The organism is Rhizobium sp. BK181 (genome assembly GCF_014193305.1).
Lineage (GTDB): Bacteria > Pseudomonadota > Alphaproteobacteria > Rhizobiales > Rhizobiaceae > Rhizobium.
Genome location: NZ_JACHZA010000015.1, coordinates 1 through 55340, shown reverse-complemented (window position 1 = coordinate 55340; position 55340 = coordinate 1). Strand labels below are relative to the sequence as shown.

At 59.8% G+C, this 55340-nt stretch carries 59 protein-coding genes and 2 riboswitches (1 of these 61 running past the window's edge); of the genes, 29 read left to right on the top strand and 30 right to left on the bottom strand.

What is annotated here, in order from left to right; translation table 11 throughout:
• On the bottom strand, window positions 1-450 hold the start of the coding sequence (gene purL, locus FHT77_RS24650; RefSeq protein WP_183757454.1) for a phosphoribosylformylglycinamidine synthase subunit PurL. Its footprint begins 1785 nt before the window's first position; only the first 450 of its 2235 coding nucleotides appear in the window; it begins with the start codon at window positions 448-450; its stop codon lies beyond the left edge, outside the window.
• Between the two features lie 314 nt (window positions 451-764).
• Window positions 765-2183 (bottom strand): PLP-dependent aminotransferase family protein, encoded by a 1419-nt coding sequence (locus FHT77_RS24645; RefSeq protein ID WP_183757511.1) that lies wholly within the window; start codon window positions 2181-2183, stop codon window positions 765-767.
• Between the two features lie 78 nt (window positions 2184-2261).
• On the opposite strand from FHT77_RS24645, the gene FHT77_RS24640 reads away from it, so the two are divergent.
• On the top strand, window positions 2262-2519 hold the full coding sequence (locus FHT77_RS24640; RefSeq protein WP_183757453.1) for a DUF1127 domain-containing protein: 258 nt from the start codon (window positions 2262-2264) through the stop codon (window positions 2517-2519).
• On the opposite strand, the gene FHT77_RS24635 is transcribed toward FHT77_RS24640, so the two are convergent.
• The 7 genes from FHT77_RS24635 to FHT77_RS24605 form a co-directional block, all read right to left on the bottom strand.
• Window positions 2520-2918 carry a hypothetical protein gene (locus FHT77_RS24635; RefSeq protein WP_183757452.1) on the bottom strand — a complete coding sequence of 133 codons (399 nt, stop codon included), beginning with the start codon at window positions 2916-2918 and terminating at the stop codon, window positions 2520-2522.
• A gap of 47 nt (window positions 2919-2965) precedes the next feature.
• A complete protein-coding gene (gene purQ, locus FHT77_RS24630; protein ID WP_183757451.1) occupies window positions 2966-3637 on the bottom strand; it encodes a phosphoribosylformylglycinamidine synthase subunit PurQ in 672 nt (223 codons plus the stop codon).
• 8 nt (window positions 3638-3645) lie between these two features.
• Window positions 3646-3891, bottom strand: a complete 246-nt coding sequence (locus tag FHT77_RS24625) for a hypothetical protein (protein ID WP_183757450.1) — start codon at window positions 3889-3891, stop codon at window positions 3646-3648.
• 21 nt (window positions 3892-3912) lie between these two features.
• Window positions 3913-4155 (bottom strand): phosphoribosylformylglycinamidine synthase subunit PurS, encoded by a 243-nt coding sequence (gene purS / locus FHT77_RS24620; protein ID WP_007789552.1) that lies wholly within the window; start codon window positions 4153-4155, stop codon window positions 3913-3915.
• Window positions 4156-4189: 34 nt separating this feature from the next.
• A complete protein-coding gene (gene purC / locus FHT77_RS24615) occupies window positions 4190-4954 on the bottom strand; it encodes a phosphoribosylaminoimidazolesuccinocarboxamide synthase (RefSeq protein WP_007532892.1) in 765 nt (254 codons plus the stop codon).
• Between the two features lie 230 nt (window positions 4955-5184).
• Entirely contained in the window at window positions 5185-7479 is a 2295-nt protein-coding gene (locus tag FHT77_RS24610) for an EAL domain-containing protein (protein WP_183757449.1), read from the bottom strand.
• Window positions 7480-7868: 389 nt separating this feature from the next.
• A complete protein-coding gene (locus FHT77_RS24605) occupies window positions 7869-8423 on the bottom strand; it encodes an alpha/beta hydrolase (protein ID WP_183757448.1) in 555 nt (184 codons plus the stop codon).
• 158 nt (window positions 8424-8581) lie between these two features.
• Between FHT77_RS24605 and FHT77_RS24600 the strand changes: the two genes are divergently transcribed.
• Together FHT77_RS24600 and FHT77_RS24595 are read left to right on the top strand one after the other, a co-directional pair.
• A complete protein-coding gene (locus FHT77_RS24600; protein WP_183757447.1) occupies window positions 8582-9385 on the top strand; it encodes a DUF2189 domain-containing protein in 804 nt (267 codons plus the stop codon).
• A 71-nt stretch (window positions 9386-9456) separates the two neighbouring features.
• Window positions 9457-9945 (top strand): low affinity iron permease family protein, encoded by a 489-nt coding sequence (locus FHT77_RS24595; RefSeq protein ID WP_183757446.1) that lies wholly within the window; start codon window positions 9457-9459, stop codon window positions 9943-9945.
• Between the two features lie 6 nt (window positions 9946-9951).
• On the opposite strand, the gene purB is transcribed toward FHT77_RS24595, so the two are convergent.
• From purB to FHT77_RS24575, 4 genes are all read right to left on the bottom strand, one after another.
• A complete protein-coding gene (gene purB / locus FHT77_RS24590; protein ID WP_183757445.1) occupies window positions 9952-11259 on the bottom strand; it encodes an adenylosuccinate lyase in 1308 nt (435 codons plus the stop codon).
• Window positions 11260-11322: 63 nt separating this feature from the next.
• Window positions 11323-11814 carry a hypothetical protein gene (locus FHT77_RS24585; RefSeq protein WP_183757444.1) on the bottom strand — a complete coding sequence of 164 codons (492 nt, stop codon included), beginning with the start codon at window positions 11812-11814 and terminating at the stop codon, window positions 11323-11325.
• Between the two features lie 16 nt (window positions 11815-11830).
• Complete coding sequence (rpe, locus tag FHT77_RS24580; protein ID WP_183757443.1) at window positions 11831-12511, bottom strand: ribulose-phosphate 3-epimerase; 681 nt, start codon at window positions 12509-12511, stop codon at window positions 11831-11833.
• A gap of 39 nt (window positions 12512-12550) precedes the next feature.
• A complete protein-coding gene (locus FHT77_RS24575; RefSeq protein ID WP_183757442.1) occupies window positions 12551-13633 on the bottom strand; it encodes a branched-chain amino acid ABC transporter substrate-binding protein in 1083 nt (360 codons plus the stop codon).
• A 169-nt stretch (window positions 13634-13802) separates the two neighbouring features.
• Between FHT77_RS24575 and FHT77_RS24570 the strand changes: the two genes are divergently transcribed.
• From FHT77_RS24570 to FHT77_RS24540, 7 genes are all read left to right on the top strand, one after another.
• Window positions 13803-14297 (top strand): flavin reductase, encoded by a 495-nt coding sequence (locus tag FHT77_RS24570; RefSeq protein WP_183757441.1) that lies wholly within the window; start codon window positions 13803-13805, stop codon window positions 14295-14297.
• 551 nt (window positions 14298-14848) lie between these two features.
• Window positions 14849-15778, top strand: a complete 930-nt coding sequence (locus FHT77_RS24565) for an AAA family ATPase (protein ID WP_183757440.1) — start codon at window positions 14849-14851, stop codon at window positions 15776-15778.
• 3 nt (window positions 15779-15781) lie between these two features.
• Complete coding sequence (locus FHT77_RS24560; protein ID WP_183757439.1) at window positions 15782-17041, top strand: vWA domain-containing protein; 1260 nt, start codon at window positions 15782-15784, stop codon at window positions 17039-17041.
• On the top strand, window positions 17038-17367 hold the full coding sequence (locus FHT77_RS24555) for an XdhC family protein (RefSeq protein WP_183757438.1): 330 nt from the start codon (window positions 17038-17040) through the stop codon (window positions 17365-17367). Before FHT77_RS24560 ends, FHT77_RS24555 begins: the two co-directional genes overlap by 4 nt.
• Window positions 17367-18071, top strand: a complete 705-nt coding sequence (locus FHT77_RS24550) for an XdhC family protein (RefSeq protein ID WP_183757437.1) — start codon at window positions 17367-17369, stop codon at window positions 18069-18071. The genes FHT77_RS24555 and FHT77_RS24550 overlap by 1 nt, the downstream gene beginning before the upstream one ends.
• Complete coding sequence (locus FHT77_RS24545; protein ID WP_183757436.1) at window positions 18068-19702, top strand: NTP transferase domain-containing protein; 1635 nt, start codon at window positions 18068-18070, stop codon at window positions 19700-19702. Before FHT77_RS24550 ends, FHT77_RS24545 begins: the two co-directional genes overlap by 4 nt.
• A gap of 3 nt (window positions 19703-19705) precedes the next feature.
• A complete protein-coding gene (locus FHT77_RS24540; protein ID WP_016554111.1) occupies window positions 19706-20023 on the top strand; it encodes a TfoX/Sxy family protein in 318 nt (105 codons plus the stop codon).
• Between the two features lie 3 nt (window positions 20024-20026).
• Here the strand turns inward: FHT77_RS24540 and FHT77_RS24535 are convergent, their stop codons facing one another.
• From FHT77_RS24535 to FHT77_RS24515, 5 genes are all read right to left on the bottom strand, one after another.
• A complete protein-coding gene (locus FHT77_RS24535) occupies window positions 20027-20449 on the bottom strand; it encodes an NUDIX domain-containing protein (protein WP_183757435.1) in 423 nt (140 codons plus the stop codon).
• Window positions 20450-20456: 7 nt separating this feature from the next.
• Window positions 20457-21944 carry a DEAD/DEAH box helicase gene (locus FHT77_RS24530; protein WP_114712783.1) on the bottom strand — a complete coding sequence of 496 codons (1488 nt, stop codon included), beginning with the start codon at window positions 21942-21944 and terminating at the stop codon, window positions 20457-20459.
• 157 nt (window positions 21945-22101) lie between these two features.
• Window positions 22102-23400, bottom strand: a complete 1299-nt coding sequence (locus FHT77_RS24525) for a M23 family metallopeptidase (RefSeq protein ID WP_183757434.1) — start codon at window positions 23398-23400, stop codon at window positions 22102-22104.
• Between the two features lie 96 nt (window positions 23401-23496).
• Entirely contained in the window at window positions 23497-24321 is an 825-nt protein-coding gene (locus FHT77_RS24520; protein WP_183757433.1) for a ferritin-like domain-containing protein, read from the bottom strand.
• The gene (locus FHT77_RS24515) at window positions 24318-24791 is read right to left on the bottom strand and encodes a peroxiredoxin (RefSeq protein ID WP_183757432.1); all 474 of its coding nucleotides are present in this window, start codon (window positions 24789-24791) and stop codon (window positions 24318-24320) included. Before FHT77_RS24515 ends, FHT77_RS24520 begins: the two co-directional genes overlap by 4 nt.
• 119 nt (window positions 24792-24910) lie before the next feature.
• Here FHT77_RS24515 and FHT77_RS24510 point away from each other — a divergent pair, with 119 nt between their 5' ends.
• Complete coding sequence (locus FHT77_RS24510) at window positions 24911-28303, top strand: DUF3971 domain-containing protein (RefSeq protein ID WP_183757431.1); 3393 nt, start codon at window positions 24911-24913, stop codon at window positions 28301-28303.
• A gap of 51 nt (window positions 28304-28354) precedes the next feature.
• Here the strand turns inward: FHT77_RS24510 and tyrS are convergent, their stop codons facing one another.
• Window positions 28355-29611, bottom strand: coding sequence for a tyrosine--tRNA ligase (tyrS, locus tag FHT77_RS24505; RefSeq protein WP_183757430.1), 1257 nt, complete (start codon window positions 29609-29611; stop codon window positions 28355-28357).
• A gap of 116 nt (window positions 29612-29727) precedes the next feature.
• Here tyrS and FHT77_RS24500 point away from each other — a divergent pair, with 116 nt between their 5' ends.
• Entirely contained in the window at window positions 29728-30846 is a 1119-nt protein-coding gene (locus FHT77_RS24500; protein ID WP_183757429.1) for an anhydro-N-acetylmuramic acid kinase, read from the top strand.
• A 38-nt stretch (window positions 30847-30884) separates the two neighbouring features.
• A complete protein-coding gene (locus FHT77_RS24495; protein WP_183757510.1) occupies window positions 30885-31367 on the top strand; it encodes a GNAT family N-acetyltransferase in 483 nt (160 codons plus the stop codon).
• On the opposite strand, the gene FHT77_RS24490 is transcribed toward FHT77_RS24495, so the two are convergent.
• A complete protein-coding gene (locus FHT77_RS24490) occupies window positions 31364-32041 on the bottom strand; it encodes an alpha/beta hydrolase (RefSeq protein ID WP_016554101.1) in 678 nt (225 codons plus the stop codon). The genes FHT77_RS24495 and FHT77_RS24490 overlap by 4 nt on opposite strands.
• A gap of 203 nt (window positions 32042-32244) precedes the next feature.
• Between FHT77_RS24490 and FHT77_RS24485 the strand changes: the two genes are divergently transcribed.
• The 9 genes from FHT77_RS24485 to FHT77_RS24445 all read left to right on the top strand — a co-directional run bounded on the left by FHT77_RS24485 (window position 32245) and on the right by FHT77_RS24445 (window position 41115).
• Window positions 32245-33411 carry a cysteine desulfurase family protein gene (locus FHT77_RS24485; protein WP_183757428.1) on the top strand — a complete coding sequence of 389 codons (1167 nt, stop codon included), beginning with the start codon at window positions 32245-32247 and terminating at the stop codon, window positions 33409-33411.
• 144 nt (window positions 33412-33555) lie between these two features.
• Window positions 33556-35025 carry a Fe-S cluster assembly protein SufB gene (gene sufB, locus FHT77_RS24480; protein WP_183757427.1) on the top strand — a complete coding sequence of 490 codons (1470 nt, stop codon included), beginning with the start codon at window positions 33556-33558 and terminating at the stop codon, window positions 35023-35025.
• Between the two features lie 73 nt (window positions 35026-35098).
• Window positions 35099-35854, top strand: a complete 756-nt coding sequence (gene sufC / locus FHT77_RS24475; RefSeq protein WP_016554098.1) for a Fe-S cluster assembly ATPase SufC — start codon at window positions 35099-35101, stop codon at window positions 35852-35854.
• Window positions 35855-35877: 23 nt separating this feature from the next.
• On the top strand, window positions 35878-37152 hold the full coding sequence (gene sufD, locus FHT77_RS24470) for a Fe-S cluster assembly protein SufD (protein WP_183757426.1): 1275 nt from the start codon (window positions 35878-35880) through the stop codon (window positions 37150-37152).
• A 12-nt stretch (window positions 37153-37164) separates the two neighbouring features.
• Window positions 37165-38406, top strand: coding sequence for a cysteine desulfurase (locus tag FHT77_RS24465; protein WP_183757425.1), 1242 nt, complete (start codon window positions 37165-37167; stop codon window positions 38404-38406).
• A gap of 11 nt (window positions 38407-38417) precedes the next feature.
• Entirely contained in the window at window positions 38418-38798 is a 381-nt protein-coding gene (locus FHT77_RS24460) for an SUF system Fe-S cluster assembly protein (RefSeq protein ID WP_183757424.1), read from the top strand.
• A 77-nt stretch (window positions 38799-38875) separates the two neighbouring features.
• Entirely contained in the window at window positions 38876-39268 is a 393-nt protein-coding gene (gene sufA / locus FHT77_RS24455) for a Fe-S cluster assembly scaffold SufA (RefSeq protein WP_016554094.1), read from the top strand.
• A 135-nt stretch (window positions 39269-39403) separates the two neighbouring features.
• Window positions 39404-40021: a LysE family transporter gene (locus FHT77_RS24450; protein WP_183757423.1), complete on the top strand. Its 618-nt coding sequence runs from the start codon at window positions 39404-39406 to the stop codon at window positions 40019-40021.
• Between the two features lie 311 nt (window positions 40022-40332).
• A complete protein-coding gene (locus tag FHT77_RS24445; protein ID WP_183757509.1) occupies window positions 40333-41115 on the top strand; it encodes an alpha/beta fold hydrolase in 783 nt (260 codons plus the stop codon).
• Window positions 41116-41171: 56 nt separating this feature from the next.
• Here the strand turns inward: FHT77_RS24445 and FHT77_RS24440 are convergent, their stop codons facing one another.
• The 5 genes from FHT77_RS24440 to FHT77_RS24420 form a co-directional block, all read right to left on the bottom strand.
• Window positions 41172-41444, bottom strand: a complete 273-nt coding sequence (locus tag FHT77_RS24440; protein WP_183757422.1) for a DUF982 domain-containing protein — start codon at window positions 41442-41444, stop codon at window positions 41172-41174.
• 70 nt (window positions 41445-41514) lie between these two features.
• Complete coding sequence (gene gcvP, locus FHT77_RS24435) at window positions 41515-44379, bottom strand: aminomethyl-transferring glycine dehydrogenase (RefSeq protein ID WP_183757421.1); 2865 nt, start codon at window positions 44377-44379, stop codon at window positions 41515-41517.
• Window positions 44379-44741 carry a glycine cleavage system protein GcvH gene (gene gcvH, locus FHT77_RS24430; protein ID WP_183757420.1) on the bottom strand — a complete coding sequence of 121 codons (363 nt, stop codon included), beginning with the start codon at window positions 44739-44741 and terminating at the stop codon, window positions 44379-44381. Before gcvH ends, gcvP begins: the two co-directional genes overlap by 1 nt.
• A 23-nt stretch (window positions 44742-44764) precedes the next feature.
• Window positions 44765-45901: a glycine cleavage system aminomethyltransferase GcvT gene (gcvT, locus tag FHT77_RS24425; protein ID WP_183757419.1), complete on the bottom strand. Its 1137-nt coding sequence runs from the start codon at window positions 45899-45901 to the stop codon at window positions 44765-44767.
• Between the two features lie 74 nt (window positions 45902-45975).
• A riboswitch (glycine riboswitch) is annotated at window positions 45976-46056 on the bottom strand.
• Between the two features lie 3 nt (window positions 46057-46059).
• Window positions 46060-46147, bottom strand: a riboswitch (glycine riboswitch).
• A 113-nt stretch (window positions 46148-46260) separates the two neighbouring features.
• Window positions 46261-46530: a hypothetical protein gene (locus tag FHT77_RS24420; RefSeq protein ID WP_183757418.1), complete on the bottom strand. Its 270-nt coding sequence runs from the start codon at window positions 46528-46530 to the stop codon at window positions 46261-46263.
• Window positions 46531-46650: 120 nt separating this feature from the next.
• Between FHT77_RS24420 and crcB the strand changes: the two genes are divergently transcribed.
• The 7 genes from crcB to FHT77_RS24385 all read left to right on the top strand — a co-directional run bounded on the left by crcB (window position 46651) and on the right by FHT77_RS24385 (window position 52160).
• Window positions 46651-47028, top strand: coding sequence for a fluoride efflux transporter CrcB (gene crcB / locus FHT77_RS24415; RefSeq protein WP_183757417.1), 378 nt, complete (start codon window positions 46651-46653; stop codon window positions 47026-47028).
• 89 nt (window positions 47029-47117) lie between these two features.
• Complete coding sequence (locus tag FHT77_RS24410; RefSeq protein WP_016554084.1) at window positions 47118-48113, top strand: RluA family pseudouridine synthase; 996 nt, start codon at window positions 47118-47120, stop codon at window positions 48111-48113.
• On the top strand, window positions 48110-48778 hold the full coding sequence (locus FHT77_RS24405) for an HAD-IA family hydrolase (RefSeq protein WP_183757416.1): 669 nt from the start codon (window positions 48110-48112) through the stop codon (window positions 48776-48778). Before FHT77_RS24410 ends, FHT77_RS24405 begins: the two co-directional genes overlap by 4 nt.
• Window positions 48771-49556, top strand: a complete 786-nt coding sequence (locus FHT77_RS24400) for an ATP12 family chaperone protein (RefSeq protein ID WP_183757415.1) — start codon at window positions 48771-48773, stop codon at window positions 49554-49556. The genes FHT77_RS24405 and FHT77_RS24400 overlap by 8 nt, the downstream gene beginning before the upstream one ends.
• A gap of 70 nt (window positions 49557-49626) precedes the next feature.
• A complete protein-coding gene (locus FHT77_RS24395) occupies window positions 49627-50082 on the top strand; it encodes a hypothetical protein (protein WP_183757414.1) in 456 nt (151 codons plus the stop codon).
• A 32-nt stretch (window positions 50083-50114) separates the two neighbouring features.
• A complete protein-coding gene (locus tag FHT77_RS24390; protein ID WP_183757413.1) occupies window positions 50115-51647 on the top strand; it encodes an acyl-CoA carboxylase subunit beta in 1533 nt (510 codons plus the stop codon).
• A gap of 126 nt (window positions 51648-51773) precedes the next feature.
• Window positions 51774-52160: a DoxX family protein gene (locus tag FHT77_RS24385; protein ID WP_183757412.1), complete on the top strand. Its 387-nt coding sequence runs from the start codon at window positions 51774-51776 to the stop codon at window positions 52158-52160.
• A gap of 39 nt (window positions 52161-52199) precedes the next feature.
• Here the strand turns inward: FHT77_RS24385 and FHT77_RS24380 are convergent, their stop codons facing one another.
• The 5 genes from FHT77_RS24380 to FHT77_RS24360 all read right to left on the bottom strand — a co-directional run.
• Window positions 52200-52514: a DMT family transporter gene (locus FHT77_RS24380; RefSeq protein ID WP_183757411.1), complete on the bottom strand. Its 315-nt coding sequence runs from the start codon at window positions 52512-52514 to the stop codon at window positions 52200-52202.
• A 133-nt stretch (window positions 52515-52647) separates the two neighbouring features.
• Window positions 52648-53481 (bottom strand): S-formylglutathione hydrolase, encoded by an 834-nt coding sequence (fghA, locus tag FHT77_RS24375; RefSeq protein ID WP_183757410.1) that lies wholly within the window; start codon window positions 53479-53481, stop codon window positions 52648-52650.
• The gene (locus FHT77_RS24370; protein ID WP_183757409.1) at window positions 53478-53945 is read right to left on the bottom strand and encodes a YaiI/YqxD family protein; all 468 of its coding nucleotides are present in this window, start codon (window positions 53943-53945) and stop codon (window positions 53478-53480) included. Before FHT77_RS24370 ends, fghA begins: the two co-directional genes overlap by 4 nt.
• A 103-nt stretch (window positions 53946-54048) precedes the next feature.
• Entirely contained in the window at window positions 54049-54627 is a 579-nt protein-coding gene (gene gfa, locus FHT77_RS24365) for an S-(hydroxymethyl)glutathione synthase (RefSeq protein WP_183757408.1), read from the bottom strand.
• 104 nt (window positions 54628-54731) lie between these two features.
• Window positions 54732-55340, bottom strand: a 609-nt coding sequence (locus FHT77_RS24360) for a zinc-binding dehydrogenase (protein ID WP_183754742.1), incomplete at its 5' end; no start/stop codon positions are given.

The following is a 55340-nucleotide window of genomic DNA, read 5'->3' as shown; positions in this document are numbered from 1 at the left end:
GACACCGGAGACGAGGTGACGAGTCTTCGGATGGTCCGGCTCGCCGAAGCGCAGCGCATTCATTGCAGCGATCGGGCGTGCACCCATGGTGAAGACGTCGCGCAGAATGCCGCCGACGCCGGTTGCCGCGCCCTGATACGGCTCAATGTAGGAGGGGTGGTTGTGGCTCTCCATCTTGAAGACAACGCAGTCGCCATCATCGATATCGACCACACCGGCATTCTCGCCGGGCCCCTGGATGACGCGCGGGCCTTTGGTCGGCAGGGTGCGCAACCACTTCTTGGAGGATTTATAAGAGCAGTGCTCGTTCCACATCGCCGAAAAGATGCCGAGCTCCGTGAAGGTCGGTTCGCGGCCGATCAGGTCCAATATCCGCTGATACTCGTCTGGCTTCAGGCCATGGGCGGCAATCAGTTCGGAGGTGATCGGGCGGGTATTGGAAATGGTCATGAGCTCTCGGAAGTCCCTGCCGTTGCGCGATTGCGGTGTCTTTAGCCTAACTGGATGGAACGCGCGACAGGAAAATGCCCGCTGTTAACAGACAGGGGGCACCGAATGGTAACTATCATGGTAGCTTAGAACTTGTAGCCGACCTGAATACCGGCGCGCGTCATGCCGTTGGAAATTCGATTGCCATTCAGATTCCCTCATCCGACTCGCGTCAGGGTCTGTCTGAATTCGTAGCATCGATCGGGGCTTGATAAAGCGAGTATGAAAGGGGCTTGGGCCTTTTACTTCGGATGTGCGGCTAATCTAGCGCAGACTCAGATCTCACCGTCATAACCCGCGCCGCCGCTTTCTAGCAGGCGTCGCAATGTCGTGAGGCCCGCAACCAAATCGTCGCGGTCTCGGGGCGAGGAGAAGCCTACTCGAACGCGATGATAGACTTTCTCAGCTCGCGCAGCCTTGAATTCGTCCTCGTCGTCAATCAGCACGCCCTCTCCGTAAGCAGCGTTCTTGAACGTTCCCGACAGCCAGGGATCCGGCAGCTTCAGCCACAGGAAGGGGACATGCGGATGTGATACGAAGTCGTATCCTTGCAACTGCTCCCGTGCGAGACGCTCACGGATGGCGAGTTCCACCGTGCTGGCCTTACGGATTTCGTGTGCCTGACCGCTCTCGACGAGACGCGCGCAAGCCTCGGCCAGAATGAATGGCAGTCCGCCGGTGATCATCTTGTGTGTCACCTTGATCCGCTGAGCAAAATGCGGCGGGCAGGCGACCCAGCCGCCCCGCACGCCGGCAGCCACCGATTTCGAAAGGCCACTGATCAGGAACGTGCGATCGGGTGCGAGCGACGCAAGCAAGGGGTTTTCGTCGCCGGTCATACCACCGTAGAGATCGTCTTCGATTAGCCAGACACCGTGGCGGCGCGCTATCTCGGCGACGCGTGCCCGGCGCTCGTGCGGCATCGTCGCGAGGGTGGGATTGTGCGCGGTCGGCATGAGGAATGCGAGCTTTGGGTGCTGCTGAAGGCACAGGCGCTCGAAGTCATCAGGAATCACGCCATTTTCGTCGGACTCGACGGTGATCGTACGGCGGCCGAGAATACGTGCGCTGCGGCTCACCTGCGTATAGCTCAACTCTTCGAAGACGATCTTGTCACCGGGCGACGACACGGCTGAGATGACGGCGACAGCAGCCGCGTGGGCTCCAAGGGTAGGGACGATGTTTTCCGTTTCCGGCATCCAATCGTTTCTGGCGAGCCAACGCCGGCCGGCCGCGTACCAGTTCTTGGGAAACACACGCGAATAGGACGAAATCTCGGAGAGCTGCTCCTCGCCGATCGCGGCAAGAACACTGCCGATAATCTTGCCCTGGCCAAGATCCGGCGCGGCCGTGGTGTCGAACCGTATCTTACCGGCGGGCGCATCGATCGGGCGTGTTCCGCCGAGCGCAACCGTCAGCGGGTCCGGTTGATTCCCGGGTGCTGTCTCGGCGCGATCGAGCACGTAAGTCCCGCGGCCGACTTCTCCGGCGACGAGGCCGCGCTCGTGCACGAGCGCATAGGCTCGGCCGATTGTCCCAATTGTTACGCCGATATCATAGGCGAGGTTCCGTTGCGGCGGCAATTTGCTGCCAGCAGCCAAGGTGCCACTGGCTATGGCTGATTCAATGCTGTCCGCGATCCGGAGGTAAACCGGGCCTGAGCCGCGCGAAACATCTGGGAGCCAATTTGTCATCATGACAATTATCTATATTGTCACCCTCCATGCGTCAACATTATCTCCACGACAGATACAATTCATTTGGAGAATGATATGTCTGTCGTTCCAGAAAGCGACACCCGGATTGCATCTCTACCTTCCGGGGTGCAATCGATTCAATACCGTGTTTCGCGAGAGTTGCCCTTCGGCCGGGCAGTGCTTCAATCCGCATGGCGATGGCTCTTATATCGACATGAGAAACGGCAGAGCCGTAGGGCTCTGCTCGATCTGACGGATGACGCGCTGTTAGATATTGGCGTCACGCGTGCGGACGCGCGTAAGGAAGCCGGCAAGTCGTTCTTTTGGGACTGATCAGCCGCAGGCCTTGTTGCCCGAGGCCCAGCGGGTGACATCGTTGACAATGCGCGGTCCGGTGGCGCTTTGCATCATCGGACCAAAGGCGTCGAGCTTTGAGGGATTACCTTCCGCTTGAACGACGAGCAACGGGCGGCTCTCGGGGCTTCCCTTGTGCACGACAAGAATGCGAGGGCGGCCGGAAAAGGAATTCAATTCCGGCGCCAGCCTGTATGCGGCGAAGGCCGCATCGCCGGATTTGAACCAGCAGGAGTTCGCCCCAAGAGCAACGCGCTCCATGGTAGACAGCGCGCTGCGGTCAGGACCCTTCGCCGGCGTATTCGATTGGCAGGACGCAACCAGCGCCGCGGTTGCGGCAATCGCGAAAACACGTGTCGTCGTAAGGCGAGGGCGCATCAACTTGCTCCAATGGACCGGATGAATGGCCTCTTACGTGCCGAAGGTTAAGCAGCGATTACCTCGAGAGCAGAAGCGAACAGGCCACGGCCGTCGGAACCGCCATGTGCTGCTTCGATGAGGTTTTCCGGGTGCGGCATCATGCCGAGGATGTTGCCTTTGTCGTTCATGACAGCGGCAATATCGTTGATGGAGCCGTTCGGATTGGTGCCTTCCGCATAGCGGAAAACGACCTGGCCGCTGCCTTCGATCCTCGCCAGGGTCTCGGCATCGGCGAAGTAGTTGCCGTCATGATGGGCGACTGGGCTACGAATGATCTGGCCCTTGGAATAGGCGCGGGTGAAATCGGTGTCTGCGTTGACAACTTCGAGCTTGATCTCACGGCAGACGAACTTGAGGGAGGCATTACGCATCAGCGCGCCGGGAAGCAGACCGGCCTCGAGAAGGATCTGGAAGCCGTTGCAGACGCCGAGAACCTTGACACCCTTGTTTGCCTTTTCGATGATTGCCTGCATGACCGGCATGCGCGCCGCGATGGCACCGCAACGGAGGTAGTCGCCATAGGAAAAGCCGCCAGGGATGACGATCAGGTCGACGTCTGGAATGTCCGTCTCCGTTTGCCAGATGGTCGCCGGCGCGTGACCAGAGATTTTCGTCAGTGCAGCGATCATGTCGCGATCGCGATTGAGACCCGGAAGTTGAACGACGGCTGATTTCATGAGTGCGACTAAAACCTTGTTTGTGCTTCTGCAAGTTCTCGAAGGACGAGACGCTTTTCAATTCGCTCCAGCCGGCCTTCATGCCGGCCGAGGACGCCGTAAATACTATGTATTTCCTGCTGCATCGAGGTCATCGTGTCGCGCATGCAGTGCATTTCGCTCCGGATTTCGTCGAGTGATGCATCCAGCGTATCGATGTGCTCGTGCATTTTCGTCAACAACTCAAGCACGAGCTCTTGCGTCAATTCAGCCATCGAGTGCGCTCCACGACTAGGTTAGTCGACGGAAATATTATAGTTCTCGATCACCGTATTTGCGAGGAGTTTTTCACACATTGCCTTGAGGTCACTCTCCGCTTTCGCCTTGTCAGCGCCTTCGAGTTCGACGTCAAAAACCTTGCCCTGACGAACATGGCCCACACCATCGAAGCCGAGTGCGCCAAGGGCGCCCTCGATTGCCTTGCCCTGCGGATCGAGAACGCCGTTCTTCAGCGTGACGGTTACACGAGCCTTGATCACTTTATCGTCCCTGTCTTTGCTTAGCCTGAAAGTCTTACTTCACGAGCACTGGACCGGTGCCGCGCACAGGTTCGTTCTCGTTGATGATGCCGAGGCGGCGCGCAACTTCCGAATAGGCTTCGAGAAGTCCACCCATGTCGCGGCGGAAGCGGTCCTTGTCCATCTTTTCGCGGGTATCGATATCCCAAAGACGGCAGGAATCCGGCGAGATCTCGTCGGCCAGGATAATGCGCATCATGTCGCCTTCATACAGGCGGCCGCATTCGATCTTGAAATCGACAAGCTGGATGCCGACGCCGAGAAAGAGACCGGTCATGAAGTCGTTGACGCGGATGGCGAGCGCCATAATGTCATCGAGCTCGGCGGGGTTGGCCCAGCCAAATGCCGTAATGTGCTCTTCGGAGACCATTGGATCGTCGAGCGCGTCGGACTTGTAGTAAAACTCGATGATCGAGCGCGGCAGCACTACGCCTTCTTCGATGCCGAGGCGCTTCGACAGCGAGCCCGCGGCAACGTTGCGGACGACGATCTCAAGCGGGATCATTTCCACTTCGCGGATCAACTGCTCGCGCATGTTGAGACGGCGAATAAAGTGCGTCGGAATCCCGATCTTGTTCAGATGGCTGAAGATGTATTCCGAAATGCGGTTGTTCAGGACGCCCTTGCCATCGATGACTTCGTGCTTTTTCTTGTTGAAGGCGGTGGCATCGTCTTTGAAGAACTGGATCAGCGTGCCCGGCTCCGGGCCCTCATACAGAATCTTTGCCTTGCCCTCGTAAATACGGCGGCGACGGTTCATTGCAATTGTTCTCTATCGTTGGCGCTCTTGGGATAGCGCGAGTGGATCGATCTCGTGGCGTCCCCTTAAAGGAAAAGCGAGGGTTTCACAATCCGCCTGTCACTCCTTCCCCGGAATCCGGATTGCCGGAGTGCCGCTAAGAGAATCGAAGACTTTCTGCGAAGGAGTTTACAGGTTTTTTGCGATCAACGGAATGTGAGCCGCCCCCATCGAGGCAGTCATGCAGACCTTTATCTTTGGCCGGAGCCGTTGACCGACTTGCGCAGATCCTGCTGGAGGCCCCTGGCAGGGCCTTCCACGCCCCGCCAGGACGCGGCTCGTACGAAAGGCGCTATCTGCATCGCGGGCATCGGACGGGCCAGCGCATACCCCTGAAGCATATCGCAGCCGAGGTCGTAGAGAATGCGGACGTGATCCATCGTCTCGACGCCCTCGGCGGTGACCAGAATATTCAGCGAGCGGCCGATATCGATGATCGAACGGACCAGTTTTCGCTGCTCTGCCGAATGCGGCAGCATGCGGATCAGTTCGCGGTCGATCTTCAAGGTCTTGGGGCTCAGCTTCAAAAGGCTGACGATCGACGCGTGGCCCGTGCCGAAGTCATCGATCTCGATATCGATGCCGAGCCGGCGCAGGTGCCGGAGGTTGGCGATCACAGCATCGTCGCAGTCGTCCAGCGAGATCGATTCCAGCAGTTCAAATGAAATCGTCCGAGGTTCGATCTTCAGGCCACGAAGCTTCTTCGCGAGGTTCGGATCTGCGAGGCGACGTGACGAGACGTTGACTGCGATCTTGGGGATGCGGAGGCCCTCATCCGCCCATCGCTTGCGATCAGCCAGCGCCTGCTCGAGGATAAGGCCGTCGATCGTCGAGACAACATCCAGATCCTCGGCGATCGCGAGGAAGCGATCGGGTGCCAGCAAACCGTGTTCCCGATGCTGCCAGCGCGCCAGGGTCTCGACGCCAGCAACTTCGAGCGTTCGGGCATGGAACTGCAACTGGTAAAACGGAACAAACTCGCCGCGTTCCAGGCCCAACAGGATTTCATCCGCCAAGCGCTTGCTGGCGATGATGCGTCGCCGCTCATCGGTCGAGAAGAATTCGTGCCGGTTGCGGCCGCCGCTCTTGGCGCGGTAGAGGGCAATATCCGCATTCAGCAGAAGCTGCTTGGCGTCGAGTGCCGGGCCGCTATCCGTCGCAATGCCGACGCTTGCGCCGAAACGGCAATCGTGACCCTCGTAACGTATAGGCTTGCAGAGTTCGCGAATGATGCGCTCAGCGAGATTGGAGATTTTCTTTGGGGTGACGTCCAGCGTGCAGAGGACGACGAATTCGTCGCCGCCAATACGAGCGACGAAATCGGTGGAACGGACATTTCTCTTCAATACCTGCGCGGCATGCTTCAACATCGCATCGCCGGCGCGGTGGCCAAGCGTATCGTTGATCTGCTTGAAGCGATCGAGATCGATGTGGAGGATTGCGAGCGTCAGCCCCGTGCGGCGACATTCGGTCGAACGTTCGTCCAGCATCCGGTCCAGATATCGGCGATTGGGTAGCTCGGTGAGATAGTCATGCAGAGCCAGATGCTCGATGTTCTCCTTGGCGCTTTCGAGTTCCTTGTTGCGGGCTTCCGCGAGATCCTTGGCGCGCTGCAACTCGTTATTAAGCCGCACTTCGGCAGTGACATCCCAATTCGCACCGATCAGCTTGCGACGTCCGTCGCTGTCAAGAAAGAAAGCAGCCTTTGCGCGAATGACGCGCTCGATACCGTCCTGCCTGATGATGCGGAACTCGTGCTCGAAATCCGTGTTGTTCGCGACGCTGTCATTGATCGTTGCCAGCACGCGCTCCCGGTCGTCGGGATGCAGCGAAGCCTCCCAAGCGTTGCCGGTGTTCGCCGGTGACGTGTCTGCAATGCCGTAGATCGCCAGAAGGCGGTCGTCCCAATCGACTGTGCCGTTTTCGATGTCCGCCTCGAAGACGCCGATGTTGGAGATATCGAGGGCGAGATCGAGGCGCCGCGACACGTGCGCGAGCCGCTCTTCCGCCTCCTTGCGCTCGGTGATGTCCGTATCGGTGCCGACGAGCCGGGCAGGGGCACCGTTTTCGTCCCATTCAACACAGGCGCCACGGCACTCAATCCAGATCCAATGGCCGTCTCTATGCCTCTCGCGATATTCGAAAATCTGATAATCCGGGTCGCCGGCATTCTGACGATCGATAGCCTTTACGACGAATTCCCGATCGTCCGGGTGGATGAGCTCGATCCACGCATCATAGTCGCCGTCGGCTTCCTCATCGGGCGCCATGCCGCGCATGACTTTCCACGTGTCGGAATAATAGCGCTTGCCAAGACGAAGATTGTGATCCCAGACGCCGAGGCCCGATCCCACAAGAGCGTAGTTCCAGCGGCTCTCGCGCTCCGAGAGTTCAGCACCATTCTGCGGCGCCATGCTGCCGTCAAACGCTGCAGCTTTGACCTTGGTTTTAGATTTGGCCCGTTTATCGGGAGTTGCTTGCTTCAAACTGCATACTCGCTCTTTTAGCGTGTATATATTTTGCATTTATTGAATTAAACAGCCCTTAATGTCGCCAAAATAATAATAATGTGAAAACAAAGGCTTAGTTGCGCCTTCATCGCGCGGCTCCTGGGACGCGGCTAATTTTTCCAAAGTCTGCCTACACTTGCCCGGCGGCACCCTATATCGCCCGGATCGGGGGGAGGAAGTGACATGTCTCCAGAATGGCCGATGTTCATACTGCAATGCATCGTTCTCGTGGGCCTGGCGGGCGTTCTCTTCATTCGCGGCGAGGGCGATTAGCCGACAATCAGCCGCCATGGTGCTTGTTTCCGCGACGCGTGTCCTCGCGCCGCTGCCGATCTCATTGATGCTACCCCGGCAGGGCGGCTAGGCTATGGCTTCAAGCGGCTGAGAAACTGCGCAAACACCATGGTGCCTTCCGGCCAAGGACCGTGACCGGACTCGCTGTTGATGTGGCCGGCTTCCCCGGCGTCGATGAGGAGTGATCCCCAGCTTGCAGCGATATCATCAGCATGCTCGTAACTGCCGAAGGGATCGTTGCGACTGGCGATCGTAAGAGTGGGAAACGGAAGGGGATCGCGCGGGTACGGGCCGAACGTCATCAGATGCTTTGGCCGTATGGCCGGATTCGCGACGTCGGGCGGTGCGACGAAAAATGCCCCGGCAACCTTGTTGCGAAAATGCGGAATGGCATGGATAGCCGACGGGATGCCGAGCGAATGCGCTACGAGAACCACCGGCTGCGTCGCGGCATTGACTTCTTCGGCGATGCGGCGAACCCAATCGTCGCGGACCGGCTTCGACCATTCCGCCTGTTCGACGCGACGAGCCGTACTGAGCTTGGCCTCCCAGCGGCTTTGCCAGTGGTCGGGACCGGAGTTCGTGTAACCGGGGATGATGAGAATTTCGGCGTCTGAAGCTTTCATGATCGCCGGATTTGAGAAAGCTTGGCTGCGATGTCAAGGGAGGGTGGGACAAGGCCGCCGAAATTTGTTATGTTTTTCGGCAGTGCCGGTTGCGTCTCGTATCGGCGTCGTCGCCGATCCTTTCGCTGCCGGCCATCTTGGCTGAGGAGGAGAAAGCCATGACGGCATTCCATGTTATGTCGGGTGCGAGCGATGTCTACACACGCCCGGTCGTCAACAAGATCAGCGTTGCAGATGTCTTCGATGCGCTACGGCGCGGGCTCGATGATTTTCGAGAAAAACCATCCCACTATGTCTTTCTATGCCTGATGTATCCTATCGCCGGGATTTTTCTTGCGCTCGCAACATCGAGTGCCAACCTCCTGCCGATGATTTTTCCGCTTATCTCAGGCTTCGCGCTGATCGGTCCGATTGCCGCGATTGGCCTCTATGAGATCAGCCGCAGGCGTGAAGCCGGTATGGACACCTCCTGGACGCATGCGATCGAAGTAACGAGATCGCCGGCGTTCCCATCGATCATTGCCGGCGGATTGCTGCTGTTCGGCTTCTTCATTGTCTGGCTGGTCGCCGCGCAGACACTTTATGCCAACGTCTTCGGCGACGTCTTCCCTCGCTCGGTCTCGTTGTTCTTCTCGGAGATCTTCGGCACCCCTGAGGGATTGCAGCTAATCATGTGGGGACATGTTCTCGGTCTCGGCTTTGCCATCGTCGTTCTCGCCACGACCGTCGTGACCTTCCCCTTGTTGCTGGATCGAGACGTCGGGCTCGTCTGCGCAATGGAAACTTCCGTTAGGGCAACTGTCGCCAATCCGATCCCTGTCTTGTGCTGGGGTCTGATCATCGCCGTGTCCCTCATCGTCGGTACGATCCCGTTGTTCGTTGGGCTGGCGCTCGTGATGCCGGTGCTCGGCCACGCGAGCTGGCACCTCTACCGGAAGCTCGTCGCGCCGCCGGTCGTCTGACAGCGGCAAGACGGGGAACTGCGACGCCTCCCTTGGAGTTTCGCTGAGGCGGATACCGAGGGAGGTTAGATATGGCTACACCACAGCATCTCTTTACCCGTTTTGCCGGCAAGACGTCTGAATGGGCCGGCCGGCCGGCAACGTTCGTGCTTGCCGTCGTGCTGGTCGCAGCCTGGGCAGGGACCGGCCCAGTTTTCGGGTTCTCCGAGACTTGGCAGCTTGTCATCAATACCGGCACGACCATCATCACGTTCCTGATGGTCTTTGTACTGCAGAATGCCCAGACACGGGACGCTCGGGCTGTACAGGCCAAACTCGACGAAATCATTCTCACCAGTCACGCGGAAAACCGCTTCATCGGCATCGAGCATCTTGACGAAGAGGACCTGCAACATCTCGATCGCCTCGTCGCCAAGGCGGCGAAAGGCGTTCGCAACGAACGGTCAGCAAGATCGTCGAATACCGAGACTGACGCTGACGAGGCGAGCGACGACAGCGCATCGACAAAGCCTACAAGAGCGAAACGAAAAACGGCGCCTGCGAAGGCGCCGTCTCATTGATCCAACTCAGGCGGCGCCGAAGACGCGCCGGAAGATCGTATCCACATGTTTTGTGTGGTAGCCGAGGTCGAACTTTTCTCGGATTTCTTCCTCGGACAACGCAGCCCGGACTTCGGCGTCGGCCAACAGTTCCTCGAGGAAGTCCTTGCCCTGTTCCCAGACTTTCATCGCGTTGCGCTGGACGAGCCGGTAGGCATCTTCACGCGACACGCCCGCCTGCGTCAGCGCTAGAAGCACGCGCTGCGAATGCACGAGGCCGCGGAACTTGTCGAGATTCTTCATCATGTTGTCAGGATAGACGACGAGCTTCTCGATGACACCCGCCAGCCGGTTCAGGGCGAAGTCAAGCGTGATCGTCGTGTCGGGTCCAATGGCGCGCTCGACGCTGGAATGGCTGATATCGCGCTCGTGCCAGAGGGCAACGTTCTCCATGGCCGGAACAACTGACATCCGGACCAGCCGCGCCAGACCTGTGAGGTTTTCCGTCAATACCGGATTACGCTTGTGCGGCATGGCGGAAGAGCCCTTCTGGCCAGGCGAGAAGTATTCCTCAGCCTCCAGAACTTCCGTGCGCTGCATGTGACGGATCTCGATCGCGACGTTTTCTATGGAGGACGCGATCACGCCGAGCGTGGCGAAAAACATCGCGTGCCGATCGCGCGGAATGACCTGTGTCGAAACGGGTTCTGGAATCAGGCCGAGCTTGGCGCAAACGTGTTCCTCGACCCGCGGGTCGATATTGGCGAAGGTGCCGACGGCGCCAGAAACCGCGCCGGTGGCGATCTCGGCACGCGCGGCCACGAGACGCGTGCGGTTGCGGCTCATCTCGGCGTAGAAGCGCGCCAGGGTCAGCCCCATGGTCGTTGGCTCGGCATGAATGCCGTGGCTGCGCCCGATGCGGATGGTGTCCTTGTGTTCGAACGCACGTGCCTTCAATGCCGCAAGCACCCGGTCCATGTCGGCGAGCAGGATGTCAGCCGCGCGCACGAGCTGGATATTCAGCGTGGTGTCGAGAACATCCGAAGAGGTCATACCCTGATGGACGAAGCGGGCATCAGGGCCGACGATTTCAGAAAGGTGCGTCAGGAAGGCGATGACGTCGTGCTTGGTGACGGCTTCGATTTCATCGATGCGCGCAACATCGAACGTGGCGGCACCACCGCGTTCCCATATCGTCTTGGCGGCGGATTTCGGGATGACGCCCAGTTCGGCGAGCGCATCGCAGGCGTGAGCCTCGATCTCGAACCAGATGCGGAATTTGGTCTCAGGCGACCAGATGGCGACCATCTCAGGTCGGGAGTAGCGCGGGATCATGGCTTCCTGCTTTCGTTCATAAAGGGAATGCTGGCGCCCCTGTAGCAAAGACAGGCGGCAATCTCAACGCATCCGTTTTGCAAGCGCAAAGCTGGTGCCGAAAAGGCAGACAAGGCCGAGCGGAAGAAATAGCCGCAACCCCAGCACCGCGAACTGATAGACGGCGCTCGCGCCGGTAAAGGCGAATTGAAACACCCAGGTCAGCGATCCGAATGGCGCATGCCAGGCGGAGTAGAAGACGCGGTAGTCCATGGCAAATAGGAAGGCCGTCATCAGGATCGTGCCGGCGGCAAGCGCCACGACGAATGCGGCAAAGCGTGTTTCTACGAGGCGTCGATGGGCAAAGAAGCGCGCCAGAGGCAACACGAATGGCCATGCCAGCAAACCGCCCGCAAAGTAGAGTATTGCGAGGTCGCGGACATGTGCCGTCTCCATCCCGTTCCTGAGATAGAGGGCGGCCATTGCTGATATCAGCATCTGCGTGCCCCAGAGGGGAGCGCCGACAAAGAGCTCGGGGAAAGATGGGCGAGCCGCCTTCAGGCGCTCGGAGATCAAAGACGGCCTGCTTTCGTCACGACTTCGATTTGCCTTCCGCGGCAGCCCGCAGCGCACTGATCGCTGCCTTGTAGGACTCCACCGAGCCGCCCTTGAAAATCGCCGACCCTGCCACGAGAACGTTGCCGCCGGCCTTGCCGATGATCGGCGCGGTTTCTACCGTCACGCCACCATCCACCTCAAGATCGATCGGCCTATCCCCGATCAGTGACCGCGCGGCGGCGATCTTGTCCGCCATGGCTGGAATGAATTTCTGCCCACCGAAACCGGGGTTGACGGACATGATGAGGATCAGGTCAACGTCATCGAGTACGTTCTCGATCGCAGAAAGTGGCGTCGCTGGATTAATCGTCACGCCGACTTTCTTGCCGAGCCCTCGGATAGTCTGAAGCGAGCGGTGGAGATGTGGACCGGCCTCGGCGTGGACGGTGATGCGGTCGCAGCCAGCCTTTGCGAATGCCTCGAGATACGGATCGACCGGCGCGATCATCAAATGGCAATCGAATACGGCATCCGTGTAGGAGCGCAACGACTTGATCACGTCGGGGCCGAAAGAGATGTTCGGGACGAAGTGACCGTCCATAACGTCGAGGTGGATCCAGTCGGCTCCGGCCGCGGTTACATCGCGTACTTCCTGGCCGAGCTTGGCGAAGTCGGCAGCAAGGACCGATGGCGCGATCCGAATGGGCGTGGTCATTGTAATCTCTCCCTAAAACTCATGCCGAAGCGCACGACGCTACTCGATCGGTGTATTTGCCGGGACGAACGAACCGGCCTGCCACTGCAGCAGGCGGTATGGGTTGTCGGCCAGTTCGTGGCCGGCATTGAAAGCAACTTTTCCGATGACCGTTTCGAAGGCTGTCCCGCCGATGTGCTGGGCGATCGGCCTGTCATCCGCACCAGCATCGCTGGCTGCCTTCGTCGCGATTTCCACGGCCGCATAGGCAGGCAGCACATAGCCTTCAGGCTCGACACTGCGTGCTCGGAATGCGTCGACCACAGCTTTTGCCTCCGGGCGCGCCGCGTAGTCGGGCAGGGCGACGGCGAGAACACCATCCGCCAGCGCGAGCGGTTGGTCGGCAGCGCGCATGGCGTCCCCACCGAGTATATCGAGATGGATTTTCTCGGCCGCAGCATCCCGTGCGATAACCGCAACGTCGCTGCGGTCTCCGCCGACGAAGACCTTCGTCGCCCCGGCCTTCCGAAGCCGTCGCACGAGCGCGACCTGTTGCTCCTGGCCGGGCCGATATGTGTCGGTAAAGACCGGCTTGAGGCCCTTTTCCTCGAGCGCATTGCGGATCGCTTCCGTCAGTTCGCGACCATGGATAGTTCCATCCTCGATCAGCGCGATCGGCGCGGCGGCCCACTCGCGCAGGATTACGTCGATGATCTTTTCTGCCTCGGCTCCATCGGCAGGCGCAAGCCGGTAGAGTGGCCAGCCGTTCTTCAGCGCATCTTCCATAAGGATGCGCGAACGCACAGAGACGGTGATCGCCGGGATATTTGCGTCCTTCAGCTTCGGCAGCGCGCCTTCAAGAGTCTCGCTGCAGAGAAAGCCCACGGCAACCTGAACCTTGGCATTGATCAGGGCATCGGCGATCGCTGCACCGCTGTTTTCCGCGCACGTCTCATCGATCGTGACGATCGTGTCGCCGTCCTGCTGGACCTTGGCACTCGCACCGGCGATGATCTGAGCACCAATTGGCGCGAGATTGCCATTCTGCGGCGCTACGATACCAACGATTAGGCCGGCAGCATGGCATTCTCCGGCCGCAAGGAGCAGCATCAGCAGAAGTGCTAGGCCACGCAAAGTATTCATTAAAGATGCCGGTTCCTGTCGTTTGTCTGCTCTTTTATCCGTCCGGCATCGATCGTCAAAGAAAAACGCACAATGAGGAAGCTTTTCGCCCGGCTTTTGTAGAAAACGTAAGAGATCGCCTTCATATTAAAGGAAACGACAACCCGGCAATGCCGGATGGAGAATGCATTTGTTGAACAAACAACCGATCGATCCGCGCCTTTACCGGGATGCGATGAGCCGCTTTGGGGGCCATGTGCAACTCGTGACGACGGCAATCGGCGAGGAGCGCCGCGGCGTGACGATCACCGCCGCTTGCTCCGTATCGGATGACCCTGCGACCGTTCTGGTATGCTTGAACAACAGCAATCCGAAGAATGACATTTTCTTCCGGAGCGGCATCTTTGCGTTGAATACGCTGGCGGCGCACCATCAGGCGCTTGCCGATGCCTTTTCCGGCCGCGCCCAACTGACAAACGACCAACGGTTCCAGACGGGCGCCTTCGACAAACTGGTGACCGGGGCGCCCGTTCTTCGCGATGCGCTTGCCTCCTTCGATTGCCGTGTAAGCGAGATCAAGGAAATGTCGACGCACCACATCATTTTCGGTGAGGTCGTAGCCGTCCGCTACAACGAGGCGAAGCCCGCGCTTGTCTATATGAACCGCGACTATCACACGCTATGACAGTAAACCTCTATGTTTTCCGCGACTTAGCTGTCTCCGGGTAAAAACGGGGTAACAAAAAGCCAAGTGACCGATTTATCACCCTAAAAGAGTTATCCTAGCACCGCTCCCATGCCTGCCCATCGAAGCAGGTCCGCATCCTGTGCAGTTGCGCAGGTTTAAATTAACTGCCAAAAAAATCGCTGCCGTCGGCAATCTCTTGTCGATCTGCCGTCTTTTTGGCAGTCTCCAGAAAACGGTCGGTGAGGTGAATTGCAGTTCTCTTTAGTATGCCTAAGCTCCATCTTCCGGGAAGTTATGAGCCCTAAGTGGCCGGTGAAATAACGGGTGTTTTTCAGGTGCCTTACGCGGCTATTCTGGGGTAACAACGGGGTAACAAAACGCATTTTCTCGGTCTGTCGGGAAGTTTCACCGGTCTGACCCGAAATTGAACGATTTATGAGGGACGTCAATGGCATGGGAAAACCAAAACAACCCGATTTGACCCGTTCTGGGGCAACAAAAACCGGTATTTTTAGGCCACGCTATAACTTCCCGAAATGGGAGGAAACATGTCGGATCAAGCTCATCCGCCGCTGCCGTCGTCGATCGACGAAACGATCGCGATGCTGGGCAATCAGAATTATCTGGCGGGGCGGGCCCTCGGTACGGTCCTTTTCCTGGCCCTGAAAATGAAGCGCCCCCTGTTCCTGGAGGGCGAGGCGGGCGTTGGAAAGACGGAGATCGCCAAGGTCCTGTCGAAGGCCTTGGGACGACCGCTGATCCGCCTGCAGTGCTACGAGGGGCTGGATATCGCCTCAGCCGTCTATGAGTGGAACTATCCGGCGCAGATGCTGGAAATCCGTCTCGCTGAAGCGTCCGGGCTTACCGACAGAAACAGGATCGAATCGGATATCTTTTCCGAGCGTTACCTGATCCGCCGGCCCGTGCTGCAGGCTCTATCCAGCGCGAATGGTCGGGCACCGGTTTTCCTCATCGATGAACTCGACCGGACCGATGAGGCCTTCGAGGCCTTTCTGCTAGAGGTTCTTTCCGACTTTCAGGTTACGATCCCTGAGCTTGGCACCATCCGGGCGGCCGAACCGCCGATTGTCATCATCACCACGAACCGGACGCGCGAGGTCCACGACGCCCTGAAGAGGCGCTGCCTGTATCATTGGGTTGATTATCCCGATGCCCCGCAGGAACTCGAGATCATTCGCCGGAAGGTGCCGGGCTGCAATGCCGCCCTGTCCGCCCAGATCGTCGCCTATGTGCAGCGGCTTCGGACGCTGGATCTCTTCAAGAATCCCGGGGTTGCCGAGACGATCGATTGGGCGACAGCGCTAACCGAACTCGATCGCCTGGCGCTCGATCCGGAAACGATCTCCGACACCATCGGGACGCTATTGAAGTATCAGGATGATATCGCTCGAATCCAAGGCAGCGACGGTGCGCGGGTGCTCGAAGACATCAAAAGCGAACTGCAGGCGGCTGGGTAACAAATGGATCCGAGAAGCGGGCAGGATGAGATCGTCGCTCCGCCTCCTCCGGTAGGCGGTCGATTCGCCGACAACATCGTTTTCTTTGCTAGAGCGCTCCGCAAGGCCGGCCTGAAGATCGGACCGGCCGCGATCGTCGATGCGATCGAGGCTGTTGAGGTGATCGGCGTGGGATCGCGGGAGGAATTTCACGCCGCACTTTCTGCCATTTTCGTCAAGCGCCATGAAGACATGCCGGTATTCGACGAGGCGTTCCGCCTCTTCTGGCACTCGCGCGACCTCGTCGCAAAGATGATCGCGATGATGTCGCCCCGTGCACCGGACACCCGTGACCGGGAGAAGGCAAAACCCGGCGCGAGCCGAGCTGCGGACGCGCTCCTTGGCGAACGAGAGAATGAGAAGCCGCCACGCGATGAACCTGACATCGAGATCGATGCGCGCTTCACCATGTCGGGCAACGAGGTCTTCCGACGTATGGACTTTGCCCAGATGTCCGCGATGGAGATTGCCGCTGCCAAGAAGGCGCTCGGGAAACTGCAGTTACCCCTGGACACGGTACGGACCAGGCGCTTCCGACCGTCGCATGTTCATTCGCGCGTCGATCCCCGCGGGACGATGCGGGCTGCCCTGCGCAGCGGAGCAGGGCTGATTTTGCCGCGCTATCGAGAGATTCGGGAGGTGCAGCCACCGTTGGTGGTTCTCGCCGATATTTCCGGCTCCATGAGCCAGTACACCCGCATTTTTTTGCATTTTCTGCACGTGCTGACGGAGAAGCGCAGGCGGGTTCATACCTTTCTATTCGGCACGCGGCTCACGAACGTCACCCGCCAGATGCGACACAAGGATCCTGACGAGGCGATGGACGAATGCGCCGCCGCCGTCAAGGATTGGTCCGGAGGAACGCGGATCGGCGAAACGCTGCAGGAATTCAATCGGCTGTGGGCTCGGCGCGTGCTCGGGCAGGGCGCTGTCGTTCTTTTGATCACGGACGGCCTGGAACGCGAAGGAACCGATTTGCTCACGGCTGAGATGGATCGCCTGCACCGTTCCTGCCGGCGATTGATCTGGCTCAATCCTCTGTTGCGTTTCGACGGCTTCGAGCCAAGGGCGCGCGGCGTGCGCGCAATGCTGCCGCATGTTGACGAATTCCGACCGGTCCACAATCTATCATCATTGAACGATCTCGCAGCAGCACTCGGTGCAACCAGGTCGACAACGTACGATCCGCGCCGGTACCTCGGAACATTGAAAGGCATTGCATGACGGGGACATCATTTGACCTTGATCCGTTGATGATGGCGGAAGCCTGGAGGAAGGCGGGGCGAGACGTCGCGGTAGCGACGGTGATCGAGACCTGGGGATCGGCCCCGCGGCCGGCCGGCAGCCATTTGGTGATCGACGGGGACGGCAATTTCGAAGGGTCGGTGTCGGGCGGCTGCGTCGAAGGCGCCGTGATCGCCGAGGCCCTGGACGTGATTGCCGAGGGCAAGGCGAAGATGCTCGAGTTCGGCGTCGCTGACGAGACCGCGTGGCGCGTCGGCCTTTCCTGTGGTGGTCGGATCCGCGTCTACGTCGAAAGGCTCGATTGATGGATGCCACAAATCTTGGACAGCTCAACGATGCGCGCCGGGCGCGCCGCGCCGCCATCCTGCTCACCGACCTCGAGACCGGCGACGATAGCGTCGTCCTCGAGGGGGATTCCGTCTCCCCTTCCTTTGGTCTGGCCATCCAGGCTGCTTTTCGTTCGGGAAGGTCGACGTCGATCGAGGCCAATGGCCGCCGCTATTTTCTAAACGTGCATCTGCCGCCGGCGCATATCGTCGTTATCGGCGCGGTACACATCAGCCAGATTCTGTCACAGATGGCGTCTCTCGCCGGCTTCGATGTCCGGATTATCGATCCACGAACGGCTTTCGCCACGCCCGAACGGTTCCTCGGCATCGATTTGACCGCTGATTGGCCGGTGGACGCGCTCAAGGTGCGTCCGCTGGATGCCTATACGGCGCTTGTTGCCGTCACGCATGACCCGAAGATCGATGATTTTCCGATCACCGAGGCGTTGCGAATTGGCTGTTTCTACGTCGGTGCGCTCGGCAGTCGCAAGACGCACGCGGCTCGCCTGGGAAGACTGCGTGCCGAGGGCGTGGACGAGGCTGCACTTGCCAGGATCAGCGGACCCATTGGGCTCAATATCGGTGCAGCGAGCCCGGCGGAAATTGCGGTCGCCATTCTCGCCGAGATCGTCCATACGCTGCGGACCCGCGAAATATCACCTACCGGTGATAACAAATGAAATTCGGATCGTTTTCCATCGACGTTGCCGAAGGCGTGATTCTCGCCCATGCGGTGAAGCTTGCAGGCGGCAACCTGCCCAAGGGGCACAAGATCGAATCTGCCGACATTGAGCGGCTGATCGGCGAGGGTATCGAGCATGTGATCGCGGCACGCATCGAGCCCGGCGACATCGGTGAGGATGAGGCGGCAGGGCGACTTGCGGGAGCCGTCGCTCCTGATCACCTGCGCTTCTCGGAAGCGTCCACCGGGCGCGTGAATGTGTACTCGACCGTGGACGGCCTGTTCGTCGCGAACCGAAGCACCGTTGATCGGCTGAACAGGATCGATCCCGCCATCACGCTTGCCTGCCTGAACGACCACGTACCCGTCCGCAACGGGGACATGGTCGCAACGTTCAAGATCATTCCGCTCGCTGTTTCGGGCGCTAAGCTTGGCATGGCCTGCGAAGTGCTGCGGGCCACATCCGCTTTCGAGGTCAAGCCCTTTGCCAGCCGATCGGTGTCATTGATCGCAACGGTACTGCCTTCGCTCAAGCCCACGGTGATGGACAAGACTGCGCGCGTGCTTTCTCGCCGGCTTACCGCATCCGGAAGTCAGCTTGTCAGAGAGGCACGGATTGCGCACGATGTGGAGCCGGTCGCCGAGGCACTTCGGACAGCATCACGCTTGCCCGACGCCGCGGCGAAACTAATCATTCTTTTCGGTGCGTCTGCGGTCATTGATGATGAAGACGTGATTCCCGAAGCGATTCGACGGGCGGGAGGTGAGGTGGTGCAGGTTGGCATGCCTGTCGATCCAGGCAACTTGCTCGTGCTCGGACGTATAGGCGATGTGCCGGTGATCGGCGCGCCAGGTTGCGCACGCAGCCCCAAAGAGAATGGCTTTGACTGGGTGCTCGATCGGATCCTCGCGGGTGAAAAGCCGAGTGCGCTCGATATCAGCGGCATGGGCGTAGGAGGTCTCCTGATGGAAATCCAAGCACGGCCACGCCTGCGTGAAGCGGAAGCGCAAACGGCCCCGGCCGGCGAGGTCGTGATCGTCGTTCTCGCTGCTGGCAAGGCCAGCCGGATGGGCGAGGGCGGGCCGCACAAGTTGCTCGCTGAGTTTGATGGGGTGCCGCTGATTCGGAGATCCGTCATGACGGCGATCGGCAGTCAGGCATCGTCTGTCGTCGTAGTGACCGGCCACCGGAAGGACGCTCTGGAGGCGGCTGTATCCGGATTGAACATCACGACTGTTCACAATCCGGACTACGCCTCCGGTATGGCCTCGTCGCTCGCGACCGGATTTTCCGTTGAACAAGCGCGGAGCGCGGATGGTATCTTAGTCATGCTCGCTGATATGCCGGGTGTTTCCACTGGTGATCTCGATGCGCTAATCGGAGCATTCCGGCAATCGAGCGGCCAATCGATTATCCGGGCGGTGTCAGGCGGCAAGCGCGGCAATCCGGTGGTTCTGCCCAAATCGCTGTTCGATGCCGTCCTGAGGCTGGAAGGTGACGTTGGGGCCCGGCACATCATCGAAACCTCGGGAGTGCCTGTGGTCGACGTCGACATAGGGGACGCGGCGCATCTGGACGTGGATACGCCAGAGGCCGTGATCTCCGCCGGCGGAATTTTGAAGGGTTAAGGAATGGATTCGGCGGCGATCGAAGAGATGTTTCAAGGGCTTGGCCCCGTTACCATCAAGCGGATGTTCGGTGGCAAGGGCATCTATCATATGGGCCGGATCGTTGCGGTCGAGGTGCGCGGAGAAATGCTGCTCAAGGCCGACGAGCGGAGTGCTTCCGAGTTCGCGGCAGCGGGAGCCACGCAATGGGCCTATGAAGGGAAGAAGGGAAGCCCTGTGAAAATGCCATATTGGTCGATCCCGGACGATGCCTATGATGACCCTGATCTCATGGCGCGATGGGTGCGGCTTGCCTATGAAGCGGCGCTCCGTGCGGAATAAGTCTTAGAGAAATTCGCCCGCGTTCAGCCGCTCGATGGCAGCGGTCGCAAATGCGGAAAGCGGCTGCGGGAGGTCGGAACGACCGAACCACCCGAAGTCCGAGAGCTTTTCCGGCTCAGTAAGTTGCGGTTCGCCGTCAAATTCGGACGCGATGTAGAGCAGAGAAACCCAATGCTGCTCGTCTGTCGTGCTGATAACTTCGGCAGGGCCGAGGAGATTGATACGGCCGATCGAAAGTCCGGTTTCTTCTTCCGCTTCCCGGCGCGCCGCTTGCTCGGCCGGTTCCATATGGTCCACCTTGCCGCCCACGATACTCCAGTGGCCGGCCTCAGGGGCCCGAATACGCTTGTAAAGCAGGATCTTGCGATCCCGCAAGATCACCAAGCCAACGCCGACGCCCGGAAAATCGATGCCCGGCGTACCCATGGGCTCGTCAGATCTTGGCGTTTGCCGTGATCAACATGAAGGCGGGAATCTCATCGCCGAAGCCGACAGGTGTCGGGCCGTCATCGTGGTCACGGTAGCGGCGGCGGTCGCGATTGTCGTCGTTTGCCGGATAAGGACGAGCAGCGCGCGTGTTGTGGTGCGGCTTGTTTTGTTCTGCTTTGCGCTCTTGCTTCACGCTTTCGACCTTTGCTGGTGCTGCTGTTTCCATCGTCTCGACGTCATTATCCGCGACGGCGATATCAGATTTATGACCTCCACGGCCCTTGCCGCGACCGCGGTCCTTGTCCCGGCCCTTGCGGCGCGAACGATCATCGTCACGGCTCGGCTCGGGAGGGGGCAAGGCGGTGAGGTCACCGTTCAACCACTCGACCTTCTCGCCGATAAGTTTTTCGATCGAGTCGGCATGTTTCTGGTCATGGCGGGTGACGATGGTGAATGCAGCGCCGGAACGGCCTGCGCGGCCAGTGCGGCCGATGCGATGCACATAATCCTCGGAATGGATCGGAACATCGAAGTTGAAAACGTGGCTGACGTCAGGAATGTCGAGACCGCGGGCGGCGACATCGGAAGCCACGAGAAGCTGGAGGTTGCCATCCTTGAAGTTCTGCAGCATGGCCATGCGCGAGCGCTGGTCCATGTCGCCGTGTAGGGCGCCGGCGGAAAAGCCGTGGCGGTCCAGCGAACGGAAGAGCTCGGAAACATCCTTCTTGCGGTTGCAGAAGATGATTGCGTTCTTGAGATCGCTCTGTGCCTTGACGAGATCGCGAAGGACAGCACGCTTTTCGTAGTCCTTGCCATGCGAGGCGACGAAGCGCTGCGTCACGGTCTTCGCCGTCGACGCCGGCTTGGCGACCTCGATGCGCTCCGGATTTTGCAGGAAGCGATCGGCGAGCTTCTGGATTTCAGGCGGCATGGTGGCCGAGAAAAACAGCGTCTGGCGGGTAAACGGAATGAGTTTGGCAATGCGCTCGATATCGGGGATGAAGCCCATGTCGAGCATGCGGTCAGCTTCGTCGATAACGAGAATTTCAACGCCGCTCATCAAGAGCTTGCCACGCTCAAAGTGGTCGAGCAGGCGGCCGGGGGTGCAGATTAGAACGTCGGCACCGCGCTCAAGCTTGCGGTCCTGATCTTCGAAGGAGACACCGCCGATCAAGAGGGCGACGTTCAGACGATGATTCTTGCCATACTTTTCGAAGTTTTCGGCAACCTGCGCAGCTAGCTCGCGGGTCGGCTCCAAAATGAGCGTACGCGGCATACGTGCACGGGCACGGCCCTTTTCCAGCAGCGACAGCATCGGCAGAACGAACGACGCGGTCTTCCCGGTTCCGGTCTGCGCAATTCCGCAAATATCGCGACGTTCGAGCGCAAACGGGATCGCGCCAGCCTGGATGGGGGTTGGCGTCGTGTAGCCCGCGTCGGTCACAGCGGAAAGCACTTTTTGGCTCAAGCCAAGATCAGCAAATGTCGTCAAAGGGAAAACTGTTTCCGTTCCGGTTCGGCCGCACTCTGATTGAGTCGGCGTGATTGCATGCCGCAATGCAGCGCGACATAAGCCGAAACTGTCCTTAAGTCAAGGAATACAGGCCTTGCAACCAGTGCAGAGGTAAAGACGTGGTTAGCGCGCGTAGTTACTTCATGTAACTGGCAAGCTTCAAGCCGGCATTCATGAAGTAAATGGGGTCGATGGCACGACCATTCTGGCGGACTTCGTAGTGCAAATGCGTGCCAGTGGACCTGCCGGTGCTGCCGGCCAGGCCGATCACGTCGTCGCGGTCAACCCTGTCGCCAATTTTCGCGAGAATTTCAGACATATGGCCGTAGCGAGTGGAAATGCCATTGCCATGATCCACTTCGACCATGTTGCCATAGCCACCCGTCCAACCAGCCGCGATCACCTTGCCGGGCGCTGTCGGGCGCACTTTCTCGCCGGGCGTAAAGCGGAAGTCGATGCCCGAGTGCAGCGCCAGGCGCCCAAGGAACGGATCACGCCTGTTGCCGAACGAACTCGTAATCTCCTTGCCAACGGCAGGGTTCTGGAACGGCAGCGATTCGGCGGTGCTTCGTACCGTCTCCAGGCGGGTGAGGGCATCATCGAGCTGCGTAAGCGAACTGTCGAAATCATCGGCGCTTTCGGGTTCAACATAGGGGCCGCCGACGGCGCTGTCGTCTTGCTTGGCGCGTTCTGCCGGCACCGAAATGCGGAAGCGCGTCAAGACCTTGGATATGGCATCGGCTGTACCGCCGGCATCGCTCGTCAGTTGGGCGATGCGATTGCGCTGCTTTTGTTCAATGTCCTTCAGCGACAGCGTCACTTTGGAGAAAACGCGATCGGCGCGATCGCCGACAGTCTCGTGCGCCGGGACATCTGTGGGCGAGGCATTGTCGGTCGTCACGTCGGCCGGTTCGTCAGCGCCAGCAAGTTCGTTTTCGATCGCCTGAACGGCACCCGAAAGCGACGCACGCTTGTTCTTCACCTCGGGAGCGTACGACTGCAACGGTGTCGTCTCTTTGCCGCCCAGCCCGGAATTTTCGGCGCGATCCAAGAGGGAGCCCAACTTGCCGTGGCGTGACGTCAGGGCCAGTTGCTGCTCCATCAGCTTGTCTACCTTGTCTTCGACAACTTGCTGATCAAGCAATTGACGCGACGTGACACGATCCACTTGAGCACGCAGAGCGGCGATCCGGTCTTCGTAATCATGTTGCATACGCGCCTGCCTGGCCATCGTCGCGCCGATCAGGTCGTCACGCAGGACGAGGTAGGAGGTGGCCAGCAGATAGCCGATCGAGAAGACGCCGACAAAACAGAAGGCGAGCGCTGCCATCCACGGCCTGACCGTCAGGTGGCGGACCCGATCGCCGCTCGCCAGGATCAGGATATGCTCTTGTTTCCTTTGGCCGAATACGCGGCTCTGCTGTGCATGCGTCACGGAGAATCTCCCAATTGACGGCCAATGCCTCAATTGCCTTAATTACGCATGACTATGGTTAATATTTACTTAGGTCAGCATTGCTGTCGCTGCAGATCAGGCGTTGCTAGTCGATGTCAGCGAGCGGTAGAAGGACGGCGTCAGGCCCGCCTCGGCCCGCGCAATGTCGTTGAAGGGCGGCTTCAACGGACCACGAAAATTCGCGCGCACCAATTCGTGGAACGTGCGAGCCGGATCCCGCCTCTCGCGCGCGCACAGGAAGCGGAACCATTTGGCGCCAATGGCAACATGACCCTTCTCGTCATTGTAGATGACATCGAGCACGGCCGCACTCTCCATGTCCCCAGTCTCGCGCATCTTGGCCTGCAACGAAGGCGTCACGTCCAGGCCGCGGGCCTCCAGGATCAGCGGAACAACGGCAAGCCGCGCCGTCAGGTCATTCCTCGTCGAATGCGCCGCCTGCCACAGGCCATCGTGGGCGGGCAGATCGCCATAATCCGCGCCGAGGTCCTTCAGCCGGGCGCGTACCATGCGGAAATGCTTCGCTTCCTCAAAGGCAACCTGCATCCAGCCGTCGAAGAATGAGTTCGGCACCGGTTCGGTCGCGAATCGCGCCGCGATATCAAGTGCGAGGTCAACCGCGTTAAGCTCGATATGGGCGATTGCATGGAGCAGCGCAATGCGTCCCTTCACTGTGTGCAGGGAGCGCCTTTCGACCTGGGTCGGCGGTATTAACTCCGGCTTATCGGGACGGCCTGGCCTATCGGGCAGCGACGCGTCGAGCGGCGAACGCAGCGACAAGGTCCGGCCAAACCATCGCGTGGCAGTCTCTTGGGCCAGGGCAGTCTTCTCGTCGAGATCGGTCGCTCGGATGGCGTCAATCGCTCCGCCGCGCAAGGATGTGATGGAGCGATGCGTCATCGTGACAGGTTTTGCACTGCTGCAAGCACGATTTCAGCGTGACCGGTCACCTTCACCTTCTGCCAGATCGTGCCGATCGTCCCGTCGTCGCGAACGAGAAACGTGGTGCGTTCTACACCCATGAAATTGCGGCCATACATGGTCTTCTGCTTCCACACGCCATAGGCCTGAAGCGTCGTCTTCTCTTCGTCGGACGCCAAGACAACCGCAAGATTGTGCTTCTTGATGAAGCGATCATGACATTTGACCGAATCGGGAGACATGCCGATGACGGCGGCGCCGGCTTTTTCAAAGTCGTCGGCCAGTGCCGTGAAAGCGAGCGATTCCGCCGTACATCCCGTCGTGTCGTCCTTGGGATAAAAGAAAAGCACCAGCGGCTTACCACGGAATTCACCGAGCGAAACACGACCTCCGCCGTCTCGCGGAAGATCAAAGTCCGGCGCTGCGGTGCCGATGCTTATATCCGCCATGGAGAAACCTTTCTTTTGCCGAGTTTGTGGATAACAGGTGATTTGCCAGATATATATTGGACGAACAATCGTCCAGCCAGTCTGGTCCAGACCACAAAATAAGGAGTTAGGCGAGGCGCATGTCGGCGATCCGCGGCGAAAAAATTAGATTCCGCAAGAAAGATATCGTCGCACTGCATGAGCTTCCCTCCGCGCAGGCCGAGGATCCCATCATTGTCAGCTGCCCGCCGTCGCGTTCGCGCATGCGCCGAACCGCGGGCGTCACTGGTGGTTGCGTTGCCGTTATCCTTTTCGTGCTCGCAGCGATCGCCTTCGCGGTGGAAAGCGGCATGTTCGACGCACTGCTTTCGCGGCAGGCGCAGGTTGCATTGAACTCCGCCATCGGACCCCGCTATCGAGCGGAGGTCGGTTCGACCGTCATTCGCTTTACATCAAACCTGCGGCTTGCGCTCGAGGCGCGCGACGTTAGCATGATCGACGAGAAGAGCGGACAGCACCTATCGACAACGCATGCGATGCGCATCGCGCTTGACCCGCTGCAACTCTTCCGTGGCCGCATCGCGATTGCGCAGATCGAGGCGCAGGATATAGCGCTCGATACAGCGCTGCTGCCATCCGGAAAGCCGCTCAAGCTCGACGATGTTCGCGTCGACCAGATACCCGCTGCGATGGAAGCCGCGTTCGCTCAGCTCGATATGGTCGACGGTTTTGTCGAGCGGGGCGGAACACGGTCGGTAAAGCTCTCGGGTATCGACATCAAGCTTGCCGATACTGCAAACGGTCCGCTTTCGATCGTGGTCAACAACGTGGCTTTCTCACGAACACGTCAGGGGGCACTGGCGCTTGATGGCGAGGTGGCGATCAACGGCAAACCAGCAACGCTTAGCATCGTCACCGAAAGGACTGATGGACGCACCTCGAAACTGACCGGCCAGGTCGCGGGCGTCGATCTGGGGCCGTTCACGCTGAAGCGGAACGTTCAGGGTCAGATTCGACAAGGCATCGATGCCGCCAGTGATCTGACGATCTCTGCCGTTCGCGCCGGCGATCGAGAGCCGCCGGCGCTCGCTGCCGCAATCGAACTGAAGCCGGGACAGTTCTACATGGACGGCGACCAGCAAGAACTGAACGGCGGTCGTATCAATCTCGCCTATGATTTCTCCAAGCAGACGCTCGAGATTGCAAAGTCGCGCGTTCAGTTCGGCGCCACATCCGTGCCGCTCAGCGGCGCCCTTATCGATCTGGATAAAGTCGATGCGTCGGCAGGAAAGGGCTTCGGGATTGATCTGCTTGTCAGCGGCGGCACTGCGGCGCCGTCAGGGTCCGGCGAGCAACCTCTCGCCTTCGACATCCAGGCGACGGGTCGCTACCTCGTTGCCAGCCGTGAGCTCCAATTTCCAAACATGCGGGTTTCAAGCCCGGCCGGCGGTCTCTTTGGCTCGCTCCATGTCCGTCTCGCAGATGTGTCACCGGAGATCAGTTTTGCTGGTCAGTCACAGCAGCTGCAGACCACGGCGGTCAAACAGCTATGGCCGTTCTGGATGGCGTCGAAGGGTCGCGAATGGGTCCTTCGCAACCTCTTCGGGGGCACAGTTACCGACGCATCAATCTCTGTCTTCATTCCGTTCGGACGTCTTGATGAGGCGGTCGGCAAGGGGCTGAAACTCAATAAGGACCAGATCCGCATTGCGTTCGATATCGCCGATACGCGGATGAACGTCGCCGGTGATATCCCGCCGATACGCGATACGAGTGCTCACTTTGATCTCAGCGGTCCGCGCGCAACAATCTCCATCAAGGGCGGGACTGCATTCTTCCCTTCGGGACGATCTGTCAACGTCGGCGAGGGTACGTTTGTCATGCCGTCGACCTATGACAAGCCCCTCATGGCCGAGATCAATCTTCCCGTTTCCGGCGCGGCGGACGCCGTCGGCGAACTGCTGACCTACAAGCCGATCCAGGTACTCCAACGCGCTGGCTTCGTGCCTGAGGACCTCAAAGGCAAGGTGTCGGCAATGGTGCAGGCACGCATCGGGCTGCTCTCTTCGCAGAATCCTCCGCCGGCCGAGTGGAAGGCTGTGCTGCAGCTGCAGGATCTCGATATTGCCAAGCCAATTTCTGGCCGCAAGATCACCGGTCTCGACGGGGTTCTGAACGCCGACCCGAAACAGGTAAGCGTTGACGGCAAAGGGCTGATTGACGGGATTCCCGCTGGCATCAAACTCGTTGAGCCGACCGACAAATCGTCGGACGTCCAACCGCAACAAACCATCACAGCCACGCTCAACAACGACCAGCGTGAAAAAGTGCTACCCGGCCTCAACGACATCATCGATGGCAGCATCGATGTCGAGCTCAATCGTATCGATCAGGAACGGCAGGCGGTGTCGGTCGACCTTGGAAGGGCACGGCTGTCTCTTCCATGGATCGGCTGGTCGAAAGGAGGCGGAATCGGCGCGACGGCGACATTCGAGGCATCTGGCCCCGCCGACAATACTGAGTTGAAAAACTTCGTCCTCAAGGGGGATGGATTCGGGGCCAACGGCTCCCTTGTCATCGGCAAGGGCAACCTCATGAAAGCGGATTTCGACAGCGTCAAACTGTCGTCGCTCGATGATTTTGCGGTGTCGGTGAAGAGGAACAAGGGAGGGCTTGATGTCTCCGTATCCGGCGACAGCGCCGATGCGCGCCCGATCATCGCCCGGGTAAAGTCCGCCGGCGGCGGGGGCGGTGACTCCGATCGCAGCGGCAGCGTATCCGTCCGTGCCAAGCTCGGCCGCATCATCGGCTTCAATGACGAGAAGATGCGGAATGCCGACATGCTGTACGTTTCCGCCGATGGTCGGCTGCAATCGTTGAACTTCACCGGCGTCACCGACAGCGGCGAGGCGTTCGTAGCCCAGACGAAGGGCAATGGCGTTATCAACGTCACCAGCGGGGATGCCGGCTCGGTTTCGCGCTTCGCCGACCTCTATCAGCACATGATGGGTGGCTTGCTCAACATGCAGATCCGCCTTGGCGTTGGAGATCGCTGGGATGGCTCGATCGACATCAGGCGCTTCTCCCTGGTCAATGAGCAGCGTCTGCATTCAATTGTGTCGACGCCCGTCGGTCAGGAGCAACGAAGCCTGAATTCGGCGGTCAAGCGGAACATCGATACCTCCGCACAGCGGTTCCAGCGCGGTTTTGCCAGAATTGTTTCGCAGAACGGCGTGATCGGCATTGAGAACGGTGTTGTGCGTGGAGATCAGGTCGGCGCTGTATTCCAAGGCACGGTACGCGACCAGCGCGGCAATATGGACATGACCGGCACTTTCATGCCTGCGTACGGGCTCAATCGCCTGTTCGCCGAGTTGCCGTTAATCGGATTCATCCTCGGCAATGGTACCGATCGCGGCCTGATCGGCATTACCTTCAAGCTGACGGGCAAACTGGAATCTCCGGCTCTCATCATCAATCCGCTGTCGATCATTGCGCCTGGCGTCTTCCGCAACATCTTTGAATTCCAATAGGCACAAAAAAGCCGGCTCGAGGCCGGCTTTCGGTTTCCGATGTCGTCCGTGCTATGCGGCGCGGCGGATCAGAATGTGCTTCTTCTTGCCAAGCGAAAGCTTGATGACGCCATCGGCGGTAACTTCGCCACTGCCGATCACCTTGCGCTCATCACTGACGGCCTGATCGTTGATACGTACGGCACCGCCCTGAACATGGCGGCGCGCCTCACCGTTCGAAGCAGCAAGGCCGGCGCGGACGATCAGCGACAGAAGGCCGATGCCGCCGTCGAGTTCGGCAGCCGGCACGTCGACCGACGGAAGGTTTTCTGCAAGGCCGCCTTCCTCGAACGTCTTGCGGGCGGTTTCGGCAGCTTGTTCAGCGGCTGCACGGCCGTGCAGGATTGCGGTGACTTCCGTGGCGAGGATCTTCTTGACCTCGTTGATCTCGGAGCCGGCGAGCGCCGAAAGTCGTGCGATTTCGTCCATCGGCAGGGTTGTATAGAGCTTTAGGAAGCGCGAAACGTCGGCATCCTCTGTATTGCGCCAGTACTGCCAGAAGTCATAGGCCGACAGCATGTCTGCGTTCAGCCAGACAGCGCCGGTGGCAGACTTGCCCATCTTCGCACCTGACGCGGTCGTCAGCAGCGGCGAGGTGAGGGCGTAGAGCTGCGGAGTCCCCATGCGGTGACCGAGATCGATGCCATTGACGATGTTGCCCCACTGGTCCGAACCACCCATCTGCAGACGGCAGTCGTAACGCTTCGCCAATTCGACGAAGTCGTAGGCCTGAAGGATCATGTAGTTGAATTCGAGGAACGACAGCGACTGTTCGCGATCGAGGCGCGTCTTGACGCTGTCGAAAGCCAGCATGCGGTTGACCGAGAAGTGCCGGCCGACATCGCGCAGGAATTCAAGGTAGTTCAGAGATCTCAGCCATTCGGCATTGTTGATCATCAACGCGTCCTTCGCCCCTTCGCCGTAGGTCAGGTAATTCGAGAAGACGCGCTTGATCGACGCGATGTTGCTCTCGATGGTATCGACGGTCATCAGCTGCCGCGCTTCCTCCTTGAACGAGGGATCGCCAACCATGCCGGTGCCGCCGCCCATCAGCGAAATGGCGCGATGGCCGGTCGCCTGCATCCAGTGCAGCATCATGATCTGGATCAGCGAGCCGGCATGCAGGCTGGGAGCGGTGGGGTCAAAGCCGATATAGGCTGTTACCGTTTCCTTGGCGAAGAGTTCGTCGAGGCCGGATTCATCGGAAATCTGATGAATGAAGCCGCGCTCTTTCAGCGTGCGGAGGAAATCGGATTTGAACTCGGACATGACCTTTTGCTCTCGGGTGCGGATTTTCGGATTGGCTATTGTTGAAGTGACGCGGCGCGTTTAGCACTGTTTTGCCGAACAGTCACCATTTGGCAGGAATCTTCCAGCGAGGCTCCATGGAGAAGATCAGAACCGCGATCGGTTTGATGAGCGGAACGTCGATGGATGGTATCGATGTGGCGCTGCTGCGCACCGACGGCCGTGCCGTCGTCGAACGCGGGCCCTCCCTTGGTGTCCCGTATGAGCCTGCCTTTCGCGACCGGCTGAAGCTTGCGCTGGAGCAGGCGAAAATTATCACGCGGCGTGAGCATCGGCCGGGCGAACTGGCATCAATCGAGCGAGAACTGACGTTACGTAATGCAATTGCCGTTAGGGAATTTCTGGCCGCGAACGCGCTGGCTGCATCCGCGATCGACGTCATCGGCTTTCATGGGCAGACGGTGCTGCATCGGCCGGACGAGGCGCTGACGGTCCAGATCGGTGACGGGGCGCTGCTCGCCCGCGAGACGGGGATACCTGTCGCCTATGACCTCCGCGCCAATGACATGGTCCACGGCGGTCAGGGCGCACCCCTGGTTCCGGTTTACCACGCGGCGCTTGCTGCTAACGTCGCTCATGCGGCCTTGCCGGTCTGCTTCGTCAACATCGGCGGGATTTCCAACCTGACCTATGTCGGTGCTGATGGCATCATCGTCGGATATGATAGCGGGCCGGGCAATACGTTGATCGACCAGTGGGTCGAGACCCATGCGGGGGTGCCGTTCGATCAAGGCGGCATGATTGCCTCGGAGGGACGGGTGATCGACGATCTTGCGGATCGCTATTTGAGCAGCCCGTTCTTTACGGCGGAGAAGCGGCGCTCGCTTGACCGCAACGACTTTCCGCCACCTTCAGGCTCGGACGCAGAACTTGCGGATGGTGCGCGCACCCTTGCGCATGTCGCCGCCGCGTCGATCATCAAGTCCGCGGGTCACCTGCCAGTGATGCCGACGCTGTATATCATCTGCGGAGGTGGGCGCCTCAATCGCGTGCTGATGCAGGATCTGAAGGACCTGGCGCAAAGACGGGGCGCCGAGGTGATTGCAGCGGAAGAAGCGGGGTTCAACGGTGATTCCATGGAGGCGGAAGCCTGGGCTTATCTCGCTGTTCGGTCGCTGGACGGACTGCCTTTGACGTTTCCGGGAACGACGGGAGTTCGTACGCCTGTCAGCGGCGGTGTGGTGGTGAAGCCGTGAGGCAGGTCATTCTGGAGACGCCCCGGCTTGTCGCCGTCATGTGGGAACCCGACGATGCCGGTCTCATTCAGGAGCTTCACTCGACGATCGAGACCACGCGATATCTTTCCGGCGCAGCCCCATGGTCGCGAGAGAAGGCCGACGAGCGACTGCGCAGCTGGTTCGGCGAGCAGGCGCGGGACGGAACGACGAAATACAAGGTTATGAGTCGTGAGGATGGCCGCTTCATCGGTCGCGCGGGCTTTTCGCTGTTCGGCGGCGACAGGCAGGATTTCGAACTCGGGTACTCGCTGAGGCAGCAGGAGTGGGGCAAAGGCTATGCGACGGAGATTGCCAGCGGCCTGATGGACTGGTTTTTCCGGCGGAACTTTGCGCAACAGTTCATCGCATTCACCCATCCTGACAATGCCGCGTCCCAGCATGTCCTGACGAAAATAGGCATGCGAAGCCGCATGCCTATGATCATTGACGGATTGTCCTGTCCGACGTTCGAAATGACCGCCGGGATGCGATCGGCCTAGCGGATGCGCTTGGCGGCCGGCTCAGGCACCAGTTCGCCATTCAGGCGGCGATCGAGGTAATCCTCGCATTCGCCCATCAGCGTCTCGACCTGGCCGTTGAAGAAGTGGTTGGCGCCCGGCACCGTGCGGTGCGTGATCAGGATACCCTTCTGCGTCTTCAGCTTCTCGACGAGGCCGTTCACATCCTTTTCGGGCGCGACCTTGTCGGCTTCGCCGTTGATGATCAGGCCGGACGACGGGCAGGGTGCGAGGAACGAGAAGTCGTAGGTATTCGGCTGCGGCGCAATCGACATGAAGCCTTCGATCTCAGGACGACGCATCAGGAGCTGCATGCCGATCCAGGAGCCGAAGGAATAGCCGGCAACCCAGCATGTCTTCGAATCGGGATGCAAGCTCTGCACCCAGTCGAGGGCCGAGGCCGCATCGGAAAGCTCGCCGGCGCCGTGGTCGAATTCGCCCTGGCTGCGACCGATTCCCCGGAAGTTGAAGCGCAGCGTCGTGAAACCGCGCTTCTGGAACATGTAGAAGAGCTGGTAGACGATCTGGTTGTTCATCGTGCCGCCGAACTGAGGGTGCGGGTGCAGGATGAGGGCAATCGGCGCGCTCTTTTCCTTGGAGGGCTGGTAGCGGCCTTCAAGGCGGCCTGCGGGGCCGTTGAAAATGACTTCGGGCATCGGTACTCCGGCGTTTATTTCTTCGCGTTCACGCTGCGCAGACTTGACGAACGTTGTCAGCTTTTCTAAAACGCAGTTTAGAACAATTCGAAACTTGCATGGCGATCCACGCATTGTGGGATGTGTCATAAGGCAAGCCCGGCCGAAATTTCAAGGAAAATGAGCCGAGGCGTCGTGCAAGCTTAAAGCGCAGGACAAAGATCATGGCGCCGCCACGCCTTTATCTCGACTGGAACGCGACTTCGCCGCTGCATCCACATGCGCGCGACGCGGTTCTGCGCGCGCTGGATCTGTTCGGCAATCCGAACTCGGTGCATGGCGAAGGCCGCAGCGTCCGAGCTGCGATCGAACACGCGCGGCGGCAGGTCGCTGTCCTTACGGGTGCCGATGCCGCGCATGTGATCTTTACCAGTGGCGCTACCGAAGCAGCCAACATGGTGCTGACGCCTGATTTCAAGATGGGGCGGACGCCAATAGCCATCGGTCGGCTCTATTATTCGGCGGTCGAGCATCCGGCCGTGCGCGAGGGTGGTCGGTTTTCGAAGGAGCAGACGACGGAAATTCCGGTGACAGAGGCCGGTGTCGTCGATCTTGACGCTCTTGGCGCTCTGCTTGCTGCTCACGACAAGTCGGCAGGGTTGCCGATGGTCGCGGTCATGCTTGTCAACAACGAGACCGGCATCGTTCAGCCGATTTCCGATATTGCAAAGATCGTGCAGGCGCAGGGCGGGCTGCTTGTTGTCGATGCTGTACAGGCCGCGGGCCGACTGAAGCTCGATATCAACGAGCTTGGCGCCGATTTCCTGATCGTATCGTCGCACAAGATTGGCGGCCCCAAGGGCGCCGGCGCGCTCGTTACACGCGGGGAAGTGTTGATGCCACTGCCGTTGATCCACGGCGGTGGCCAGGAGAAGGGTCACCGCTCGGGGACGGAAAATTCATTGGCGGTGGTCGGCTTTGGCGCTGCCGCGGAAGCCGCTGTCGCGGAATTCGAGGCCCGCAACGCGGCAATTTCGGCGCTGCGTGACCGGCTGGAAAGCGGTATGCGTGGGGCTGCACCCGATGTTGTCGTCTACGGCGCCGAGGGAGCACGCGTTTCCAACACGACTTTCTTCACCCTTCCGGGGCTGAAGGCTGAAACGGGCCAGATCGCCTTCGATCTCGAAGGCGTTGCGCTTTCCGCCGGCTCTGCCTGCTCGTCCGGCAAGGTGGGCGAGAGTCATGTTCTGGTCGCCATGGGGCGTGATCCCAAGCTCGGTGCTCTGCGGATTTCGTTGGGCTTTGCCACGACCGAAGAGGAGGTCGACCGAGCGATTTCCGTCTTTGCGAAAATAGCCGCTCGGCGCAAGCCGGCCGGAGAGGCGGCGTGACCGCTTCATAAATTTGCGGAAAGGCAATTTTCCGCTTGCCATTCGGGCTGAAAAGTCCCTTTTGGCCACCTACATACGGGGCAAACCTATACTGCCCGAACGACAAGCTGCCGGACCTTTTCTCCGGCGAGATTGGAGAATGACATGCCCGCCGTCCAGGAAACGGTTGATCGCGTCCGCGAGATTGACGTCGATCAGTATAAATACGGTTTCGAGACCATCATCGAAATGGACAAGGCACCCAAGGGCCTGTCCGAAGATATCATCCGTTTCATCTCCGCCAAGAAGCAGGAACCGGAATGGATGCTCGAATGGCGTCTGGAAGCCTACAAGCGCTGGCTGACGCTGGAAGAGCCCACCTGGGCGCGCGTCGATTATCCGAAAATCGATTTCAACGACATCTACTACTACGCCGCGCCGAAAAGCACGCCTGGCCCGAAGTCGCTCGACGAAGTCGACCCTGAAATCCTCAAGGTCTATGAGAAGCTCGGTATTCCGCTCAAGGAGCAGGAAATCCTGGCCGGCGTCGAAAGGCCGAAGATTGCAGTCGATGCCGTGTTTGACTCCGTTTCGGTCGTCACGACGTTCAAGGAAGAGCTGAATAAGGCCGGCGTGATCTTCATGTCGATCTCGGAAGCGATCCGCGAGCATCCGGAACTGGTGCAGAAGTACCTCGGCTCCGTCGTTCCGACCTCCGACAACTATTATGCGACGCTGAACTCGGCTGTCTTCACCGATGGTTCGTTCGTGTTCGTTCCGAAGGGCGTTCGCTGCCCGATGGAGCTGTCCACCTACTTCCGCATCAACGAGAAGAACACCGGCCAGTTCGAGCGGACGCTGATCATCGCGGAAGAGGGCGCCTACGTCTCCTACCTCGAAGGCTGCACCGCCCCGCAGCGCGACGAAAACCAGCTGCATGCTGCGGTCGTCGAGCTCGTGGCTCTCGATGATGCCGAGATCAAGTATTCGACGGTCCAGAACTGGTATCCGGGTGATGCGCAGGGCAAGGGCGGTATCTACAACTTCGTCACCAAGCGCGGCGATTGCCGTGGCGACCGGTCGAAGATTTCGTGGACGCAGGTGGAAACCGGTTCGGCGATCACCTGGAAGTATCCGTCCTGCATCCTGCGCGGCGACGACTCCAGAGGCGAGTTCTACTCGATCGCCGTATCGAACGGTCACCAGCAGATCGACTCGGGCACCAAGATGATCCATCTCGGCAAGAACACATCGAGCCGCATCGTCTCCAAGGGCATTGCTGCCGGCGTATCGCAGAACACCTATCGCGGCCAGGTCTCGGCCCACCGCAAGGCGTCGAACGCGCGTAACTTCACGCAGTGCGACTCGCTGCTGATCGGCGACAAGTGCGGCGCACACACGGTGCCTTACATCGAGGCGAAGAATTCGACGGCGCAGTTCGAGCACGAAGCCACGACCTCGAAAATTTCCGAGGACCAGCTGTTCTATTGCCTGCAGCGCGGCATCCCGACCGAAGCGGCGATCGCCCTGATCGTCAACGGCTTCGTCAAGGAAGTCCTGCAGGAACTGCCGATGGAATTTGCCGTCGAGGCGCAGAAGCTCATCAGCATCTCGCTCGAAGGCAGCGTCGGCTGACGCAACACGACAATGAATGCGCGAGGGCGCGTGGATCGCGCCTTTCTCCGATTGCTTTTTATGGGACAAGACCATGCTTGAGATTAAGAACCTGCACGCCCGCATCGCCGAAGACGGCACAGAGATCATCCGCGGCCTGAACCTCACCGTGAAGGCCGGCGAAGTTGCCGCCATCATGGGCCCGAACGGCTCCGGCAAGTCGACGCTCTCCTACATCCTGTCGGGCCGTGAAGACTACGAAGTGACCGAAGGCGACATCCTCTACAACGGCGAGAGCATCCTGGAACTCGACGCTGCTGAGCGCGCTGCCAAGGGCATCTTCCTGGCCTTCCAGTACCCAGTCGAAATTCCGGGCGTTGCCACCATGCAGTTCCTCAAGGTTGCGATGAACGAGCAGCGCAAGGCGCGCGGCGAAGAAGAGCTAAAGACACCTGACTTTATGCGTCTGGTCAAGGACGCCGCCGCCAAGCTGCAGATCAACACCGAAATGCTGAAGCGCCCGCTGAACGTCGGCTTCTCCGGCGGTGAGAAGAAGCGCGCCGAAATCCTGCAGATGGCATTGCTGCAGCCGCAGCTTTGCGTCCTCGACGAAACCGACTCCGGTCTCGACATCGACGCGCTGAAGATCGTCGCCGATGGCGTCAACGCGCTGCGTTCGCCTGATCGCGCCGTCATCGTCATCACGCACTACCAGCGCCTGCTCGACTATATCGTTCCGGATACGGTTCACGTTCTCTACAAGGGCCAGGTGATCAAGTCGGGCGACAAGACGCTGGCGCATGATCTGGAAGCCAATGGCTACGCCGACATCATCGGTGCGGCAGCCTGATTGCGGCGGAAAGGACGAGTCTCATGAACATGCAGACGACGAGCCGCCAGACCGCCGCGGAAGCGGCGCTCATCGAGGCTTTCAATGATCAGATCGGCGAACTGCCGGGCGACGGTTCGGTTATCGCCATCCGCGACCGCCTGCTTGACGACCTGAAGAAGGCCGGCCTACCGACGCGTCGCGTCGAGGCCTGGCACTATACCGACCTCAAGACCCTGCTTCGGACCATTCCGGACCAGGCAGGCGACGCCGGTTCGGAAGCCCGCGACCCGCTGGTCGAAGAGTCCTCGGTTCTCTCGGTCATTCAGGGCGTTCCCGACCTCAAGCGTTCGGTAGACGGGTTGGAAATTTCTGGCTACGCGGCCCAGCTTTCAAACGGCACGGCTGCCACCAGCCTTGGGGCGCTCGGCAGCGACGACGCGATCGGTCGCATCAACGGCAGCTTCGTGCGTGATGGCTATGTCCTCGACGTTCCCGCCGAGACTTTGCTCGAAGAACCGCTGGAGATCCAGTTCGTTCACGCTGGTGGTCAGGCGCATACGCGCCTGCCGGTCAGCTTCGGTGCCAACATCAAGGCGACCGTTATCGAGCGTCACCTTGCAGTGACGTCGGATGCGGCATTCGTGTCGCATGTCAGTGATATCACGGTCGGAGAGGGCACCGAGCTTACCTGGATCATCGTCCAGCAGCAGGGTGCCGAGGATACACATCTTGGCCAGATCCGTGTCGACCTCGGTGCCGATGCCAAGCTGAAGCTCTTCATCATCAACGCCGGTGGCAAGCTGGTTCGTCAGGAACTGCACATCAAGGTGACGGGCGAGGGTGCCGATCTGACGCTGCGCGGCATCAACCTGCTGGGCGCCGAAACCCATACCGACGTGACCATGGTTCTCGGCCACAACGTTCCGCATACGGGTTCCACCGAAGTGATCCGCAACGTGGTCTTCGACCGCGCCAAGGGCGTATTCCAGGGTATGATCCGGGTTGCGCCTGATGCGCAGAAGACTGACGCGAAGATGGCATGCAACACGCTGCTGATGTCCGACGACGCCGAATTCTCGGTGAAGCCGGAACTCGAGATCTTTGCTGACGACGTTCAGTGCGGTCACGGCGCGACCGTTGCCGACATCGATCACAACCATCTCTACTACCTGATGGCTCGCGGTATTCCGGAGAACAAGGCGCGCGCCATGCTCGTCAACGCCTTCGTTGCCGAGATCGTCGAGGAACTGGAAGACGAAGCCCTGGTCGAGTCGCTGGAAGGCGTCATCTCGGCCTGGCTCGAAAAGCACGCCTGATCGGATAGCGTCATGGACAAGATAGTTCCGGCCACAGCATACGACGTCGAAGCCATTCGCAAGGATTTTCCGATCCTTGCGAAGGAGGTCTATGGCAAGCCGCTGGTCTATCTCGACAACGGCGCCTCCGCACAGAAACCGCAGGTCGTCATCGATGCAATCTCGAACGCTTATTCGAACGAGTATGCGAACGTTCATCGCGGCCTGCATTTTCTCTCGAATGCGGCGACGGACGCTTACGAGGGTGCTCGCGAGAAGGTCCGGCGCTTCCTCAATGCGCCCGATGTCAACGACATCATCTTCACGAAGTCTTCGACGGAGGCGATCAACACCGTCGCCTATGGCTGGGGCATGCCCAAGATCGGCGAAGGGGACGAGATCGTCATCTCGATCATGGAGCATCACTCCAACATCGTGCCGTGGCATTTCATCCGCGAGCGGCAGGGCGCCAAGCTGGTCTGGGTACCTGTTGACGACGAGGGCGCTTTCCATATCGAGGATTTCGAGAAGAGCCTGACGGAGCGGACGAAGCTAGTCGCCATCACGCATATGTCGAACGCGCTCGGCACGGTCGTTCCGGTCAAGGAAATCTGCCGGATCGCACATGAGCGCGGTATTCCGGTGCTGGTCGATGGATCGCAGGGCGCCGTCCATATGCCCGTCGACGTGCAGGACATCGATTGCGACTGGTACGTCATGACCGGCCACAAGCTCTATGGGCCGTCGGGCATCGGCGTGCTCTACGGCAAGAAGGATCGGCTACGCGAGATGCGGCCCTTCCAGGGTGGCGGCGAGATGATCTTCGAGGTGACGGAGGATGCCGTGACCTACAACGATCCGCCGCATCGCTTCGAAGCCGGAACGCCGCCAATCGTGCAGGCGATAGGGCTCGGCTACGCGCTTGATTACATGGAAAAAGTCGGCCGCGAGGCGATTGCACGCCATGAAGCTGATCTCGCCGCCTACGCAGCAGAGCGACTGCAGGCGGTCAATTCATTGCGGGTGTTCGGTACCGCGCCGGGCAAGGGTGGCATCTTCTCCTTCGAGCTGGCCGGTCTGCATGCGCACGACGTGTCGATGGTGATCGACCGACAGGGCGTTGCGGTTCGCGCAGGCACACATTGCGCCATGCCGCTCTTGAAACGCTTCGGCGTCACCTCCACATGCCGCGCGTCCTTTGGGATGTATAATACACGGGCCGAGGTCGATGCCTTGGCCGATGCGCTTGATTATGCGCGCAAGTTCTTTGCCTAAGGAGTGTCCATATGAGCCTGGACGAAAGCCAACAGAAGATCGACGTGCGCGAAGGCATCGTGCATTCCAGCATTCCGGCCGATGAACTAGCGCGGCTTAGCGACGACGTGATTTCAGCACTCAAGACGGTCTACGACCCTGAAATTCCGGCCGACATCTTCGAGCTTGGGTTGATCTACAAGATCGACATCGAAGACGACCGCATGGTGAAGATCATGATGACGCTGACGGCGCCTGGCTGCCCCGTCGCCGGCGAGATGCCCGGCTGGGTCGAGAACGCCGTTGGGGCGGTCGAGGGCGTGTCGGGCGTCGAGGTCGAGATGACCTTCGATCCGCCGTGGACGCCGGACCGCATGTCGGAAGAGGCGCAGGTCGCTGTCGGCTGGTATTGATCGGTTAAGCTGCTGGCACTACATTAGAATCACGAAACGCCGGACCTTTAATCCGAGCGCGGAAGGAGAAGAGGCCAATGGGCTTTGCAATAATGAGCATGACGGACGCTGCCGCGAACCGCGTGAAGGCGATCGTCGAAAACTCCGGACCGGAAGCCAAGGGCGTCCGCGTCGGAATCAAGAAGGGTGGTTGCGCAGGGATGGAATATACCATCGACCTCGTGACTGAGCCGAACGCGAAGGATGACCTGATCGAGCGCGATGGCGCCAAGGTCTGGGTCGAACCATCGGCCGTGCTCTACCTCCTCGGCACAGAAATGGGCTTCGAAAGCACGACGTTGCGCTCGGGCTTCATTTTTACCAACCCCAACCAGACATCGGCTTGTGGCTGTGGCGAATCCGTCGAGTTAAAGCCCGCGGACCTCGCAGCACTTGCTGCCCAGGGCAACGCTGTCGTGCCGGCACACTGATTGTCACAATCGATCGAATTATCGACAAGGCTGCCGTCTCGGCAGCTTTTTTCGTTTTACCTCCCTGGGGCTGCCGTTTAAGGCCCGGTATCGAGAGCTCGTGAAAGGCGCCACGAAAGGGAATCGGCGGAAGAAATGCTACTACTGTTCCTGAAAGGCGCTTTGCTGGGTGTCATTATCACCGCGCCACTTGGGCCGATCGGGATGCTATGCATTAACCGCACACTCGAGCGCGGCTTTCTGGCTGGCTTTTCTTGCGGGTTCGGGACGGCGGTGGGCGACGCGAGTTATGCTCTTTTGGCGGTAACCGGCATTGCCGTTTTTGAGGAGTTGATGTCGGCCGCTACCCTGCCATTGGCATTCGGCGGAGGACTACTGTTGCTGGCGCTCGGCTATCGCGGATTGACCCACGATCCAGTTCGCGCTGCAGATGTCAGGGCGGGTGGGCTGCTTGGCACAACGCTAGCGACCTTCCTGCTGACGATTTCCAATCCGGCGACCATTCTCTCCTTTGGCGCTCTCTTTGCCGGCTTTGGGCTGACGGAGGAGACCCGCCGCTTCAGCTCGGCAGCCATCGTCGCTGGCGTATTCTGCGGATCGCTTGGCTGGTGGCTTTCTCTAAGCGGGGCAGTGAACCTTGCAAGGGGAAAACTGCCCAAGGACTTCACGACGAAGGTCGCGCGAGGAACGAGCCATCTTTTGATCCTCTTCGGACTTCTTGCACTCGCCTCGGCGGTCTATTCGCTTCTTTAGAGCGTCATTGCAGTGGATCCTGAGTCGTCGCGCAGGTTGGTGTCGCGACCTATACCTATGTCTAGCGCAGGATAGATTGACCGGTTGCCGCTTCCTGAATAACTTCATTGGCGAACGAGTGCAGTGCGAGAGCGCTTGAGAGCTCTTCGCAAAGGTCGTTCCAAGGGAGTTACCCAGCGCCAACGGCGCCGGTGTAACAGCGACAAGAAAAGCCACTTCGAACGAGTTTTTCAGGCCCACATGGTTGTGTGCGCAGCCACAGCTGCGCGCCCATTCTGCAGACAGTTCAACGTTTAGGGACATCGATCATGATGATGATGAACAGACGAACATTCTCAGCAGCACTCGTGGCAGGCGCTGCAGCTTCCCTCATATCTCCGCGCAGCATGGCAGCGCCTGCCTCCCCGACGAGGGCCCGAAACGTCGTATTGGCACACGGACTGTTCGCCGACGGTTCCTGCTGGACCGATGTCATTGCTCGACTGCAAGCTGCAGGGCTCAATGCGACAGCCGTGCAGAACCCGCTAACGACGCTCCCCGAAGCCGCAGCCGCGGTGCAGCGCGTGCTCGACCGGCAGGATGGTCCAACGGTACTGGTCGGTCATTCGTTCTCCGGCATGTTGGTTACCGAGACGGGGGTGCATCCGAGCGTATCGGCGCTCGTTTATGTCGCTGCGCGTGCGCCTGAGGCCGGCGAAGACTATACGGCCCTTGCCAAGACATTTCCGACACCGCCGGCGTCGGCAGGAATCGTCTTCGATGGCGACGAGGGACGACTAACCGAAGCGGCGTTCCTACGTGATTTTGCCGGAGATCTCCCCGAGGCGAAGGCTAAGGTGCTCTATGCGGTGCAGGAGCCATTCCACAAGGCGCTCCTCACGGGTAAGACGACACAGGCGGCATGGCGTTCGAAGCCCAGTTGGTATGCCGTTTCCACCAAAGACCGAACGATCAACCCCGACCTTGAGCGTTTCATGGCCAAGCGTATGGGCGCCAAGACCATCGAACTGAAATCGAGCCATCTGTCACTGATTTCGCACCCGGACGCCATTGCCAGCTTGATCCTGGATGCCGCGGGGCAACATAGGGCATAGCAAAGATGCCCGTTGCTCGCTCTGGACGCTGACACAACGAAAGCACGGGCTGGCGGTCAGCTCTTGATGTCGATACCGGCCTCGACAGCGGCGGCTATGAACGCTTCGCGGGCGTCGTCGTTGGTGCGCTTGCCCTTGATGACGTCGGCGCAGACAAGCAGCGCCTTGTCGAGTGCCGTGCCGTCTTCTGTCGGCCAATCCTCGATCATGGCCCAGGAGGCTGCCTGCGTTGTCGCGATCGTCACATAGTTGCCGGGCTCTTCGAGCGCGAGCAGCACCGGCTTCGGCCAGGGCGCCTGCGTCACGGAATCGGCGTCGTCTTTTGGCATTCCGCTCGGACCTTTATCTTGTCGCGTTTGTGGAAAGGCCCTCCCTATGGAAGGAAGGGCCGTTTGCATATTATTCCGCAGCTTCAGCGTAGCTTTCGAGTGGCGGGCAGGTGCAGATCAGGTTGCGGTCGCCGAAGACGTTGTCGACACGGTTGACCGGAGACCAGTATTTGTCGACGCGGAAGGCGCCGGGCGGGAAGCAGGCCTGTTCTCTGCTGTAGGGACGGTCCCACTCGCCGACCAGATCTTCGACCGTGTGCGGGGCGTTCTTCAGCGGGTTGTTCTGCTTGTCGGAACGGCCTTCCTCTATGTCGCGGGCTTCCTGGCGAATTGCCAGCATGGCTTCGCAGAACCGGTCGAGCTCGGCCTTGGTTTCCGATTCCGTCGGCTCGATCATCAGCGTGCCGGCAACCGGCCAGCTCATGGTCGGCGCGTGGAAGCCGCAGTCGATCAGGCGCTTGGCGACATCGTCGACAGTGACGCCGGCGCTATCGACCAGCGGGCGGGTGTCGATGATGCACTCATGCGCCACGCGACCGGCCTCTGACTTGTAGAGCACGCCGTAGGCGCCCTTCAGTCGGGCGGCGATGTAGTTGGCGTTGAGGATCGCCACCTTGGTCGCCTGCGTCAGCCCTTCGCCGCCCATCATCAGGCAGTAGCTCCAGGAGATCGGCAGGATCGAAGCCGAACCGAAGGCCGCCGCCGAGACAGCACCGGGGCGTCCGTCGCTCTCCGGATGGCCCGGAAGATAGGGTGCCAGATGCGCCTTGACGCCGATCGGACCCATGCCCGGACCACCGCCGCCATGCGGGATGCAGAACGTCTTGTGCAGGTTGAGGTGGGACACGTCGGAGCCGATGTCACCTGGGCGGGACAGGCCGACCATGGCGTTCATGTTGGCACCGTCGAGATAGACCTGGCCGCCATGCTTGTGCACGAGGTCGCAGATTTCCTTGACGGTTTCTTCGAAGACGCCGTGTGTCGAGGGGTAGGTGATCATGCAGCAGGAGAGGTTCTCCGAATACTGCTCCGCCTTGGCGCGAAAATCATCCATGTCGATATCGCCGTTGTCGCGAACCTTGACGACCACGACCTTCATGCCGACCATCTGCGCCGAGGCGGGGTTGGTGCCGTGCGCCGAAGTCGGGATCAGGCAGACGTCGCGGTGACCGTTGCCATTGGCGATGTGGTAGTTGCGGATCGTCAGCAGGCCGGCATATTCGCCCTGTGCACCGGAGTTCGGCTGCATGGAGAAGGCGTCGTAGCCAGTGACGGCGCAGAGCTTTTCGGTGAGATCGTCGATCATCTCGCGATAGCCGAGCGCCTGATCAGCCGGCACGAAGGGATGGATATCCGAAAACTCCGGCCAGGTGATCGGCAGCATTTCGGCTGTCGCATTTAGTTTCATCGTGCAGGAGCCGAGCGGGATCATCGAGCGGTCGAGCGCCAGATCGCGGTCCGAGAGGCGACGGATGTAACGCGTCATCTCGCTTTCGGCGCGGTTCATGTGGAAGATAGGATGCGTCAGGTACTCGCTGGTGCGAGCAAGGCCCTTCGGCAGGCGATAGCTCGGTTCGAAATCGGCAACGGCAAAGTTGCCGCCGAAGGCGCGCCAGACGGCTTCCAGCGTTGCAGGACGCGTCCGCTCGTCAAGGCTCATGCCAATCTTGGTGGCGCCGACCTTGCGCAGGTTGACGCCTTCGGCGACGGCTGCGCGCAGGATGACGCCCTGCATGTGGCCGACATCGACGGTGATGGTGTCGAAGAAGGTCTCAGGCTCGATGGTGTAGCCGAGCTTCTCCAGGCCCTTGGCCATCAGCACGGCCTTCTGATGGATCTGCTGGGCGATCGCCTTGATGCCTTTGGGGCCGTGGAAGACGGCATACATCGAGGCCATGACGGCAAGCAGCACCTGAGCAGTGCAGATGTTCGACGTCGCCTTTTCGCGGCGGATGTGCTGTTCGCGAGTCTGCAGCGACAGGCGGTAGGCGCGGTTGCCTCGAGCATCGACGGAGACGCCGACAAGGCGGCCGGGCATGGCGCGCTTGTGCGAGTCCTTGACCGACATGTACGCAGCATGCGGACCACCATAGCCGACGGGAACGCCGAAGCGCTGCGAATTGCCGATGGCAATGTCAGCGCCCATTTCGCCGGGCGACTTCAGAAGCGTCAGCGCCAGAATGTCTGCCGCGACGATGGCGATGGCGCCGGTCTGGTGCAAACGCGAAATCAGGCCGGTAAAATCATGCACGTGGCCGTGCGTGCCGGGATATTGGAAGATGGCGCCGAAGACGTCGACCGGGTCCAGATCGGTGAAAGGGTTGCCGACGATGACGCTCCAGCCGAGCGGTGCCGCGCGGGTCTTGATCAGCTCGATCGTCTGCGGATGGCAGTCAGCATCGACGAAGAAGGCTTTGGCCTTCGACTTGGAAACGCGCTCGGCCATGGCCATGCCTTCGGCAGCGGCAGTCGCTTCGTCGAGCAGCGAGGCGTTGGCGACGTCAAGACCAGTCAGGTCGCAGATCATCGTCTGGTAGTTCAGGAGTGCCTCGAGGCGACCTTGGCTGATTTCGGGCTGGTAGGGCGTGTAGGCAGTGTACCAGGCCGGGTTTTCCAGGATCGTGCGCTGGATAACCGGCGGCGTAATCGTACCGTAGTAGCCCTGGCCGATCAGCGAGGTCAGGACCTTGTTCTTGTTGGCGGTTTCGCGCAGCTTGTCGAGCGCCTCGCGCTCCGTCATCGGCGCGCCCCAGACGAGTGGCGCTTTCTGGCGGATGGAGGGCGGCACGGTCGCGTCGATCAGCCCGTCGAGGCTGTTGTAGCCGATGACCTTCAGCATGTCGGTCATTTCGGCCGGCGAGGGGCCTATGTGACGACGATTGGCGAAGTCGTAAGGCTGGTAGTCGGTAAACTGGAATTCGGTCGGCGTCGTCATTACGCGGTGAGCTCCTTGTAGGCCGCTTCATCGAGCAGGCCATCGGCATCGGCTGCATTGGCAAGCTTCAGCTTGAAGAACCAGCCAGACCCTTGAGGATCGGAATTGACCAGCGACGGATCGGCCACGATGGCGGGGTTCACTTCGGTGATTTCGCCGTCAAGCGGACAATAGACGTCAGAAGCAGCCTTTACGGACTCGACGGTGGCCGCATTGTCGTTCTTGGAGAAGGTGGCGCCGACTTCCGGCAATTCCACGAAAACGAGGTCGCCGAGTTGCTCGACTGCGTAGGTTGTAATCCCAACCGTCGCGACGCCGCCTTCGATCTTCAGCCACTCGTGTTCTTCGGTAAACTTCAGCATGATTGTTCTCTCCGGAAAATGGTTTAGCGTTTGTAGGTCGGTGTAATAAAGGGAAGGGCGCTAACAGTGACGGGCAGGTACTTGCCGCGCACTTCGGCATAGACTTGCGTTCCAACGGCTGCCTGAGCGACCGGGACGTAACCCATCGCGACAGGACCGTCGACAGAAGGGCCGAAGCCACCCGAGGTCACTTCCCCGATCTCAGTCTTGCCCTCAGAATCGGCAAAGAGCTTGGCGTGGCCACGAACCGGGGCCTTGCCCTCGGGCTTCAGGCCGACGCGGCGGCGGGCCGCACCCGTTTCCAGCTCAGCCAGGATGCGGTCTGCTCCGGGGAAGCCGCCGGCACGTGCACCGCCGGTCTTGCGAGCCTTTTGCATGCCCCATTCGAGAGCTGCTTCCACAGGCGTTGTGGTATTGTCGATATCGTTGCCGTAGAGGCAGAGGCCAGCTTCGAGACGAAGGCTGTCGCGGGCGCCGAGGCCAATCGCTTCGACATCCGGATGCTCAAGCAACCGCCTGGCGACATCTTCGGCCTTTTCGGCCGGGATCGAGATTTCGAATCCGTCCTCGCCGCTGTAGCCGGAGCGCGAGACAAGACAGGAAACGTCGTGCAACCGGCAATGGCGCACGTCCATGAACTTCATTGCGGCAACGTCGGCCCAGAGCTCAGCAAGCACTTCGACGGCACGCGGCCCCTGCAGGGCGATCAACGCGCGATCGAGAAGGGTGATATCGCAGGTGTCACCAAGATGCTTCTGGAGGTGCGCAAGGTCGGCATCCTTGCACGCGGCGTTGACGACGACGAAGAGGTGATCGTCGAGATGGGTGATCATCAGATCATCGAGGATGGCACCGTTCTCGTCGGTAAAGAAACCGTAGCGCTGACGGCGTTCCGCAAGACCGAGTATGTCCACCGGAACGAGGCTTTCCAGCGCAAGCGCTGCGTCCTCATATTTTCCGGACTTTGCCTTAATGACGACCTGGCCCATGTGGGACACGTCGAACACACCCGCAGACGTGCGCGTCTGGATGTGCTCTTTCATCACGCCGGCCGGATATTGGACCGGCATGTCGTAACCGGCGAACGGTACCATGCGCGCGCCAAGCGACAGATGCAGCGCGTGAAGCGGAGTTTTCTTGAGGGTAGCAGTATCGTCCAACGACGCCTCCGGGGTTTGCGCCTGGAATTCCATGCGCGGGCTCAAATCTTAAGACGCAGTTGCGCCTTGCATTTCGAGCCCCCTCTGTCCCTTTGCCTGAGATTGTTATCCCTTCGGCGAGCGTTTCGAGAACGCTTCTCTCCAGAGTTCCGTCTGCCCCTTGCTGGTCCTTTGGCCTGAGAGTTTCCGGGGCGGTTGCTCCTTCGGCACCGGTCGCAGATGACCGGCTTCTCCCAACAAGGTCGAGGCAATTATCTGGCCAGGACTGTACTTGGCAAGGGGGAATGTCGCCGCCGAGCAAATTTTTGTCGCGTGGCTTTTGCGTGCGAGGGCTACGTCGGAGAGGCGGCGGGCGAAACTCAGTTGTCGCTGTAAAGATCCAGGGCCTGTTGCAAACCTGCCTGTGGCTGCCGTTGGCCCATCGTCATCAGGTCCAGCGCGACCTCCGTCGACTGGATGATATTGGCCGCCTCTTCGACGTCTTGGCCGCTGGCGGCCCTGGTTTGACGGTCGGCGGCGCGGCGCGCTTCTTTGGCAGCCGTGCTTGCGGAGACGCGCTGAGGAATCCGCAGCGTTTCAAACGCTGCGGCAGCGGTGTTCGCGGATATGGTACCGACCAAGACTGTCATCGTGTGAGCATAGGGTGTCCGCTGTTCTTAACTGGCTAAATTAATCGCTGGCATTTTATGCATCTTGATCTTCACCGGAGATGGTTGGAATGTCCCGGCGCGATAACAAAGAGACGATTCATGGTTCAGGCCCTCCTTGTCGCCGGCGGCGGCGCAATCGGTTCCCTCCTTCGATACTATATCGGCCAGTGGGCTCTCAGGCTCGCCGGGCCGGCCTTTCCTTGGGGAACACTGACCGTCAACGTCGTCGGCTGCTTCGTTATTGGCGTATTCGCGGAAATGATTGTTCGTCGCTTCGATGCATCGCCGGAATTGCGCTTGCTGCTGATCACGGGCTTTCTTGGCGGCTTCACGACCTTCTCGGCATTCTCGCTGGATGCGATCTCGCTGTTCGAACGTGGTGCGGCGGTCTCCGGCGCCGTTTATATCGTTGCCAGTGTCGGTCTGTCGATGGCAGCGGTCATCGCCGGTCTGGCGCTCATGCGCGCAATCTTGTGAGATTACGGTTTCCGTTTTACCGAAAAATGCTCTAAAGGCACCCGGAAAGGCCGCGTTTGGCGCGAGCGACATTTTCCGAAAGAGCACGAATGGCTGGGATTGAACATATAACGGTGGAACCCGATGAGGCCGGCATGCGGCTGGATCGCTGGTTCAAGATTCACTACCCCGGTCTCGGTTTTGGCCCGCTTCAGAAACTCATGCGTTCCGGGCAGGTACGTGTCGACGGCGGGCGCGTGAAAACGGATGCCCGGGTGCAGCCAGGGCAGGTGGTACGCGTGCCCCCGCTCGATGTCGATGCCAAGTCGAAAAACACGCCGATCGCTGCCCACGATCTGAAACACGGGGGTGACTACGAGCTTCTGCAGCGCATGGTCCTTCATGAAGACGACAAGGTGATCGTCTTGAACAAGCCAGCCGGTCTTGCCGTGCAGGGCGGGTCCGGTGTGACGCGGAATGTCGACAAGATGCTCGAAGCATGGACCAATCCGAAAGGCGAGAAGCCGCGGCTCGTGCATCGCCTTGACCGCGACACTTCGGGCGTCCTCGTCATTGCCCGTACCCGAGGCGCTGCACAAAAGCTGACGGCAGCGTTTCGCGAGCGCGATACCAAGAAGACCTATTGGTCGCTGGTGAGAGGCGTTCCGCGCAAGCACGAGGACAAGATATCGACCTGGCTGGTCAAGGAGGCGACCGCCGACGGCGACCGGATGCGTGTCGCCAAACATGGCGAAGAGGGCGCCGATCACGCGGTATCGTACTATCGCGTCCTGGAAACCGCTGCGCAGAACCTCGCGTGGCTTGAGATGGAACCCTACACCGGACGGACGCACCAACTGCGTGTCCATGCACTGCACATCGGCCACCCGATCATTGGCGACCCCAAATATTTCATCGAGGATCCTAACTGGGATTTCCCGGGCGGCATCCAAAAGCGGTTGCACCTGCATGCCCGCAAGATCGACATTCCTCACCCCAATGGTGGAAGACTTCGCATAAGCGCGCCCTTGCCACCTCATATGGTGCAGACGTGGAACCTGCTTGGCCTCGATCTCGCATCCCAGGAGAGGGAAGACGACGAATGAGGCTTGCACTCTTCGATTGTGACGGCACGCTGGTCGACAGCGCAGCGCTGATCCATGAGGTGATGGCACGGACATTCGTGCACTTCGGCTACGACAGGCCCGATGTTTCGTTGACGAAGTCGATCATCGGACTGACCTTGGATATCGCCATCGCGCGGATGCAGGGAAAGCTCCACGTTGATGATGAAGCGATCGCGATGACGGCGCACTACAAGGCAATCTATGCTGGCGTTCGCGACGAACCCGGAATGGATGTGCCGCTCTTCAACGGTATCAAGCCGCTAATCGATGGGTTGGCACAGAATGATGACATCCTGATCGGCGCGGTAACCGGAAAATCGCGTCGCGGTCTTGTCCATATTCTCGAAACGCACGGTTTTGCACCACATTTTATCGTGTCGCGCACCGCAGACGACTGCCCATCGAAGCCACATCCAGCTATGGTAGTAGAGTGCTGCAGCGAGACCGGCATGAATCCCGCCGATGCCATCGTCATCGGCGATGCCGTCTACGACATGCAGATGGCGAAGGCCGCCGGCGCCAAGGCCGTCGGCGTGAGTTGGGGCTATGCGAGCGTGGACGATCTGGTGGCTGCCGGCGCGGACAGCATTGTTCGGCAGCCGAGCGATATTTTGAAGCACTTTTCCGAGGTGAAGCATGCGTGATCTGTTAAACGACATAGCGGAAGGATTGAGCCATCCCGACCCGATCCGTCGCGCCCAGATCCAGATGAAGAAGCCATTGCCGAAGCGCTTCTACAAGGCCGTCACGATCGGGGAACTCGATGAAGGCTTTTCGATCGAGTTGGACGGCAAGGCAATCCGAACACCGGCCCGAAAACTGCTGGTTGTGGCCACGAAGCCGCTCGCAGAACTCGTCGTGCGCGAGTGGGAAGCACAGACCGAGCTCATCGACCCGTCGACCATGCCTGTGACACGGCTCGTCAACACGGCTATCGACGGGGTTGCGACCGACACCCAGGCCGTCTTCGAAGATATCCTGCGTTTCTCCTCGAGTGACCTTCTTTGCTATCGCGCGGACGGGCCGGAAGCGCTCGTCGAGCGTCAGAAAGAGCTTTGGGATCCGGTGCTTGATTGGGCCGCAAACGCACTCGGTGCGCGCTTCATCCTGATCGAAGGCGTCATGCATCACGATCAACCAGGTGACGCGATTTCCGCATTTTCATCGGCATTGAGGCGGCACGACGGCCCGACCGCACTGGCAGCCTTGCATACCGTTACGACGTTGACCGGTTCCGCGCTGCTGGCGCTTGCCTTTGCGGAAGGCATTCTGTCGGCAAAGAAGGTCTGGTCGCTCGCGCATCTCGACGAAGACTGGACGATCGAGCATTGGGGAAGCGACGAAGAGGCCGAAGAACGGCGCGAGAAGCGCTTCGAAGACTTCAAGGCTGCGACGGACGTTTTTTTAGCCCTGAAAGGCTGAAACATGTTGCGTTGCGCCGGGTTATCGCGAAAATCTGCGAGTCTATCGGGGGCGGATGCGGATTTTTTGAATGAACTGGCTCAGGTCGTGCTTTTTTCGGGTTGCGCTTATCTGTATCGCCCTGGCCTCGTGCTCGATTTTTGCAAAAGAGCAACCTGCGCCCATTTATGACGTCCGCAGCGCGGTTGTCGTCAGCCCGCAGAAGATATCGCCGACAATCCTTGCCGGTGTAGGCGATCGGGTGAATGCCGCGATCAATGCCACGGTGCGGACCGAGGTCTATCCGCGTGTTGTGTTGACCATCCGGATTCTCTCGGTCGAAAAAGGTCAAGGCTTCGACAAGAGCCGAAATGTCGCCAAGGTCAGCATCGATGCCGCGTCCGTTGACGACGGATCGGTCATTGCCGTCAGCGCGTTCGAGGTGACAAGCTTTTCCGGCAACCCCGCAGCAGCCGACGAGATCCTCGCCGAGGATATTGCCGCTCGCATTCGTTCCGCTTTCTCGCTGCGCGCTGGACGCGCCTGAACCAGCCGCGCGATCCGCGGCGAGGAGTATCCATGAAGGAAATTCTTGAAGAGCTCGAACGTCGCCGCGGCATCGCACGGCTTGGCGGAGGCAAGGCGCGTATCGATGCCCAGCACCAGCGCGGCAAGCTGACGGCGCGGGAGCGGATTGATCTGTTCCTCGATGAGGACTCCTTTGAGGAGTTCGACATGTTCGTCGAGCATCGATCGAGCGACTTCGGAATGGAGAAGTCGCGCATTGCAGGCGACGGCGTGGTCACGGGCTGGGGAACGGTCAACGGGCGGACGGTCTTCGTTTTCGCCAAGGATTTCACGGTATTCGGGGGCTCGCTCTCCGAAGCTCACGCCGAGAAGATCATGAAGGTGCAGGACATGGCGCTCAAGAACAGAGCGCCGATCATTGGCATCTACGATGCCGGTGGTGCCCGCATCCAGGAGGGGGTGGCCGCATTGGGCGGCTATGCCGAGGTATTCCAGCGCAATGTGCTCGCATCCGGTGTCATTCCTCAGATTTCCGTCATCATGGGACCGTGCGCCGGCGGCGATGTCTATTCGCCTGCGATGACCGACTTCATCTTCATGGTCCGCGACACGTCCTACATGTTCGTGACCGGTCCGGACGTGGTGAAGACGGTGACCAACGAGACTGTTACCGCGGAGGAACTTGGTGGCGCCTCCGTGCATACGACCAAATCTTCGATTGCCGATGGCGCCTACGACAATGATGTCGAGGCATTGCTCCAGGTTCGTCGGCTGATTGATCTTCTCCCGCAGTCGAACACGTCGCTGGTGCCGGAAATCGAATGTTACCAATCGGTGACCGATGTCGATGCATCCCTGGACACTCTGGTGCCAGCGAATGCGAACAAGCCCTACGACATCAAGGAGCTGATCCTGAAGACGGTGGACGAGGGCGATTTCTTCGAGATCCAGTCGAGCTTCGCCAAGAATATCGTCTGCGGCTTCGGCCGCATTGAGGGATCGACGGTCGGCTTCGTCGCAAACCAGCCGATGGTGCTTGCCGGCGTGCTCGACAGCGATGCCTCACGAAAGGCGGCTCGGTTCGTCCGCTTCTGCGATTGCTTCAACATACCTGTTGTAACCTTCGTCGACGTGCCGGGCTTTCTGCCGGGAACGGCACAGGAATATGGCGGCCTCATCAAGCACGGCGCCAAGCTATTGTTCGCGTATGCGGAGGCGACGGTGCCGAAACTGACGGTGATCACACGCAAGGCGTTCGGCGGTGCCTACGACGTCATGGCGTCGAAGCATCTGAGGGGCGACTTGAATTATGCCTGGCCGACAGCTCAGATCGCCGTCATGGGAGCGAAGGGCGCCGTCGAGATCATTTTCCGCAAGGACATTGCAGATCCCGAAAAGATCGCAGCGCATACCAAGATGTACGAAGACCGGTTCCTATCGCCGTTCGTTGCCGCCGAGCGCGGCTATGTCGATGAGGTGATCATGCCGCATTCAACCCGCAGGCGGCTGGCGCGGGGTCTCAAGATGCTCCGCAACAAAGATCTGAGCAATCCCTGGAAGAAGCACGACAATATTCCGCTTTGAGGAGACTAAAGTGGGGAAAGCTAAGGAAAATCAACAGGAAGTGATCGCCCGTCAGCGATCCGTGTCTTCTTTCCTATTGGTGAAGCAGCTAACGCTCCGCTGTCTTTACTCAAAAGGAGAGTCTACATGGAACGACTGAGCGCATATCAGCCCTACGCGCTTGCCGCCCTGCGCATCATTGCAGCGCTGCTGTTTATCGAACACGGAACGATGAAGCTTTTCGCGTTCCCGGCCGCGCAGATGGAAGGACCATTGCCGCCCTTGCTCTTGGCTGCTGCGCTGCTTGAAGTGGTCGGTGGGCTGCTTGTGCTGATTGGCCTGTTCACGCGACCAGTCGCCTTCATCCTGTCGGGCCAGATGGCCGTTGCTTATTTCATGGCACACGGCTCAAAGGCATTCTGGCCGGCACTGAATGGCGGGGAAGCAGCAATCCTGTTTTGCTTCATCTTCCTGTTCATTGTCTTCGCCGGCCCCGGCGCTTTGTCGGTCGACCAGCGCAAGGCCGCGGCGTGATTTTTGAGGACTGTGGCCGGGCAACCGGCACAGTCCCGGTCATGCCGTCAACTTCAAGCCGCCGATCCCGGCGACAATCAGCACGATACACAGTAACCGCGGTGCAGTAGCGGGATCGCCCAGCAGCCACACTCCGAGCAACACAGTGCCGACGCTGCCGATGCCCGTCCAAACAGCATAAGCCGTTCCGATTGGCAGCGTCTTCACCGCGAGACCGAGAAGCACGACACTTGCCACCATGCAAATGGCCGTCAGCGTTGTCGGCACAAAACGGGTGAATCCATCGGTATATTTCAGACCGATCGCCCAGCCGCACTCGAATAGTCCGGCGAGAAAAAGCAGAAGCCAAGCCATCATATCTTCCTTGTTGAGAACAGAGCCCGCGCCCTACACAGTCGGGATCCAGATGGAATCCGTTCCGTGACGGAAGCGGTTCAACTCACGTAGGAATCCATGCCTTGGCCATACCACCCGTTTCTTGCTTGCCTCAGGCAAGTCGCTCAGCATGCCACTTCAGATGATCGTCCATGAAGGTCGAAATGAAGTAGTAGGAATGGTCGTAGCGCTCATGCAGGCGCAGGGTAAGCTTGATGTCGGTTTCCTTTACAACGTCTTCAAACAGCCAGGGACGCAGCCCATTTTCGAGGAAGCTATCCGCTTTGCCTTGGTCAATCAAAAACTCGGGAAAACGTGCTCCGTCGCTTACCAAAGCGCAGGCATCATACTTGCGCCAGGCTGCACGGTCGGCGCCCAGGTACTTTTCGAACGCCGGAGCCGACCAGTCCGCAGTCGACGGCTCCACAATCGGCGCGAACGCCGAGCAACTCTTGAAGCGCTCGGGGTTCCTGAGTGCGATCGTCATAGCCCCATGGCCGCCCATCGAATGGCCGAAGATGCCTTGGCGGCTCATGTCCATCCGGAAGTGCTGGCTGACATAGGCCGGAAGCTCTTCGGTGATGTAGCTATACATCTGATAGTTTTCCGACCACGGCTTCTCGGTGGCATCGAGGTAGAAACCGGCGCCTTTGCCCATCTGCCAGTTGGTAAGTTCGTCGGGAACATCATTGCCGCGCGGGCTTGTGTCCGGGCAGACGATGATCAGGCCGAGCTCTGCGGCCATCCGCCGATACTCGCCCTTTTCCATGACGTTTGCATGCGTGCAGGTCAGGCCCGAGAGATACCAGAGGACCGGGCAGGGCTCCTTGATTGCCTTCGGCGGAACGAAAACTGCAAAGGTCATCTCGCACTTGCAGGCCTCGGACTCGTGCGTGAAAACACCCTGCATGCCGCCGAAGGCGGTCGTCTGGGAAATGATGTTCATTCTTTGTCGTCCGTTCTTGGGGTAAGCGCCTTGGCTCGGCGGCACAGGCGATCGAAAGTTTCGAGGAAGCGGGAGCGATCCTTGGGGCCAAAGGCGGCGTTGTAGCCCTTGCTTTCGCCGGTCTCCCTCAAGTGAGCACCGAGATCGCGCATGGCGCTGGCCATGCCGATATTCGTATCGTCGAAGACGCGACCAGTCGGACCGGTGACAAGGGCGCCAGTCGCCACGCAGCGGACCGCGAGCGGGACATCGGCAGTGATAACCACGTCGCCTGCGCCAGCATGCTCGGCAATCCAGTTGTCGGCCGCGTCGAACGAGGCCGAGACAATAACATTGTGGATCATCGGGTCGCGGGAAGGGCGCAGACCGGAATTGGCCACGAAGGTCACTTCGATGGCGTGGCGTTCGGCTACCTTCAGAATTTCCGGCTTCACCGGGCAGGCGTCTGCATCGACATAGATCATGAATTTCAATCTGCTTTGACGGAAACGCTACGCGGCCCCGACGGGCGCGTAGCGACGGTTCGTTCAGGTCTCTTAGGCCAACGACTGCCATTCGTTCAAGACGTCAGGCTTCCCTGAGCGTGCCTGCCTTTTTCGCCACCCAGGTTGCGATGACATCCATCAGGGTCGGGTTCAGGCAATCGTAGGGCGTGAGGCCGAGTTCGTTCAGGCGGCCACGGACACCCGCCATTGCCGAAGGCGGTGTGCCCGATTCGATGATCGACGAGACGAAGGCGGCGAATGTCGGCTCCGCCCAGCCGCCTTCCTGAAAGCGTTCCGGATGAATGAAATCGAGCCCCTTGAACGCATGATCCCTCTCCACCGGCCCATACATGTGCACCCCGCATGCCTTGCAGGCATGGCGCAGGATCAGCGCGTCCGGATCGACGACCTGCAGCTTGTCACCATTTTCCAGCACGCTGACGTTTTCATGCGGGGTGACGGCGACGACCGAAAAAACGGCTCCCTTTGGCTTCCAGCATTTCGTGCAGCCGCAGGCGTGATTGTGGGCGACGTTGCCCTTGATCGCGACTTTCACGGGGCGGTCGGTGCAGGCGCAGACCAGCGTGCCGCCACTGAAATTCGCCTGGCCCTTCGTCACGCCGCCGTCGAGGACGGGGTGTATTGATACTTGACTTGGCATGTTCAGCTCCTCCTCCTTGGCTGCCCACAGCTCCCAAATCAGGGTCAATTTGCGAAAAAGCCGCAGGCCATTTCAAAACAACGCCGCATTCCCTCGTCCTCGCCTCAATACAGTACCACGCTTCTGATGCTTTCGCCGGAATGCATCAGTTCGAAGCCCTTGTTGATGTCTTCCAGCGGCATGGTGTGGGTGATCATCGGATCGATCTCGATCTTGCCCTGCATGTACCAGTCGACGATCTTCGGGACGTCGGTGCGGCCGCGGGCGCCGCCGAAGGCGGTGCCCATCCAGGAGCGACCGGTGACCAGCTGGAACGGCCGGGTGGAGATCTCCTGGCCGGCGCCGGCAACGCCAATGACCACCGACTTGCCCCAGCCGCGATGCGAGGCTTCCAGCGCCTGGCGCATCACCTTGGTGTTGCCGGTGCAGTCGAAGGTGTAGTCGGCGCCACCGATCTGGTCGGCGCCACGCTTCGTCATGTTGACGAGGTAGGGGACGATGTCGTCGCCGACTTCCTTCGGGTTGACGAAATGCGTCATGCCGAAGCGCTCGCCCCAGGCCTTCTTGTCGTTGTTGAGATCAACGCCGATGATCATGTCGGCGCCGGCGAGCCTCAGACCCTGGATGACGTTGAGGCCGATGCCGCCAAGCCCGAAGACGATGGCGGTTGCGCCGATCTCCACCTTGGCGGTGTTGATGACGGCGCCGATGCC

Excerpts from the sequence above, each read along its gene's own strand:
- FHT77_RS24645 (WP_183757511.1), bottom strand. The coding sequence starts at position 2,183 with ATGACAAATTGGCTCCCAGATGTTTCGCGCGGCTCAGGCCCGGTTTAC.
- FHT77_RS24640 (WP_183757453.1), top strand. The coding sequence starts at position 2,262 with ATGTCTGTCGTTCCAGAAAGCGACACCCGGATTGCATCTCTACCTTCC.
- FHT77_RS24635 (WP_183757452.1), bottom strand. The coding sequence starts at position 2,918 with ATGCGCCCTCGCCTTACGACGACACGTGTTTTCGCGATTGCCGCAACC.
- purQ (WP_183757451.1), bottom strand. The coding sequence starts at position 3,637 with ATGAAATCAGCCGTCGTTCAACTTCCGGGTCTCAATCGCGATCGCGAC.
- FHT77_RS24625 (WP_183757450.1), bottom strand. The coding sequence starts at position 3,891 with ATGGCTGAATTGACGCAAGAGCTCGTGCTTGAGTTGTTGACGAAAATG.
- purC (WP_007532892.1), bottom strand. The coding sequence starts at position 4,954 with ATGAACCGTCGCCGCCGTATTTACGAGGGCAAGGCAAAGATTCTGTAT.
- FHT77_RS24605 (WP_183757448.1), bottom strand. The coding sequence starts at position 8,423 with ATGAAAGCTTCAGACGCCGAAATTCTCATCATCCCCGGTTACACGAAC.
- FHT77_RS24600 (WP_183757447.1), top strand. The coding sequence starts at position 8,582 with ATGACGGCATTCCATGTTATGTCGGGTGCGAGCGATGTCTACACACGC.
- FHT77_RS24595 (WP_183757446.1), top strand. The coding sequence starts at position 9,457 with ATGGCTACACCACAGCATCTCTTTACCCGTTTTGCCGGCAAGACGTCT.
- purB (WP_183757445.1), bottom strand. The coding sequence starts at position 11,259 with ATGATCCCGCGCTACTCCCGACCTGAGATGGTCGCCATCTGGTCGCCT.
- rpe (WP_183757443.1), bottom strand. The coding sequence starts at position 12,511 with ATGACCACGCCCATTCGGATCGCGCCATCGGTCCTTGCTGCCGACTTC.
- FHT77_RS24575 (WP_183757442.1), bottom strand. The coding sequence starts at position 13,633 with ATGAATACTTTGCGTGGCCTAGCACTTCTGCTGATGCTGCTCCTTGCG.
- FHT77_RS24565 (WP_183757440.1), top strand. The coding sequence starts at position 14,849 with ATGTCGGATCAAGCTCATCCGCCGCTGCCGTCGTCGATCGACGAAACG.
- FHT77_RS24560 (WP_183757439.1), top strand. The coding sequence starts at position 15,782 with ATGGATCCGAGAAGCGGGCAGGATGAGATCGTCGCTCCGCCTCCTCCG.
- FHT77_RS24555 (WP_183757438.1), top strand. The coding sequence starts at position 17,038 with ATGACGGGGACATCATTTGACCTTGATCCGTTGATGATGGCGGAAGCC.
- FHT77_RS24550 (WP_183757437.1), top strand. The coding sequence starts at position 17,367 with ATGGATGCCACAAATCTTGGACAGCTCAACGATGCGCGCCGGGCGCGC.
- FHT77_RS24545 (WP_183757436.1), top strand. The coding sequence starts at position 18,068 with ATGAAATTCGGATCGTTTTCCATCGACGTTGCCGAAGGCGTGATTCTC.
- FHT77_RS24540 (WP_016554111.1), top strand. The coding sequence starts at position 19,706 with ATGGATTCGGCGGCGATCGAAGAGATGTTTCAAGGGCTTGGCCCCGTT.
- FHT77_RS24535 (WP_183757435.1), bottom strand. The coding sequence starts at position 20,449 with ATGGGTACGCCGGGCATCGATTTTCCGGGCGTCGGCGTTGGCTTGGTG.
- FHT77_RS24520 (WP_183757433.1), bottom strand. The coding sequence starts at position 24,321 with ATGACGCATCGCTCCATCACATCCTTGCGCGGCGGAGCGATTGACGCC.
- FHT77_RS24515 (WP_183757432.1), bottom strand. The coding sequence starts at position 24,791 with ATGGCGGATATAAGCATCGGCACCGCAGCGCCGGACTTTGATCTTCCG.
- FHT77_RS24510 (WP_183757431.1), top strand. The coding sequence starts at position 24,911 with ATGTCGGCGATCCGCGGCGAAAAAATTAGATTCCGCAAGAAAGATATC.
- tyrS (WP_183757430.1), bottom strand. The coding sequence starts at position 29,611 with ATGTCCGAGTTCAAATCCGATTTCCTCCGCACGCTGAAAGAGCGCGGC.
- FHT77_RS24500 (WP_183757429.1), top strand. The coding sequence starts at position 29,728 with ATGGAGAAGATCAGAACCGCGATCGGTTTGATGAGCGGAACGTCGATG.
- FHT77_RS24495 (WP_183757510.1), top strand. The coding sequence starts at position 30,885 with ATGTGGGAACCCGACGATGCCGGTCTCATTCAGGAGCTTCACTCGACG.
- FHT77_RS24490 (WP_016554101.1), bottom strand. The coding sequence starts at position 32,041 with ATGCCCGAAGTCATTTTCAACGGCCCCGCAGGCCGCCTTGAAGGCCGC.
- FHT77_RS24485 (WP_183757428.1), top strand. The coding sequence starts at position 32,245 with ATGGCGCCGCCACGCCTTTATCTCGACTGGAACGCGACTTCGCCGCTG.
- sufB (WP_183757427.1), top strand. The coding sequence starts at position 33,556 with ATGCCCGCCGTCCAGGAAACGGTTGATCGCGTCCGCGAGATTGACGTC.
- sufC (WP_016554098.1), top strand. The coding sequence starts at position 35,099 with ATGCTTGAGATTAAGAACCTGCACGCCCGCATCGCCGAAGACGGCACA.
- sufD (WP_183757426.1), top strand. The coding sequence starts at position 35,878 with ATGAACATGCAGACGACGAGCCGCCAGACCGCCGCGGAAGCGGCGCTC.
- FHT77_RS24465 (WP_183757425.1), top strand. The coding sequence starts at position 37,165 with ATGGACAAGATAGTTCCGGCCACAGCATACGACGTCGAAGCCATTCGC.
- FHT77_RS24460 (WP_183757424.1), top strand. The coding sequence starts at position 38,418 with ATGAGCCTGGACGAAAGCCAACAGAAGATCGACGTGCGCGAAGGCATC.
- sufA (WP_016554094.1), top strand. The coding sequence starts at position 38,876 with ATGGGCTTTGCAATAATGAGCATGACGGACGCTGCCGCGAACCGCGTG.
- FHT77_RS24450 (WP_183757423.1), top strand. The coding sequence starts at position 39,404 with ATGCTACTACTGTTCCTGAAAGGCGCTTTGCTGGGTGTCATTATCACC.
- FHT77_RS24445 (WP_183757509.1), top strand. The coding sequence starts at position 40,333 with ATGATGATGAACAGACGAACATTCTCAGCAGCACTCGTGGCAGGCGCT.
- FHT77_RS24440 (WP_183757422.1), bottom strand. The coding sequence starts at position 41,444 with ATGCCAAAAGACGACGCCGATTCCGTGACGCAGGCGCCCTGGCCGAAG.
- gcvP (WP_183757421.1), bottom strand. The coding sequence starts at position 44,379 with ATGACGACGCCGACCGAATTCCAGTTTACCGACTACCAGCCTTACGAC.
- gcvH (WP_183757420.1), bottom strand. The coding sequence starts at position 44,741 with ATGCTGAAGTTTACCGAAGAACACGAGTGGCTGAAGATCGAAGGCGGC.
- FHT77_RS24420 (WP_183757418.1), bottom strand. The coding sequence starts at position 46,530 with ATGACAGTCTTGGTCGGTACCATATCCGCGAACACCGCTGCCGCAGCG.
- crcB (WP_183757417.1), top strand. The coding sequence starts at position 46,651 with ATGGTTCAGGCCCTCCTTGTCGCCGGCGGCGGCGCAATCGGTTCCCTC.
- FHT77_RS24410 (WP_016554084.1), top strand. The coding sequence starts at position 47,118 with ATGGCTGGGATTGAACATATAACGGTGGAACCCGATGAGGCCGGCATG.
- FHT77_RS24405 (WP_183757416.1), top strand. The coding sequence starts at position 48,110 with ATGAGGCTTGCACTCTTCGATTGTGACGGCACGCTGGTCGACAGCGCA.
- FHT77_RS24400 (WP_183757415.1), top strand. The coding sequence starts at position 48,771 with ATGCGTGATCTGTTAAACGACATAGCGGAAGGATTGAGCCATCCCGAC.
- FHT77_RS24395 (WP_183757414.1), top strand. The coding sequence starts at position 49,627 with ATGAACTGGCTCAGGTCGTGCTTTTTTCGGGTTGCGCTTATCTGTATC.
- FHT77_RS24390 (WP_183757413.1), top strand. The coding sequence starts at position 50,115 with ATGAAGGAAATTCTTGAAGAGCTCGAACGTCGCCGCGGCATCGCACGG.
- FHT77_RS24385 (WP_183757412.1), top strand. The coding sequence starts at position 51,774 with ATGGAACGACTGAGCGCATATCAGCCCTACGCGCTTGCCGCCCTGCGC.
- FHT77_RS24380 (WP_183757411.1), bottom strand. The coding sequence starts at position 52,514 with ATGGCTTGGCTTCTGCTTTTTCTCGCCGGACTATTCGAGTGCGGCTGG.
- fghA (WP_183757410.1), bottom strand. The coding sequence starts at position 53,481 with ATGAACATCATTTCCCAGACGACCGCCTTCGGCGGCATGCAGGGTGTT.
- FHT77_RS24370 (WP_183757409.1), bottom strand. The coding sequence starts at position 53,945 with ATGATCTATGTCGATGCAGACGCCTGCCCGGTGAAGCCGGAAATTCTG.
- gfa (WP_183757408.1), bottom strand. The coding sequence starts at position 54,627 with ATGCCAAGTCAAGTATCAATACACCCCGTCCTCGACGGCGGCGTGACG.